This is a genomic window from Streptomyces sp. NPDC026659 (genome assembly GCF_040638245.1).
Lineage (GTDB): Bacteria > Actinomycetota > Actinomycetes > Streptomycetales > Streptomycetaceae > Streptomyces.
In genome coordinates this window covers 56,970-113,876 of the sequence record NZ_JBEZXY010000010.1, presented here as the reverse complement: position 1 = coordinate 113,876, position 56,907 = coordinate 56,970, and the positions used below count along the sequence as shown (strand labels likewise).

General features: G+C 72.5%; 48 protein-coding genes (2 of these 48 running past the window's edge). 27 read left to right on the top strand and 21 right to left on the bottom strand.

Annotation, left to right across the window (positions count from 1 at the left end; translation table 11 throughout):
• Window positions 1-377, top strand: the 3' portion of a protein-coding gene (locus AB0E91_RS24560; protein ID WP_361785806.1) for a GreA/GreB family elongation factor. Its footprint begins 100 nt before the window's first position; the window shows 377 of its 477 coding nt (coding positions 101-477); its start codon lies beyond the left edge, outside the window; it ends in the stop codon at window positions 375-377.
• Between the two features lie 181 nt (window positions 378-558).
• Here AB0E91_RS24560 and AB0E91_RS24555 read toward each other — a convergent pair whose 3' ends face one another.
• Together AB0E91_RS24555 and AB0E91_RS24550 are read right to left on the bottom strand one after the other, a co-directional pair.
• Window positions 559-840, bottom strand: coding sequence for a hypothetical protein (locus AB0E91_RS24555; RefSeq protein ID WP_361785803.1), 282 nt, complete (start codon window positions 838-840; stop codon window positions 559-561).
• Between the two features lie 85 nt (window positions 841-925).
• Window positions 926-3,562 carry an ATP-dependent Clp protease ATP-binding subunit gene (locus tag AB0E91_RS24550; protein ID WP_361785800.1) on the bottom strand — a complete coding sequence of 879 codons (2,637 nt, stop codon included), beginning with the start codon at window positions 3,560-3,562 and terminating at the stop codon, window positions 926-928.
• 213 nt (window positions 3,563-3,775) lie between these two features.
• Here AB0E91_RS24550 and AB0E91_RS24545 point away from each other — a divergent pair, with 213 nt between their 5' ends.
• Window positions 3,776-4,228 (top strand): Hsp20/alpha crystallin family protein, encoded by a 453-nt coding sequence (locus tag AB0E91_RS24545; protein WP_361785797.1) that lies wholly within the window; start codon window positions 3,776-3,778, stop codon window positions 4,226-4,228.
• A gap of 62 nt (window positions 4,229-4,290) precedes the next feature.
• Here AB0E91_RS24545 and AB0E91_RS24540 read toward each other — a convergent pair whose 3' ends face one another.
• The 3 genes from AB0E91_RS24540 to AB0E91_RS24530 form a co-directional block, all read right to left on the bottom strand.
• Window positions 4,291-6,597: an FdhF/YdeP family oxidoreductase gene (locus AB0E91_RS24540; RefSeq protein WP_361785794.1), complete on the bottom strand. Its 2,307-nt coding sequence runs from the start codon at window positions 6,595-6,597 to the stop codon at window positions 4,291-4,293.
• 221 nt (window positions 6,598-6,818) lie between these two features.
• A complete protein-coding gene (locus AB0E91_RS24535; RefSeq protein WP_361785791.1) occupies window positions 6,819-7,781 on the bottom strand; it encodes a Dyp-type peroxidase in 963 nt (320 codons plus the stop codon).
• 825 nt (window positions 7,782-8,606) lie between these two features.
• Entirely contained in the window at window positions 8,607-10,478 is a 1,872-nt protein-coding gene (locus AB0E91_RS24530; protein WP_361785788.1) for an FUSC family protein, read from the bottom strand.
• A gap of 261 nt (window positions 10,479-10,739) precedes the next feature.
• On the opposite strand from AB0E91_RS24530, the gene AB0E91_RS24525 reads away from it, so the two are divergent.
• Window positions 10,740-11,663 carry a LysR family transcriptional regulator gene (locus AB0E91_RS24525; protein WP_361785786.1) on the top strand — a complete coding sequence of 308 codons (924 nt, stop codon included), beginning with the start codon at window positions 10,740-10,742 and terminating at the stop codon, window positions 11,661-11,663.
• Between the two features lie 100 nt (window positions 11,664-11,763).
• On the opposite strand, the gene fdhD is transcribed toward AB0E91_RS24525, so the two are convergent.
• Together fdhD and AB0E91_RS24515 are read right to left on the bottom strand one after the other, a co-directional pair.
• Entirely contained in the window at window positions 11,764-12,600 is an 837-nt protein-coding gene (gene fdhD, locus AB0E91_RS24520; RefSeq protein ID WP_361785783.1) for a formate dehydrogenase accessory sulfurtransferase FdhD, read from the bottom strand.
• A gap of 568 nt (window positions 12,601-13,168) precedes the next feature.
• On the bottom strand, window positions 13,169-15,472 hold the full coding sequence (locus tag AB0E91_RS24515) for an FdhF/YdeP family oxidoreductase (RefSeq protein WP_361785780.1): 2,304 nt from the start codon (window positions 15,470-15,472) through the stop codon (window positions 13,169-13,171).
• Window positions 15,473-16,188: 716 nt separating this feature from the next.
• On the opposite strand from AB0E91_RS24515, the gene AB0E91_RS24510 reads away from it, so the two are divergent.
• From AB0E91_RS24510 to AB0E91_RS24480, 7 genes are all read left to right on the top strand, one after another.
• Complete coding sequence (locus AB0E91_RS24510; RefSeq protein WP_361785777.1) at window positions 16,189-17,754, top strand: cytochrome ubiquinol oxidase subunit I; 1,566 nt, start codon at window positions 16,189-16,191, stop codon at window positions 17,752-17,754.
• Between the two features lie 16 nt (window positions 17,755-17,770).
• Window positions 17,771-18,829 (top strand): cytochrome d ubiquinol oxidase subunit II, encoded by a 1,059-nt coding sequence (cydB, locus tag AB0E91_RS24505; RefSeq protein ID WP_361785774.1) that lies wholly within the window; start codon window positions 17,771-17,773, stop codon window positions 18,827-18,829.
• A gap of 409 nt (window positions 18,830-19,238) precedes the next feature.
• Window positions 19,239-20,276 (top strand): GTP 3',8-cyclase MoaA, encoded by a 1,038-nt coding sequence (moaA, locus tag AB0E91_RS24500; RefSeq protein ID WP_361109025.1) that lies wholly within the window; start codon window positions 19,239-19,241, stop codon window positions 20,274-20,276.
• Window positions 20,277-20,390: 114 nt separating this feature from the next.
• Window positions 20,391-20,660 carry a DUF6457 domain-containing protein gene (locus tag AB0E91_RS24495; RefSeq protein WP_202485752.1) on the top strand — a complete coding sequence of 90 codons (270 nt, stop codon included), beginning with the start codon at window positions 20,391-20,393 and terminating at the stop codon, window positions 20,658-20,660.
• Entirely contained in the window at window positions 20,657-21,904 is a 1,248-nt protein-coding gene (locus AB0E91_RS24490) for a molybdopterin molybdotransferase MoeA (RefSeq protein ID WP_361785770.1), read from the top strand. Before AB0E91_RS24495 ends, AB0E91_RS24490 begins: the two co-directional genes overlap by 4 nt.
• Window positions 21,905-21,975: 71 nt before the next feature.
• Window positions 21,976-22,251 carry a MoaD/ThiS family protein gene (locus AB0E91_RS24485; protein ID WP_161181366.1) on the top strand — a complete coding sequence of 92 codons (276 nt, stop codon included), beginning with the start codon at window positions 21,976-21,978 and terminating at the stop codon, window positions 22,249-22,251.
• 144 nt (window positions 22,252-22,395) lie between these two features.
• On the top strand, window positions 22,396-22,866 hold the full coding sequence (locus AB0E91_RS24480; protein WP_361109036.1) for a molybdenum cofactor biosynthesis protein MoaE: 471 nt from the start codon (window positions 22,396-22,398) through the stop codon (window positions 22,864-22,866).
• A 36-nt stretch (window positions 22,867-22,902) separates the two neighbouring features.
• On the opposite strand, the gene AB0E91_RS24475 is transcribed toward AB0E91_RS24480, so the two are convergent.
• Window positions 22,903-23,538 carry a DUF1345 domain-containing protein gene (locus AB0E91_RS24475; protein WP_361785765.1) on the bottom strand — a complete coding sequence of 212 codons (636 nt, stop codon included), beginning with the start codon at window positions 23,536-23,538 and terminating at the stop codon, window positions 22,903-22,905.
• Window positions 23,539-23,726: 188 nt separating this feature from the next.
• Here AB0E91_RS24475 and AB0E91_RS24470 point away from each other — a divergent pair, with 188 nt between their 5' ends.
• The 3 genes from AB0E91_RS24470 (at window position 23,727) to AB0E91_RS24460 (ending at window position 28,578) form a co-directional block, all read left to right on the top strand.
• Window positions 23,727-25,475 carry an FUSC family protein gene (locus AB0E91_RS24470; RefSeq protein WP_361785762.1) on the top strand — a complete coding sequence of 583 codons (1,749 nt, stop codon included), beginning with the start codon at window positions 23,727-23,729 and terminating at the stop codon, window positions 25,473-25,475.
• A 161-nt stretch (window positions 25,476-25,636) separates the two neighbouring features.
• Window positions 25,637-28,147 (top strand): ATP-dependent Clp protease ATP-binding subunit, encoded by a 2,511-nt coding sequence (locus tag AB0E91_RS24465; protein WP_361785759.1) that lies wholly within the window; start codon window positions 25,637-25,639, stop codon window positions 28,145-28,147.
• 74 nt (window positions 28,148-28,221) lie between these two features.
• Entirely contained in the window at window positions 28,222-28,578 is a 357-nt protein-coding gene (locus tag AB0E91_RS24460) for a thioesterase (protein ID WP_361785756.1), read from the top strand.
• An 11-nt stretch (window positions 28,579-28,589) separates the two neighbouring features.
• Here AB0E91_RS24460 and AB0E91_RS24455 read toward each other — a convergent pair whose 3' ends face one another.
• The gene (locus tag AB0E91_RS24455; RefSeq protein ID WP_361785753.1) at window positions 28,590-28,955 is read right to left on the bottom strand and encodes an NUDIX domain-containing protein; all 366 of its coding nucleotides are present in this window, start codon (window positions 28,953-28,955) and stop codon (window positions 28,590-28,592) included.
• Window positions 28,956-29,054: 99 nt separating this feature from the next.
• Window positions 29,055-29,645, bottom strand: coding sequence for a thioredoxin domain-containing protein (locus tag AB0E91_RS24450; RefSeq protein WP_361785750.1), 591 nt, complete (start codon window positions 29,643-29,645; stop codon window positions 29,055-29,057).
• Window positions 29,646-29,860: 215 nt separating this feature from the next.
• Here AB0E91_RS24450 and AB0E91_RS24445 point away from each other — a divergent pair, with 215 nt between their 5' ends.
• Entirely contained in the window at window positions 29,861-31,975 is a 2,115-nt protein-coding gene (locus AB0E91_RS24445) for a SpoIIE family protein phosphatase (protein ID WP_361785747.1), read from the top strand.
• Between the two features lie 191 nt (window positions 31,976-32,166).
• Window positions 32,167-34,095, top strand: coding sequence for a cellulase family glycosylhydrolase (locus tag AB0E91_RS24440; RefSeq protein WP_361785744.1), 1,929 nt, complete (start codon window positions 32,167-32,169; stop codon window positions 34,093-34,095).
• Window positions 34,096-34,162: 67 nt separating this feature from the next.
• Here AB0E91_RS24440 and AB0E91_RS24435 read toward each other — a convergent pair whose 3' ends face one another.
• From AB0E91_RS24435 to AB0E91_RS24420, 4 genes are all read right to left on the bottom strand, one after another.
• A complete protein-coding gene (locus AB0E91_RS24435) occupies window positions 34,163-34,987 on the bottom strand; it encodes a transferase (RefSeq protein WP_361785741.1) in 825 nt (274 codons plus the stop codon).
• Entirely contained in the window at window positions 34,984-36,249 is a 1,266-nt protein-coding gene (locus AB0E91_RS24430; protein WP_361785738.1) for a glycosyltransferase family 4 protein, read from the bottom strand. The genes AB0E91_RS24435 and AB0E91_RS24430 overlap by 4 nt, the downstream gene beginning before the upstream one ends.
• 96 nt (window positions 36,250-36,345) lie before the next feature.
• Window positions 36,346-37,227, bottom strand: coding sequence for a YegS/Rv2252/BmrU family lipid kinase (locus AB0E91_RS24425; RefSeq protein WP_361785735.1), 882 nt, complete (start codon window positions 37,225-37,227; stop codon window positions 36,346-36,348).
• A 40-nt stretch (window positions 37,228-37,267) separates the two neighbouring features.
• Complete coding sequence (locus AB0E91_RS24420) at window positions 37,268-38,851, bottom strand: FAD-binding oxidoreductase (RefSeq protein WP_361785732.1); 1,584 nt, start codon at window positions 38,849-38,851, stop codon at window positions 37,268-37,270.
• 104 nt (window positions 38,852-38,955) lie between these two features.
• Here AB0E91_RS24420 and AB0E91_RS24415 point away from each other — a divergent pair, with 104 nt between their 5' ends.
• From AB0E91_RS24415 to AB0E91_RS24405, 3 genes are read left to right on the top strand one after another with little or no spacing between them, the layout of a single operon-like run.
• On the top strand, window positions 38,956-39,555 hold the full coding sequence (locus AB0E91_RS24415; protein ID WP_361785730.1) for a TetR/AcrR family transcriptional regulator: 600 nt from the start codon (window positions 38,956-38,958) through the stop codon (window positions 39,553-39,555).
• A complete protein-coding gene (locus AB0E91_RS24410) occupies window positions 39,552-41,123 on the top strand; it encodes a glycerol-3-phosphate dehydrogenase/oxidase (RefSeq protein ID WP_361785726.1) in 1,572 nt (523 codons plus the stop codon). Before AB0E91_RS24415 ends, AB0E91_RS24410 begins: the two co-directional genes overlap by 4 nt.
• A 37-nt stretch (window positions 41,124-41,160) precedes the next feature.
• Window positions 41,161-41,844: a hypothetical protein gene (locus tag AB0E91_RS24405; protein WP_361785723.1), complete on the top strand. Its 684-nt coding sequence runs from the start codon at window positions 41,161-41,163 to the stop codon at window positions 41,842-41,844.
• On the opposite strand, the gene AB0E91_RS24400 is transcribed toward AB0E91_RS24405, so the two are convergent.
• Complete coding sequence (locus AB0E91_RS24400) at window positions 41,832-42,299, bottom strand: MarR family winged helix-turn-helix transcriptional regulator (protein WP_361785720.1); 468 nt, start codon at window positions 42,297-42,299, stop codon at window positions 41,832-41,834. The genes AB0E91_RS24405 and AB0E91_RS24400 overlap by 13 nt on opposite strands.
• A 108-nt stretch (window positions 42,300-42,407) precedes the next feature.
• Between AB0E91_RS24400 and AB0E91_RS24395 the strand changes: the two genes are divergently transcribed.
• Window positions 42,408-42,830: a DUF1398 family protein gene (locus tag AB0E91_RS24395; RefSeq protein ID WP_361785717.1), complete on the top strand. Its 423-nt coding sequence runs from the start codon at window positions 42,408-42,410 to the stop codon at window positions 42,828-42,830.
• An 18-nt stretch (window positions 42,831-42,848) separates the two neighbouring features.
• Here the strand turns inward: AB0E91_RS24395 and AB0E91_RS24390 are convergent, their stop codons facing one another.
• A complete protein-coding gene (locus tag AB0E91_RS24390) occupies window positions 42,849-44,057 on the bottom strand; it encodes an MFS transporter (RefSeq protein WP_361785714.1) in 1,209 nt (402 codons plus the stop codon).
• Window positions 44,058-44,146: 89 nt separating this feature from the next.
• Complete coding sequence (locus tag AB0E91_RS24385; RefSeq protein ID WP_361785711.1) at window positions 44,147-44,929, bottom strand: SDR family oxidoreductase; 783 nt, start codon at window positions 44,927-44,929, stop codon at window positions 44,147-44,149.
• A 109-nt stretch (window positions 44,930-45,038) separates the two neighbouring features.
• On the opposite strand from AB0E91_RS24385, the gene AB0E91_RS24380 reads away from it, so the two are divergent.
• The 7 genes from AB0E91_RS24380 (at window position 45,039) to AB0E91_RS24350 (ending at window position 51,735) form a co-directional block, all read left to right on the top strand.
• Window positions 45,039-45,881 (top strand): helix-turn-helix transcriptional regulator, encoded by an 843-nt coding sequence (locus AB0E91_RS24380; RefSeq protein ID WP_361785708.1) that lies wholly within the window; start codon window positions 45,039-45,041, stop codon window positions 45,879-45,881.
• A 399-nt stretch (window positions 45,882-46,280) separates the two neighbouring features.
• The gene (locus AB0E91_RS24375) at window positions 46,281-47,195 is read left to right on the top strand and encodes a CAP domain-containing protein (protein WP_361785705.1); all 915 of its coding nucleotides are present in this window, start codon (window positions 46,281-46,283) and stop codon (window positions 47,193-47,195) included.
• 142 nt (window positions 47,196-47,337) lie between these two features.
• Window positions 47,338-48,168: a serine hydrolase gene (locus tag AB0E91_RS24370; RefSeq protein WP_361785702.1), complete on the top strand. Its 831-nt coding sequence runs from the start codon at window positions 47,338-47,340 to the stop codon at window positions 48,166-48,168.
• Window positions 48,169-48,283: 115 nt separating this feature from the next.
• On the top strand, window positions 48,284-49,360 hold the full coding sequence (locus AB0E91_RS24365; RefSeq protein ID WP_361785699.1) for an NAD(+)/NADH kinase: 1,077 nt from the start codon (window positions 48,284-48,286) through the stop codon (window positions 49,358-49,360).
• A 105-nt stretch (window positions 49,361-49,465) separates the two neighbouring features.
• A complete protein-coding gene (locus AB0E91_RS24360) occupies window positions 49,466-49,621 on the top strand; it encodes a DUF6131 family protein (protein ID WP_161178559.1) in 156 nt (51 codons plus the stop codon).
• Between the two features lie 126 nt (window positions 49,622-49,747).
• Entirely contained in the window at window positions 49,748-50,998 is a 1,251-nt protein-coding gene (locus AB0E91_RS24355; RefSeq protein ID WP_361785696.1) for a cytochrome P450, read from the top strand.
• 245 nt (window positions 50,999-51,243) lie between these two features.
• Complete coding sequence (locus AB0E91_RS24350; RefSeq protein WP_361785693.1) at window positions 51,244-51,735, top strand: peptidylprolyl isomerase; 492 nt, start codon at window positions 51,244-51,246, stop codon at window positions 51,733-51,735.
• A gap of 58 nt (window positions 51,736-51,793) precedes the next feature.
• Here the strand turns inward: AB0E91_RS24350 and AB0E91_RS24345 are convergent, their stop codons facing one another.
• From AB0E91_RS24345 to AB0E91_RS24330, 4 genes are all read right to left on the bottom strand, one after another.
• Window positions 51,794-52,618, bottom strand: coding sequence for a class I SAM-dependent methyltransferase (locus tag AB0E91_RS24345; protein ID WP_361785690.1), 825 nt, complete (start codon window positions 52,616-52,618; stop codon window positions 51,794-51,796).
• 167 nt (window positions 52,619-52,785) lie between these two features.
• Complete coding sequence (locus tag AB0E91_RS24340; RefSeq protein ID WP_361785687.1) at window positions 52,786-53,388, bottom strand: ScbR family autoregulator-binding transcription factor; 603 nt, start codon at window positions 53,386-53,388, stop codon at window positions 52,786-52,788.
• A 52-nt stretch (window positions 53,389-53,440) separates the two neighbouring features.
• Entirely contained in the window at window positions 53,441-54,676 is a 1,236-nt protein-coding gene (locus tag AB0E91_RS24335; RefSeq protein WP_361785684.1) for a cytochrome P450, read from the bottom strand.
• A 308-nt stretch (window positions 54,677-54,984) separates the two neighbouring features.
• A complete protein-coding gene (locus tag AB0E91_RS24330; RefSeq protein WP_361109126.1) occupies window positions 54,985-55,668 on the bottom strand; it encodes a ScbR family autoregulator-binding transcription factor in 684 nt (227 codons plus the stop codon).
• A gap of 384 nt (window positions 55,669-56,052) precedes the next feature.
• Here AB0E91_RS24330 and AB0E91_RS24325 point away from each other — a divergent pair, with 384 nt between their 5' ends.
• Window positions 56,053-56,907: the 5' end (the start) of an acyl-CoA dehydrogenase gene (locus AB0E91_RS24325; RefSeq protein WP_361785680.1), read on the top strand. 1,056 nt of this gene lie beyond the right edge of the window; only the first 855 of its 1,911 coding nucleotides appear in the window; it begins with the start codon at window positions 56,053-56,055; the stop codon falls past the right edge of the window.

The following is a 56,907-nucleotide window of genomic DNA, read 5'->3' as shown; positions in this document are numbered from 1 at the left end:
TGAAGGACCCCGAGGAGGTGGGCGACCGCGCCGACCAGGCCGACGAGTTGCAGCGCGCCGACCAGTTGCGGCGGCTCGACGCCCGCATCGAGAAGGTCACCGTACGGCTGAAGCAGTCGGAGCTGGCCGGTCCGCCGCCCGAGGACGTGGTGGGCGTCGGCACGACCGTGACCATCCGGTTCTCGGACGACACGACGCAGACGCTGCACATCGGGGAGATCGCCGACTCGCGCGACGCGAGCCTGGTGACGTCCGACAGTCCGCTGGGGCAGGCGCTGCTCGGCCACCGCGCGGGCGACACGGTGTCGTACGACGCGCCGGACGGCAAGGCCACGGCGGTCGTGGTCTCGCTCGGCACGCCGGGCGGCCAGGGCTGACCGCCCCCGGGGCGGGCCCCGCCCGCCTTGGCAGGCGCATGCGAACGACGGGCCCGGGCCCGTCGTTCGCGTGCGCCTGTTCTGTTTCCTGACTGGGCGGCGGGCACGTCGTGCGTCGTGCAGGAACCGCCGCCCGGACGGTGCCGGGGCGGCGGTTCGAGCGGAGTGCGGCGACCCGCGGTCAGTTGTCGTAGTCGGACGGCGGGAAGGGGTCGCGTTCCTTGCGGGTGACCTTGCCGGTCTCGATCTCGCCCCGGTCCACCTGGCGGTCGATCTCGCTGCGCTCCTGCTCGTAGACGCGCTCGGGGCTCTCCGGCTCGCGGACGGGCAGGCCCACGTCCCGCTCGTCTTCGCGGGTGCGCTCCTCGAGGCGCTCCTCGTCGGGACGGCGGGGCATCCCGCGCCCGTGGTCGCGGTCGGGGTTGCCCTCGACTTCCTTGTTCGTCTTGTGATGGTGCGCCATCGGTGCTCCCTCGATGAGAGCCCGGTCGCTGGTCACGCCCGGGCAGCGCCTGCCGGGCCCGCCGCGAGGGGCGGGCCCGGGGCGGTCAGTCCTTCTTCGACTCCTCGTGCTCGGCGTCCTTGTGTTCCTTCTTGCGCCCGCCGGAGGCGGTCTTCTTGGCGGCCGGTTCGGCGTCCTTCTTGGCCTTCCCGGCCTTCGCGTCCGTCTTCTTCTCGGCGTGCCTGCCCTTGTCGTCCTCGTGCTCGGCGCCTTCCTTGCGCACCGAGAAGTGGATCGAGTCGTCCCGGACGTCGGCGACGATCGTGTCGCCCGGCTCCGCCTCGCCGCTGAGCAGCAGCTCGGCGATGCGGTTGTCCAGCTCCGACTGGATCGTGCGGCGCAGCGGCCGGGCGCCGAACTCCGGCTGGTGGCCGTGGGCGATCAGCAGCTTCTTGGCGGCCTCGGTGACCTCCAGGTGCAGACCCTGCGCCTCCACCCGGCGGCGGGTCTGCGCCAGCAGGTGGTCGACGATCTGGGAGAGGTCCGTCTCGGAGAGGCTGTGGAAGATGATGATGTCGTCGATGCGGTTGAGGAACTCCGGCAGGAACCGGCCCCGCAGCTCGTCCAGCAGGTCGTCCTTGATCTCGGACACGTCGCCCTGGTGCGCGAGGATCAGATGGGCGCCGATGTTCGACGTCATGATGATGACCGTGTGCCGGAAGTCGACGGTACGGCCCTGGCCGTCGGTCAGGCGGCCGTCGTCCAGGATCTGCAGCAGCGTGCTGAAGACATCGGGGTGGGCCTTCTCGATCTCGTCGAAGAGCACCACACTGTACGGCTGGCGGCGGACCTTCTCGGTGAGCTGTCCGGCCTCCTCGTAGCCGACGTATCCGGGAGGCGCGCCGACCAGGCGGGCGACGGTGTGCTTCTCCTGGAACTCGCTCATGTCGAAGCGGATCATGCGGTCCTCGTCGCCGAAGAGCAGCTCGGCGAGGGCCTTGGCCAGCTCGGTCTTGCCGACACCGGTGGGGCCGAGGAAGAGGAAGGAGCCGACCGGGCGGTTGGGGTCGCCCATGCCCGCGCGGTTGCGTCGTACGGCCTGGGAGACGGCGGTGACGGCCTCGTTCTGCCCGACGATGCGGGCGTGCATCTCGTCCTCCAGCTTGAGCAGCCGCTCCTTCTCGCTGGCGGTGAGCTGCGAGACGGGGATGCCCGTGCGGCGGGAGACGATGTCCGCGATGTCGTTCGGCGTGACGGTGACGACGCCCTCGCGGCGCTCCTCGATCCCGGCGAGTTCGGCCTCGACCTCGGCGATCTTGCCCTTGAGGTCGTTCGCCTTCTCGTAGTTCTGGCCCGAGACGGCCTCGTCCAGCTCGCGCTGGAGCTTGGCGATCTTGTCCTCGCGGCGGACGACCTCGGTGGAGCGGGCCGCGCTGCGCAGCCGGACGCGCGCACCGGCCTGGTCCATCAGGTCGATGGCCTTGTCGGGGAGGAAGCGGTCGGTGATGTACCGGTCGGAGAGCCCGGCGCAGGCTTCGAGCGCGGAGTTCTCGAAGCGGACCTGGTGGTGCGCCTCGTAGGCGTCGCGCAGGCCCTCCAGGATCAGCACCGTCTCGGCGACGCTCGGCTCGGGCACCATGACCGGCTGGAAGCGGCGCTCCAGGGCGGCGTCCTTCTCGACGTACCGTCGGTACTCGTCGATGGTCGTCGCGCCCACCACGTGCAGCTCGCCGCGGGCGAGGGCGGGCTTGAGGATGTTGCCCGCGTCCATCGAGCCCTCGCCGGTGGCGCCCGCGCCGACGACGGTGTGCAGCTCGTCGATGAAGAGGATGATCTCGCCCTCGGACGCCTGGACGTCCTCGATGACCTTCTTCAGGCGCTCCTCGAACTGGCCCCGGTACTGCGCTCCGGCCACCAGGCCCGACATGTCGAGGGCGACGACCCGCTTGTCCTTCAGCGTCTCGGGGACGTCCCCGATGACGATGCGCTGGGCGAGGCCCTCGACGATGGCGGTCTTGCCGACGCCGGGCTCGCCGATGAGGACCGGGTTGTTCTTCGAGCGGCGGGAGAGGATCTCGACCGTCTGCTCGATCTGCTCGGCGCGTCCGACCACCGGGTCCAGCTTGCCCTGCCTGGCCTCCTCGGTGAGGTCGCGGCCGAACTCGTCCAGCGTGCTGGTGGGGCCGCCGCCCTTGCCCTGGTCCTGCCGCGCGGCCTGCTCGGTGCGGGACGCCAGCTTCCTGCCGTCGACGCCCTCGGCGGACAGCAGACGCCCGGCGCCCGAGTCGGCGTCGTCCAGGAGGGCGGCGAGGATGTGCTCGGGGCCGATGTAGGAGACACCGGCCGCCTGGGACTGCGCGAAGGCGTCGGCCAGGGTGCGCTTGGCCGCGGGGGTGAGACCCGGCTCGGCGGAGGGCGTGCCGGACTCGCTGGGCAGCACCTCGGCGATCGTCTGGGCCAGCTTGTCGGGGTTCACCCCGGCCTGGGCGAGCAGTCGGCGCGAGGGCTCGACCTTCGTGGCCGCCCAGAGGAGGTGCTGGGTGTCGAGGTCGGAGGTGCCGTCCTCCTCCGCGCGCTGCGCCGCCAGGTTGAGCAGTTCCTGCGAGGACTCGGTCAGGAGCCGGCCGATGGGCACGCGCTGGACTGCTGGGGGCGAGGACGCCGGCGACATGCCGAAGAACCGATTCAGCAGATCGCTGAAAGGGTCGGACGAACCGAACGGTGAGCCGAACGACATCGACATGGCAGCTCCTGGTGCGCGACGGATCAGGTTTTCACTGAACCGCGATGTCCAGTGCGCCGCAACCGGAGCCCGGCGGGCTCCCGCAAGGGCTCCGGGGAGTTTTCCACCCCGCTTTTCCCGGCCTCTTCACGGGCTGCTCCGGATGCCTTCTCCTCTCTTATGGATGACACTCGACATGCGCAAGGAGCCGAGGAGACGAATCGGAGACAGGGCATGGACGAACGAGCGGACGTCGCCAAGACCGCGAGGTCGGCCTGGTGGGCCGGTCACGATCCCGTGGTGGAACTCCAGCAGCTGTGGGGCGAGGTCAGCCGCCTGGTGGAGCAGTCCGCGCAGCCGGAGAGCCCGGCGCGGCACTGGATGCCGCTGGTCGAGGAGGAGGACGCGGGCGACGCCTATCTGGTGCGCGCCGAACTCCCCGGCATCCCGCGCGAACAGGTCAGCGTCGAGGTGGACGGCCGGGAACTGCACATCCACGGCATGCTCGACGACACGGAGGGCACCAACGCGCTCCGCCGCAGGACGGGCAGCTTCTCCTACGGCGTCCGCGTGCCCGGCGACGTGAACGTGGACGGCGTACAGGCCGACCTGTCCGACGGCGTGCTGACGGTGCTGCTGCCCAAGACGGGCGCGACGACCCGGCGGAACATCCGGATCGGCGGCTGACGGCGGGGGCGCGGCCGGTCCCGGCGAGGGAACCGGCCGCGCCCGCACGGTCCGTCCGGCGGCTACTCCCCGGAACCGGCCGGGACCACCCGCACGTTGACGTTCTTCATCAGCGGCTGGTCGCTCTGCGTGCTGTAGTCGCCGATGGCGCACAGCACGTTCATCTCCGGCATGTACCCGGCCGCACAGCCCTGCGGGATGTCGTAGGGCACCGCCTTGTAGCGGTACACGCTGCGAGTGCTGCCGTCCTTGGCGACGCTGGTGATGTCGACCTCGTCGAAGAGCTTCAGGCCGCGCTCGCTCATGTCGCCCTCGTTCATGAAGACGAGCTCACGCAGGTTCTTGATGCCCCGGTAGCGGTCGTCGTCCGAGTAGATCGTGGTGTTCCACTGGTCGTGCGAGCGCATGGTGCCCAGCTTGAGCATCCCGGGCTTGGGCAGCACGTCCGGCAGCTCGGCCGCCGAGAACTCCGCGCGCTCGGAGGGGGTGCGGAAGACCAGCTCGCGGGCGGGCTGCTTGATGCGGAAGCCGAGCGGGAGGCGGACGCGGCGGTTGAAGTCCTCGAAGCCCTCCAGCGCCTTCGCCATGGTGTCGCGGATGCGGTCGTAGTCCCCGACGTACGACTCCCAGGGGGTGGCGCTGTCGGGGAGCGCGGCGCGGGCCATGCCGGCGATGATCGCGGGCTCGGAGAGCAGGTGCTCGGAGGCCGGGCGCTTCATGCCGCGCGAGAGGTGGACCATGCTCATCGCGTCCTCGACCGAGGTCGCCTGGTCGCCGCCCTCCTGGCTGTCCTTCTCGGTGCGCCCGAGGCAGGGCAGGATGAGCGCCTGCCTGCCGTGGACCAGGTGGCTGCGGTTGAGCTTGGTGCTGACCTGGACGGTCAGCTCGCATTCGCGCAGCGCGTCGAAGGTGTAGGCGGTGTCGGGCGCGGCGAGGGCGAAGTTGCCGCCCATGCCGACGAAGACCTTCACGTCACCGGTGTGCATCGCCTCGATGGTGCCGACGGTGTCGAGGCCGTGCTCGCGGGGCGGGTCGATCCCGCAGGCGGTGGCGAGGCGGTCCAGGAAGTCCTTGGAGGGCCGGTGGTCGATGCCGCAGGTGCGGTTGCCCTGGACGTTGCTGTGCCCGCGCACCGGCGAGGGGCCCGCGCCCTCGCGGCCCAGGTTGCCGCGCAGCAGCAGCACGTTGACGATCTCGCGGACCGTGTCCACGCCGTGCTCGTGCTGGGTGACGCCGAGGCACCAGCTGAAGATGGAGCGGTCGGCGTCGCAGTAGACGCGCGCGGCCTGCTCGACCTGGGCCCGGGTGAGACCGCTCTGCTCCTCGATCTCCTTCCAGGTGGTGGCCTCGACGAGCGCCCGGTACGCCTCGAAGCCGGTGGTGTACCGCTCGATGAACTCGCGGTCCAGCGCCTTGGGGTCGGTCTCCGACTCGGCGAGGATCGCCTTGGCCATGCCGCGCAGGAGCGCCATGTCGCCGCCGATGCGCGGCTGGAGGTTGAGCGTGCTGGTGGGGGTGGACTTGAACAGCGCCATGTCCACGAAGTCGTGCGGGATGATCGTGCGCCGGGCGGCGGCCTCGACGAGCGGGTTGATGTGCACGATCTGCGCGCCGCGCTTGTACGCCTCGGCCAGCGAGGTGAGCATCCGGGGCGCGTTGGAGGCCGCGTTGACGCCGAGGATGAACAGGGCGTCGGTGACCTCCCAGTCCTTGAGGTCGGCGGTGCCCTTGCCGGTGCCGAGGGCGGCCTGGAGGGCGCGGCCGCTGGCCTCGTGGCACATGTTGGAGCAGTCGGGCAGGTTGTTGGTGCCCAGCTCCCTGGCCATCAGCTGGTAGAGGAAGGTGGCTTCGTTGCCGAGCCGGCCGGAGGTGTAGTACGCCGCCTGGTTCGGGTCGTCGAGGCCGCGCAGGGTGCGGCCGACCAGGTCGAAGGCCTCCTGCCAGGAGACGGGGACGTAGGTGTCGGTGTCCGCGTCGTAGCGCATCGGGTGCGTCAGGCGGCCCTGGTCCTCCAGGGCGGCGTCGCTCCATGTGGCCAGCTCGGAGACGGTGTGCGCGGCGAAGAAGTCGGGGTCCACGCGCTTGCGGGTCATCTCCCACGTGACGTGCTTGATGCCGTTCTCGCAGATGTCGAGCTTGAGGCCCTTGAGGTCGTCGGGCCAGGCGCAGCCGGGGCAGTCGAAGCCCTTGTCCTCGTGGTTCATCTTGCGTATGGCCCGCGGGCCGTCCACGAACTCGCCCTCGCGTATCACGAAGCGTGACACGCTCTTCGCGGCACCCCAGCCCGCCGCCGGGTGGTGGTAGGGGTGGAATTCCGGAGACCGCGTCTCTTCGTCGCTTGCGGACCGTCCCGACGTTTCCTGGGTCATGGCAACTCCCTGTGCTCCGGGTCAACTCGCAGCGCCTGCATGTCGCGAGTGTGCCCAGCCTAGGTCACGGCTTCGCAGGGAAACCCGGATCGCCGGTCGTGGCAAGGGAGATGGGGCGGGGGCGGCGGGAAAGGCTTCGCAAAGAAAGGCTGTTGGGTTCGCCAGGCACGGCCCCGGCGCGCACCGCCGCTCCGACTCGGCGGTGCGCGGGGCCCGTTGCGTTACGACGCGGAGGTCTGCGCGCTGTCCTTCGGCTTCGGCGCGGGCGGCGGGTCCGCCAGGAAGTCCGCCGTGGGCACGTGGAAGAGGCTGCCGGTGACGGCCGTCGAGTAGTTCAGGATCCGGTCGTGCAGGCCGGGTTCGCGGCCCAGGAACATGTTCCGCAGCATCTGCTCGGTGACCTCGGGGGTACGGGCGTACCCGATGAAGTACGTGCCGTACTCGCGGTCGCCGATGTGCCCGAACGGCATGTTCTCGCGCACGATCTTCAGCTCGCGGCCGTCCGGGCCGGTGATGGTGTTCACCACGACATGCGAGTCCGGGGCCTTCACGTCGTCCGGGAACTCGATGTTCTCCAGCTTGGAGCGGCCGATGGTCGCCTCCTGCTGCTCCAGCGAGGTGCCCTGCCAGGCGTCCATGTCGTGCAGGTACTTCTGGACGATGACGTAGCTGCCGCCGGTGAAGTCCGGGTCCTCGTCGCCGATGTGCACCGACTCGGCGGCGAGTTGCCCCTCCGGGTTCGCGCTGCCGTCGACGAAGCCCAGCAGGTCACGGTCGTCGAAGAACTTGAACCCGTGCACCTCGTCCACGATCGTGGCCGCGCCCTTGAGCCGCTCCCCGAACTGCCGGGCCAGCTCGAACACCACGTCCATGCGGCGCCCGCGCACGTGGAAGAGCAGGTCGCCGGGGGTCGAGGGCGCGTGGTGCCGCTCCCCTTTCAGCTCGGTGAACGGGTGCAGTTCGGCAGGCCGCGGCCCGCTGAACAGCCGGTCCCACACCTCAGACCCGATGCCGACGACACAGCTCAGCTCCGCGTCGGGCACCCGGTACGCGGTGGAACGCCGCATCGAGGCCACGTCCCCGAGCAGCTCCCGGACCTTCTCCTCACCGCCCGCGTCCACGGTGGCCACCAGAAACACGGCCGCCCTGGCCGGCGGGACGACTATCGGCTGCGTCTCGATCACGGAAAAACCTGCCTTCTCATCGCTTGTACGCAGCACGAACATAGACGCAGACGGGTGGTTGGGGACACGATCCGGGAACAGCGGTGGCCGGGTGCGGGGTTGGGACTCGGCCGAACGCCGGGGCAGGCTCGGGCCGAGCACCGGGCCGAGCCGGGGCCGGGCGCCCGCACCGACACCGGTCGCGTGTCGGGATGGACGCCGTGGCGGCAGTCCGGGCGGACGCCGGGCCGAGCGCACGCGCGGCGCGGGGGCAGACGCCGGCTGGGACGGGCCCGGTCGCGCGCCGGACGGAGCGCCGGGGCCGACCCCGGTCGGGCACGGGCAGGGCACCCGGGGCCGACCACCGGGGCGTGCCCGACGACGGCCCCGAGCCGGGCAACGAGGTCGCGCCCCGAAGCAGGCCCAGGTCGGGCACCGGGCTGAGCGCATGCGCGGCGCGGGGCCGAACCCCGTGCGGACGCCGCGGCGGGCGAGGCCGGGCATCCGGCCGGACGGTGGACCGCACCCCGAAGCAGGCCCAGGTCGAACGCCGGCCCCGGGGCCGAGCGCCGCGACAGCCCGGTGGAGCCGCGCCGGGCGCCGGGGCCGGGCAGCTCGTCGGGTCCACGGCGAACGCCGGGCAGCTCGTCGGGTCCAGGGCGAGCGCCGGGCCCGGCGTCAGCGGCGGGCGGCGGCGCGGGCGCCGAGGCTCGCCCGGGTCCGGCGCCGACCACGACGCCGAGGCCGGACGCCGGAACACACCCTGGGCGCGCACCAGGCGGACCCGAGTCGCGCGCGAGGTGGCAGCGGGCGCCCCCGGCCCGGGCGACCGGGGAGGCGCCCGGGTCAGGTGTCGGGGTGGGTCGGGTTCTCGGTGGAGGTCGGGCTCGGGGACGGTGAGCGGTTGGTCCGAAGGCCCCGGCGGGTTTCGCGCTCGTCGCGCAGCATCGAGTGGCTGAGGCGGCCCAGGAGGTCGTAGGCGCGGTGCTGGGCGGCGGTGATGGCGGCGGGGTCGACGCGGGAGGGCCGTAGCTCGCCCCGGGCTGCCTCCTTCGCCTCGTACAGCTCGACCGAGGCGGCGGCGAGCTGGACCTGGGCGAAGCGGCGCTGGCCCGGAGAGCCGGAGAGGGCCCGTTGGGCACGGTCGGCGGCGTAGACGGAGGCGGCGAGGGCGTCGCGCAGGCGTTCGGCAGCGCGGCCGTGGACGAGGAGCAGGGCGCAGACCAGGCCGACGCTGATGCCGATGACGCTTCCGATGACCCGGTCGTGCAGCAGCCGCTCGGCGGAGACCGGGGAGGACAGTTCGCTCAGCAGGAGCGCGAGCGGGGTCAGGAAGACGACGCCGAGGCCGTAGTTGCGGGCGACGACGTATTCCAGCAGGAACTCGAAGACGATGATCAGGCAGATGATGGCCAGGGAGCCGGGGTGCATGACCAGCACGGCGCTGGTGATGAGGAGCCCGATGGCGGTGCCGATGGTGCGCTGGACGGAGCGCTGGACGGTGCTCCAGACGTTGACGGAGTGCAGTACGGCCGCGGCGGAGATCGCGGCCCAGTAGCTGTGGCCGACGCCGAGGAACAGCGCGAGGCCGCCTGCCACGGCGGTGCCGACGGCGGTGCGTACGGCGGTCGGCATCAGGGCGGCGGCCCGGCGGCGCGCGGGACCGCCGCGCTTGGTCTCGACCCGGGTGCGCCGGTCGGCCGGGCGCGCGGCGGGGGACGCCGGGGCGGCCGGCCGAGGGGGCACGGGCGGCAGGGTGGCGGCTCCGGCCTCGTCGGCGGTGACGGCGTCGCCGGAGCGCGGGCGGGGCGAGCCGTCGAGCAGTTCCTCGGGCAGCGGCAACAGGGTGTGCCAGCGGCGGTCGGCGAGGACGCGGGCCTGTTCGCGCAGCTGGCGGGCGACTTCGGCGTCCTCGGTGGAGTGCCGGGTGTCGTCGGTCAGCAGCGACCAGACGAAGTCGGCCGAGTACACCGGCTTGGCGGACTGGTCGGGCTCGCCCCCGCCGGACTCGTTGAGCGCGTGGTAGGCGCGCAGGGCCGCCGCGACGGCCTGGTGGCGGGCCCTGGCGGTCTCGACGGGTCCGGCGGCGTCGAGGGCACGCGCGAAGGCGTTGAGCGCGTCCGCGAGGGCGAGGCGCTGCAGCCGCTGGGGCTGGAGCGAGTTCGGCAGGCAGACCAGCCAGGCGACGGCGGCGCCGAGCGCGGCCAGCGCGGTGTGCGGGAGCACGTCTCCGAGGCCGGGGGTGCCCTCCGCGGTGACCGCGAAGGAGAGCAGGATCAGGACCGCGCCGAGGCCGCGCAGCCCGGCGTAGTCGCAGCCGAACTTGGCGAGTCCGGCGACCGCCGCCATCCCGGCGACGGCGGCCACGCCCTGGAACCAGGGCCCGGAGGGTCCGGCCCAGACGGCGAGGAGGGAGCCGAGTCCGACGGCGACCGTCATGACGGCGCCGACCAGCGCGAGCATCCAGAGCCTGCGCCGGCGGCTCATCGGCAGGCTGCGCTCGAAGGTGATCGTGAACGCGCCGAGGGCCGGGAAGAAGGCGAGCCGGGGGTGGCCGAGGAGCACCAGCGGCAGGGTCGGCAGCGCCATGGTCAGCGCGGCCCGCAGTGCGAAAGGAAGCGCTCCGCTCACCTTGGCCATGGCGAACGAGCCCCGCGGGGAGAGAACACGGGCGAGTCCGGCGAACAGGGAGGAGGAGTTACCGCGATTCTTTCGCATGTCTTAATAACTCTAGCAAATCGGCGATCCGTCAGATCGCGCTTGTTCGATACGGCCGCTGAATTGCCGGAAGTCCAGGAAAGCGCTTCCGGTCCGGCAATATGTGAATTCCCCTACATCTCGCACGGTCCGCGTGGCGGCCCGTCGGGCCTGGTCACGGGTGCCGGGCCCGGCCCGCGCCCGCCCCGGACGGGCCCCCGGCGCGACCCGCCCCGCGAGCGTCGATTGGCATTTCGCGGAGCATTCCGGTACACCCATTGGGTGCTGTTTCGCCAACTCGAGTACCTGGTGTCCCTCTCGCGGGAGCACCATTTCGCCCGCGCCGCCCAGGCCTGCTCCGTCTCCCAGCCCGCCCTCTCCGAGGCGATCCGCAAGCTGGAGGACGAACTTGACGTCCCGCTGGTCAGGCGCGGACGCAAGTACGAGGGCCTGACGCCGGAGGGCGAGCGCATCGTCGTATGGGCGCAGCGCATCCTCGCCGACCGCGACGCCCTGCGGGACGAGGTCGGTGCCCTGCGCAGCGGTCTGAGCGGCCGGATGCGGATCGGCTCGGTGCCGACCGCGTCCGCCGCCGTGTCGCTGCTGACGGGGCCTTTCTGCACCGCGCATCCCCTGGTGACGGTGGAAGTGATAGCGGATCTGCAGTCGGAGGACATTCTCCGCCAGCTCCAGCATTTCGAGATCGACGCCGGAATCACTTATCTTCCGGAGGAACTCTCGAGCCATTTCCACGCCTTTCCGCTCTACGAGGAGCGTTACGTCCTGCTGCTCACGGCAGCCGACGGGCTGGCCCACCAGGCGACGGCGACGTGGGCCGAGGCCGCGCGGCTGCCGCTGTGCCTGCTGAACGAGTCGATGCAGGGCCGCCAGATCCTGGACGGCGTCTTCGCCAAGGCCGGTGCCACCCCCTCGCCGCGCATCGAGACCGACTCGGTGGCCGCGCTGTTCTCCCATGTGCGGACGGGCCGCTGGGCCAGTGTGGTGCCGCACGCCTGGCTCCATGTGTTCGGCGTGCCGCACGGAATGCGCGCGGTGCCGCTGGTGGAGCCGGACTGGAAGGTTCCGGTCGGCCTGGTGACCACGGCCCAGACCCCGGGGTCGGTGATGGCACGGGCCCTGACGGAGATCGCCCGGAGCACCGATGTCGCCACCGCCCTGGAGCGACTGCCCGGCACCGCGGTCTGACACGGGCGTACGGCGTCCCCCGGGGCGCCGTACCCGGCCACGTACGGCGGCCCGGCCGGAGGGTTGCGGCCGGGTGCCGGGCGTGGCCGGAGTCGCACGGTCAGGCGACGGGCTGCGGTTCCAGGCGTTCGGCGCCGGTGTAGACGTTCATCGAGTCGCCGCGCAGGAAGCCGACCAGGGTCAGACCGCTCTCGGCGGCGAGGTCCGCGGCGAGCGAGGACGGGGCGGAGACGGCGGCGAGCATGGGGATGCCGGCCATGACCGCCTTCTGCACCAGCTCGAACGAGGCGCGGCCGCTGACCATCAGCACACAGCCGCGCAACGGGAGCATCCCGGAGCGCAGGGCGTGTCCGACGACCTTGTCGACGGCGTTGTGGCGGCCCACGTCTTCGCGCAGGCACAGCAGCTCGCCGTCGGAGGAGAAGAGCCCGGCCGCGTGCAGTCCGCCGGTGCTGTCGAACACCTTCTGCGCGGCGCGCAGCTTCTCGGGCAGGGTCGCCAGCATCTCGGGGCTCATGCGCAGCTCGTCGTCGGCGACGGACCAGGCGGCGACGGTGCGTACGGCGTCCAGGCTGGCCTTGCCGCACAGTCCGCAGGAGGACGTGGTGTAGAAGTTCCGCTCCAGGGAGGCGTCGGGGGCCTCCACGCCGGGGCCGAGGACGATGTCCACCACGTTGTAGGTGTTGCTGCCGTCGTCGGTGGCGCCCAGGCAGTAGCGGATTCCCGCGACATCGGTTTCCTTGTGCGCGACACCCTCGCTGACCAGGAATCCGGCCGCGAGGTCGAAGTCGTCGCCGGGGGTGCGCATGGTCACGGTGAGCGGGCGTCCGCCGACGCGGATCTCCATCGGTTCCTCGGCGGCGAGGGTGTCCGGGCGGTGCGCGGACGCGCCGTCGCGGATGCGGAGCACTCGACGCCGCACGGTCACTCGTCCCATGGTCTTGTTCCTCTCCTAGGCCCGGCGGCGGGGGGTGTGCCGCGCCGGTGAGCTGGTTCGCTGGGGCGGCCGGGGCGGGCCGCCGGTGTGGAGGGACGCGCCGGGCGACGGGGTCCGCGCGTCCCCCGGGGTCAGGGGGCGGTTCCTGGGGGTGACGGCAAACAGCAGAGTCTGAGAAATCCACTGTAGGTGACACCGTGATACGGGGAGACGGCCGACGGCGCGAGCCGTGGCGCGACGGGTGGGTGGTCGGGGTGTGCGTGTGCCCCGCGTGGAGCGTGGGGCACAGCTCAGCGGGGCGGGCGCGGCCGGGGCCGTACGGGTCCGGCGGGGCGGCCCGCCGGGCGGCCGGAGCCGGGGCGGCGGGGGTGCGGCCGCCGGACTCGGCGGGGCCGGGAGATGTCAGGGGTCAAGGGAGTGACTCGTCGTCAGTCGGTTTCCCCGGGGAGGATGTCGTGGTCCGGGGACATCCACGGATGGCCCGGGCCCGCCGGGGCTGCGGGGTCCGGGCCATCCGTGGCACTCCTCCCCCGCCGGACCGTCGGCGGGAGAGGGGGCGCGCGTCGGCTCAGCCGGCGGCGCGGGCACCCGCGGGGACGCGGGCGGGCTCGAGTCGGATCACCACGCCCTTGGAGGTGGGGCAGTTGCTGATGTCCGCGGTGCTGTCGAGCGGCACGAGGACGTTCGTCTCCGGGTAGTAGGCCGCGGCGGAGCCACGGCTGGCCGGGTAGGAGACGACCTTGAAGTTCTCCGCGCGGCGCTCCTTGTCGTGCCAGATGCTGACCAGGTCGACCATGTCGCCGTCCTCGAAGCCGAGCTCCTTGAGGTCGGCCGGGTTGACCATCACGACGCGGCGGGCGTTGTGGATGCCCCGGTAGCGGTCGTTGGGCGCGTACCAGATGGTGTTCCACTGGTCGTGCGAGCGCGTGGTCTGCAGCAGCAGGTGGCCGTCGGGGACGTGCGGCGCGTAGAAGTCGTTCGACCAGAAGACGGCCTTGCCGCTCGGGGTCGGGAACACGTCGCGGTTGACCGGGCTGCCCAGGTTGAAGCCGCCGGGCTGGCGGACCCGCTCGTTGAAGTTCTCGAAGCCGGGGACGACGCGGGAGATGTGGTCGCGGATGTTGTCGTTGTCCGCCTCCATCTTCTCCCACGCGATGTTCGACTGGTCACCGAGCGTCTTGCGGGCGAGGCGGGCGATGATCGAGACCTCGCTGAGCAGGTGCTTGGAGGCCGGGGGCAGCTTGCCGTGCGAGCGGTGGACGTCGCTCATCGAGTCCTCGACGGTGATCCACTGCTCGACGCCGTTCTGGAAGTCGCGGTCGCTGCGGCCCAGGGTGGGCAGGATCAGCGCGTACTCGCCGCAGACGGTGTGGGAGCGGTTGAGCTTGGTCGAGATGTGCGCGGTCAGGCGGCAGTTGCGCATCGCCTGCTCGGTGTACTCGCTGTCGGGGGTCGCCCGGACGAAGTTGCCGGCCACGCCGAGGAAGACCTTGGCCTTGCCGTCGTGCATCGCCTTGATGCCCTGCACCGCGTCGTAGCCGTGGTGGCGCGGCGGCTCGAAGCGGAACTCGCGGCCGAGCGCGTCCAGGAACTCGTCGGACATCTGCTCCCAGACGCCCATGGTGCGGTCGCCCTGCACGTTGGAGTGGCCGCGGACGGGGCAGACGCCCGCGCCCGGCTTGCCGATGTTGCCGCGCAGCATCAGGAAGTTGGTGATCTCACGGATCGTGGCGACACCGTGCTTCTGCTGCGTCACGCCCATCGCCCAGCAGACGATGGCGCTCTTGCTCTTCATGACGCGCTGGTGGAGCTCCTCGATCTCGGCCATGGTCAGGCCGGTCGCGTTGAGGATGTCGTCCCAGGAGATCTTGCGGACGTGCTCGGCGAACTCCTGGAAGTTGATGGAGTTCTTCTTGATCCACTTGTGGTCGAGCACGGTGCCCGGCGCGGCGTCCTCGGCGTCGAGGAGGAGCTTGTTGAGGCCCTGGAAGAGGGCCATGTCGCCACCGGCGCGGATGTGCACGAACTGGTCGGCGATGGCGGTGCCGTTACCGATGACGCCGCGGGCCTTCTGCGGGTGCTTGAAGCGGATCAGGCCGGCCTCGGGCAGCGTGTTGACGGCGACGACCGAGCCGCCGTTGAGCTTGGTCTCCTCCAGCGCGGCGAGCATGCGCGGGTGGTTGGTGCCCGGGTTCTGGCCGACCAGGAAGATCAGGTCCGAGTGGTGGATGTCGTCCAGCGAGACGCTGCCCTTGCCGATGCCCAGCGACTGGCCGAGTCCCCAACCGGTGGACTCGTGGCACATGTTGGAGCAGTCCGGCAGGTTGTTGGTGCCGAAGGCGCGGGAGAAGAGCTGGAGGAGGAACGCGGCCTCGTTGTTCAGGCGGCCCGAGACGTAGAACATCGCCTCGTCGGGGGAGGCCAGCGCGCGCAGTTCGCGGGCGAGCAGGGAGAGGGCCTCGTCCCAGCTGACCGGCTCGTAGTGGGTGGCGCCCGGGCGCTTGATCATCGGCTCGGTGAGGCGGCCCTGCTGGTTCAGCCAGTAGTCCGACTTCGAGTCCAGCTCGGCGATCGAGTACTGCTTGAAGAAGTCGCGGGTGACGCGGCGCGAGGTGGCCTCGTCGTTGATGTGCTTGGCGCCGTTCTCGCAGTACTCGTTGAAGTGGCGCTTCTTGTCCTCGGGCCAGGCACAGCCCGGGCAGTCGATGCCGTCGACCTGGTTGATGTTCAGCAGCGTCAGCATGGTGCGCCGCGGGGACGTCTGGCTCAGGGAGTACTCGAGCGCGTGCGTCACGGCGGGGAGACCAGTGGCCCACTTCTTGGGGGGCGTGACCGAAAGGTCGTCGATCGGGTCCTCGATGCTGCTGCTCATAATGTGCTCTGCCTCTTTCTCGCATACGCCTGTACAGGCGGGTTCCGGTCGGCGGGGAGACGACGCGCCGCCGTGCGGAGGCCGGCTCGGTCCCGGGAGCGTGGTGTGAGGTCCCCTCGGGTCCGGGCGGGCGGCCGCTGCGGCGGACGATCGGCCCGGAGGGAAAGCCTCCGGCGTCTCCCCCGTGCCCTGTCCGCGATTCGCGTTATCCGAATCCCGCTGCAAAGCCAGTTTCTGCCATTTACCGGGGGAAGTCAAAGAGGCCATTTCGATCACCTCATAGGCGCCGCTTATCGTCCACTCACCCCCGGTGAACGGCGATTCATTCGAGCAGTTACTCTACACCGGTCCGCCTTTCCCGGCGGTCCGCAGGAGCTCGACCCGGCACGCCGCGCAAGCCCGTGACCAGGTGAAACGTGACGCGGACGGCCACCGCGGCTGACTTTCCAGGGCATAGATAAGCGTCGCCGATCATCCGATCAATCACCCCTCTTTGACTTGTCCGGGAAATTGGCCGACGCTGACGGGCGAGCAGTAATCGAAGAATTGTCGCCACGGGACGGAAATCGACGACCGGACCGGTACCCACCCGAGAACATGCCTCATGTCCATTTCGGGCGAGATGGGCGACATAACCGAAACATTCACATTCACCCTCCACCGGTGGTCGGGCTCGGCTTCGCGAGCGCCGCCGGGGAGTTGAGGAGAGACCTGCCGTGGACCTGGCATTGGCCCCGGACACCATCGCGCGATGGCAGTTCGGGATGACCACCGTCTACCACTACCTGTTCGTGCCCCTCACCATCAGTCTGGTGGCGATCACAGCAGGACTGGAGACGGCGTATGTGCGCACCGGGAAGACCAAGTACTTCCACGCCACCAAGTTCTGGGGCAAGCTCTTCCTGATCAACATAGCCATGGGCGTCGTCACCGGGCTGGTGCAGGAGTTCCAGTTCGGCATGAACTGGTCCGCCTACTCCCGCTTCGTCGGTGACGTCTTCGGCGCGCCACTCGCCCTGGAAGCGCTGCTGGCGTTCTTCTTCGAGTCCACCTTCATCGGACTCTGGATCTTCGGCTGGGACAAGCTGCCCAAGAAGATCCACTGCGCGTGCATCTGGATGGTCTCGATCGGCACCATCCTGTCGACGTACTTCATCCTCGCCGCCAACTCCTTCATGCAGAACCCGGTCGGCTTCAGCCTCGACAAGGCCGCCGGCAAGGCGCATCTGACCGACATCGGCGCGGTGCTCTTCCAGAAGCTGAACCTCGTCGTCGTCGCGCACACCCTGACCGCCGCGTTCCTGACCGGCGCCGCCTTCGTCATGGGCATCTCGGCCATCCACCTGTACCGCGCCGCCCGCCGTCAGCGCCGGGGCCGGCCCAACGACCTCAAGCAGGTCGCGGCCATGCGCACGTCGCTGCGGCTCGGCCTGACGCTCGCCGTCATCTTCGGTCTGGGCACCGCGATCACCGGTGACAAGCTCGGCGAGGTCATGTTCGAGCAGCAGCCGATGAAGATGGCCGCCGCCGAGGCGCTGTGGGACAAGCAGGCTCCGGCCCCGTTCTCCGCGTTCTCCGTGCCGGACGTGGCCCACGGCCGCAACAGCGTCAGCGTCGAGGTCCCGGGCCTGCTGTCCTTCCTCGCGCACAAGGACTTCCACTCGGCGGTCCCCGGCATCAACGACACGGCCAAGGCCGAGGCCGCCAAGTACGGCGGCAGCCCCTCGCAGTACCTGCCCAACGTCCCCATGACGTACTGGGGCTTCCGGGCGATGATCATCTTCGGTATGACGTCCTTCGCCCTCGGCGCGGCCGGACTCTGGCTGACCAGGCGGAAGTTCTGGGTGGACCCCGAGTTCCGCACCGGCTCCTTCGACGTGCCGCGGCTGATGCTGACCAGGAAGCGCGAGCTCGGCCCCGTCATGACGGGTCTGGCCTGGCGTGCCGCCATCCTGACGCTCGCCTTCCCGGTGATCGCCAACTCCTTCGGCTGGATCTTCACCGCGATGGGCCGTCAGCCGTGGGCCGTCACCGGCCTGCTGCGCACCGTCGACGCGGTCTCGCCCAACGTCTCGCTGACCGAGCAGCTCATCACCCTCATCGGCTTCAGTCTGCTCTACATCGCGCTGGCCGTGGTCGAGTTGAAGCTGCTGGTCAAGTACGCCGGTGCCGGACCGGTCACCGCCGAACGGCCGCCGCTGCGGGACGTGAGGCTTGGCGGCGGGTCGACGCTCGAGGGCGCCGACCAGGATGCCGACAAGCCCATGGCCTTCGCCTACTGAGAGAAAGTCCCGGACCGTGCATCTCCATGACCTCTGGTTCTTCGTCATCGCCTTTCTGTGGACGGGTTACTTCTTCCTCGAGGGCTTCGACTTCGGCATCGGCATCCTCTCCCGGGTCCTCGCCCGCGGTGAGACCGAGCGCCGTGTCCTGATCAACACCATCGGCCCCGTCTGGGACGGCAACGAGGTGTGGCTGGTCACCGCGGCCGGCGCGACCTTCGCGGCCTTCCCCGACTGGTACGCCACCATGTTCAGCGGCTTCTACCTGCCGATGTTCGTGATCCTGCTGTGCCTGATCCTGCGCGGCGTGGCCTTCGAGTACCGCGTCAAGCGCGACGGTGCCGCCTGGAAGCGCAACTGGGAGGCGATCATCTTCGGCACCTCCCTGATCCTGTCCTTCATCTGGGGCCTGCTCTTCGCGGCGATGCTCCACGGCCTGCCGATCACGGCCGACCACGAGTACCACGGCGGCATCACCGAGCTGATCCGGCCGTACTCGCTGCTCGGCGGTGTGACCACGACCGTGCTGTTCACCTTCCACGGCGCGGTGTTCGCCTCGCTGAAGACGGTCGGCTCCATCCGGCCCCGGGCCCGTCATCTGGCCCAGAAGCTCGGCATCCTGACCGTCCTGCTGCTGCTCGCCTTCCTCACCTGGACCCAGTTCCTGACCGGCAACCTGGGCAGCGTGATCGCCGAGGCGGTCGCCGTCCTGGCCGTGCTGCTCTCGCTCGGCTTCAACTTCGGCCAGCGCGAGGGCCGGGCGTTCATCAGCTCCGGCCTGGGCGTCGCCGCCTCCAGCGCGGTGCTCTTCCTGGCCCTGTTCCCGCAGGTCATGCCCTCCAGCCTCAACCCGGCCTGGAGCCTGACCGAGTCCAACGCGGCCGCGGGCTCGTACACCCTGGGGATCATCACGTGGGTCGCGGTGTTCGCCACCCCGCTGATCCTGCTCTACCAGGGCTGGACGTACTGGGTGTTCCGCAAGCGCATCGGTGTGCAGCACATCCCCGTGTCGCACTCCCACGGCCACGGGCATGGCCACGGCGACCACCGCGCCCGGTACACCGTCGCCCGGTGAACACCCACCGCGTGATGACGTCCCACGCCCTGCGCCGCCTCACCCGCGCCCGCGTCCCGTACGCGGCGCGCGGGGAGGCAGGCGACGGCGTGGCGATGTCCACGGGCCGGGGCGCCACCCGAGATGATCATCGGGAAGTGCCCCGGACCCGTGGGCGCGCGCCGCTCCGGTCGCGCCGTGCCCACACCCGCGAACTCCCGGCCGAAGAGCGGTCGGCCGGGGAGCGGGGGCACGGCGCGGCCGGGCGGCCGGCGGGCCGGACACCCGGCACGGCGGCACCGCCCGGACGGGCGCCGACGGGCCGTCACCGGCCCGGATCACGCACCATACGACCTGGGGATCGCTCTCCGGCAGGGGAGATCCCGCACCGTACGACAGCCTCCGGGCAGCAGAGGAAGAAGGCAGGACCGTGTCCCGACCGCACACCGATCAGCCGAGCGGCACCACCGGGACCGTCGCACGGCCGCTGACGGACCGTTTCGGCCGGGTCCACACCGACCTGCGGCTCTCCCTGACCGACCGATGCAACCTGCGGTGCACGTACTGCATGCCCGCCGAGGGCCTGGACTGGCTGCCGAAGAACGAGCTGCTCAGCGACGACGAGATCGTGCGTCTGGTCGGCATCGCGACCGGGCGGCTCGGCATCAGGGAGGTCCGGCTGACCGGCGGCGAGCCGCTGGTACGGCGGGGCCTGCCGGCCCTGGTCGCCCGGCTCGCGGCGCTCGACCCGGCGCCGGAGCTGTCGATCACCACCAACGGCATCGGCCTGGCCCGCTGCGCCGAGGCGCTGCACGAGGCTGGGCTGCGGCGGGTCAACGTCAGCCTGGACACCCTGCGCCCGGAGCGCTTCGCCGCCATCACCCGGCGCGACCGTCTGTCCGACGTGCTGGCGGGCCTCGCGGCCGCGAAGTCCGCGGGGCTCGCGCCGGTCAAGGTCAACGCGGTGCCGGTGCGCGGGGTCAACGACGACGAGATCGCGGACCTGACCGCCTTCGCCGTGGACAACGGCTACCGGATGCGGTTCATCGAATCCATGCCGCTGGACGCGCAGGGTGCCTGGGAACGGGAGAAGATGGTGCCCGCCGCAGAGATCCTGGAACGTATCGGGGAACGCTTCGAGCTGGTGCCGGTCCCCAGGGAGGACAACGCCCCCGCCGAGGAGTGGCGGATCGCGGGCACGGACTCCGTGGTCGGCGTCATCGCGAGCGTCACCCGCCCGTTCTGCGGCAACTGTGACCGGGTGCGGCTGACCGCCGACGGCCAGCTGCGCAACTGCCTGTTCGCCACCAAGGAGTCGGACCTGCGGAGCCTGCTGCGCGACGGCTCCGACGACGACGCCCTGGAAGCGGCGTGGCGGTCCTGCATCGCGGGCAAGGGCCCCGGACACACCATCAACAGCGCGGACTTCAAGCAGCCGGACCGTCCGATGTCCGCCATCGGCGGCTGACGGAGGACCGGCCCGGGCGGCCCGGAGCGGTACGACGGACACGCACGACGCACACGAAGACGACACACACGAAGACGACGGACACGAAACGCGAGGACGACCGAAGTGAACCGGATGCACGAATGGATCACCGCGGCCAAGACCGACCTGGGCATCGACCTCGATGTCAACGTCGGTGAGCTGCTCGACATGACGAAGGTCGTCGCCCACGGGGTGGCCCGCCCGGCGGCGCCGATCACCTCGTTCCTGGTCGGCTACGCGGCGGCCCTCCAGGGCGGCGGCGCGGAGGCGGTCGCCGAGGCGAACCGCCGGGTGACCGAGCTGGCCGAGCGCTGGATCGCCGAGCACGAGGCCGAAGGCGAGAACGGCCCGGCGACCCCGTGAACGACGCACATCTGAGCGGCGGCCGGGCGACCGCCCCGCACGCGCACGGCCGGGGCGCCGCTCCCACCTGGGAGCGGGCCCGGTCGATCGCGCGCACGGCGGGGCTGCCGCTGCCCGCCGTGCCCCGCACCCTGGACGACGCGCTCGGCCACGCGCTGGCCGAGCCGCTGACCGCGCTCACCGACCTGCCGTCGTTCGCCACCTCCGCGATGGACGGCTGGGCGGTCTCCGGCACCGGCCCCTGGCATCTGGCAGGGCGCCGGGTGCTCGCCGGTGAGCAGCCGGACCCGCTGGCCCCGGACACCGCCGTACCCATCGCCACCGGCGCCCCGCTGCCGCCCGGCGCCCGTGCCGTACTGCGCCGCGAGCACGGGGAGCCCGGCGAGCGTGACGGACTGCTGTACGACCGCACCCCCGGCGGCCCGGTGGCCGACGGCCGGGACGTACGGCCGCGCGGTCAGGAGTGCCGCAGCGGCGAGCCGCTGCTCCCCTCCGGTACCACCGTGACCCCGGCGGTGCTCGGCCTCGCGGCGGCCGCCGGGTACGACCGGCTGTCCGTGCACCGCAGGCCGAGCGTGGAACTCCTCGTGCTCGGCGACGAGCTGCTGCGCTCCGGCGTGCCCCGGGGCGGCCGCGTCCGCGACGCGCTCGGCCCGATGCTGCCCTCGTGGCTGCACGGCCTGGGCGCCGAGGTGATCGGTCAGCACCGGATCTCCGACCGGCTCGGGATGCTGTACGAGGCGGTGCGCCGCTCCCCCGCCGACGTCGTGATCACCACCGGCAGCACGGCGGCCGGACCCGTGGACTTCCTGCACGACACCCTGGAGATGCTGGAGGCCCGGCTGCTGGTCGACTCGGTGGCCGTCCGGCCGGGGCACCCCATGCTGCTCGCCGAGCTGCCGCCCGCCGAGGACGGCCGCGCCCGCCGCCTGGTCGGCCTGCCGGGCAATCCGCTGGCCGCCGTCGCCGGGACGCTGACCCTCGCCGGACCGCTGCTGCGCACCCTCGGCGGCCACACCGACCCCGAGCCGCGCCTCGCGCCCACCGCCGGGGAGCTGCCCGGGCACCCGCGCGACACCCGGCTGCTGCCGGTGCGCAGGGCGGGCGCCGAGGTGGCTCCGCTGCCGTACGACGGTCCGGCCATGCTGCGCGGCCTGGCGCTGGCCGACGGCCTGGCCGTGGTGCCGCCCGGCGGCGCGCCCGCCGGTGCGACGGTGGAGGTCCTGGACCTGCCCGCACGGTGACGGCCCCGCCGCTCGCCCTTCTTTCCCCGCCCCCACGAGCCAGACGACAACCACCGGAAAAGGCACAGGACATGGAGACACAGACGGCACCCGCCGGGATCATCCGCTACTGGGCCGCGGCCAAGGGCGCGGCCGGTACGGCCGAGGAGCCCTACCGCGCCACGACCCTCGCGCAGGCGCTGGAACAGGCGCGGGCCCGCCACGCCGACCGGCCGCGCTTCGGCCAGGTGCTGGGCATCTGCTCGTTCCTGGTCGACGGCACACCGGTGGGCGACCGCGACCACACGGCGATCGCGCTGCCCGAGGGCGGCACGGTCGAGGTGCTGCCCCCGTTCGCGGGCGGCTGATCCCAGCGGCCCCGCCCCGCGGCACCGCCCGTCGGGTCACCCCGTCGCGTCCCCTCCGTACGACCGCCGCGCCACCCCGTACGACAGCCGCACGACTGCCGCACGCCCGCTCCCGCCTCGCCACCCCGACCCTTGGACCGCGCCATGCTGCACCTGCCCGAGACCCTCTCCTCCTCCCTGTCCTCGTCCCTCGCCTCCCCCATCCGCCTGCTCGCCCTGCGCGACACCGCGCTCTCGCTCGACGAGGTGTACGCGGCGGTCGGTGACGACGCGGCCGGCGGGACCGCCCTCTTCGTCGGCACCGTGCGCGACCACGACGGCGGCAAGTCCGTGACCTCGCTCGAGTACAGCGCCCACCCGAGCGCGGAGGCGGAGCTGCGGCGGGTGGCCGAGAAGGTCGCCGCCGACTTCCCCGTGCTCTCCATGGCCGCCGTGCACCGCACGGGCCTGCTGTCCATCGGTGACGTCGCGGTGATCACCGCCGTTTCCTGCCCGCACCGCGCGGAGGCGTTCGCGGCCTGCAAGCTGCTCACCGACACCCTCAAGCACGAGGTGCCGATCTGGAAGCGGCAGCTCTTCGTGGACGGCACGGAGGAGTGGGTCGGCGCCTGCTGAGACGCCGCACGGCCGGGTCGGCCGCTTCAGGACCGGTCAGCCCGTGACGATCCCGGTGACCAGGTTGATGGTGGTGGCGAGCACGCTGATGCCGAACAGGTACGACAGCAGACAGTGCCGCAGCACGACCGAGCGGATCAGGGGGCTGGAGACGCTGGTGTCGGAGACCTGGTAGGTCATGCCGAGGTTGTAGCTGAAGTAGAAGAAGTCCCGGTAGGCCGGCGGCCGCGAGGAGTTGAAGTCGATGCCGCCGTCGGCCGGTCCGTAGTAGAGGTACGCGTAGCGGGCGGTGTACATCAGGTGCAGCGCCGCCCAGGCCATGAACACCCCGCACACGGCCACGGCGGCCGCCGCGGGTCCGGTGCCCGAGCGGTCCGCGACCAGCAGCAGCACGATGCCGACCAGGCCGAGCAGCGTGGCCACCACGACCACGAGTTCCTCGACGTGCGGGCGGAAGTCCTCGCGCCGGGCGTTGGTGTGGGTGGTTTTCGCGTCCATGGGCCACAGCACGAGCCAGCCCGCGACCACGAAGAGGATGCCCGCCGCCGCGATGCCGCTGAGGATGCCCAGCGCGGGCTGGGCGGTCAGTCCGACCGCGACGCCGACCGCCGCGCCGACGGCGACCGCGCCGGCCAGCCTGGGAACCGCGGACACCGGCAACCAGATGCTCATGCGCCACAACAGTAGTCGTACCGGCCGTCCTCGGCCCGGTGTCCGCCCCCTTCGGGTTCGGCGGACACCGGGCCGGGGACGGTCGCGCAACCCCGGCGAACTCGCCGGACATACCAGGCGAGCCCCTGGTCAGAGGGGGTTTCGTAAGTGATCAGGAATCCGACCGGAGCAAGTGATATACACCGAACATGTCCCTTTCCCGCCCGCCCCAGCGCGCCGTGACCGGTGACGGCCGGCGGCGAGCGGCCGCTGCACTCGCGCGCGTGCTGTCCCCGAGGGGTTCGCTGTCCCTGCAGAAGGTGGACGGCGCGTTCACCTTCGCCCTGCGCGCCGCGCTCGCCATGGCGCTCGCCGCGCTGCCGGTCGTCGCGGCCGGACGTCCCGACCTGAGCGTGTACGGGATGATGGGCGCCTTCACGACGACCTTCGGGCGCAATCTGCCCTACCGGCGCCGGGCCAGGGCGCTCGCCGGGGTCGCGGTGGCCATGACGGCCTGCGTGGGCCTCGGTTCGCTGCTCGCGGCGGTGGCCCGCCCCTGGGAGGGGGACGTGGGCGCCATCGTGGTCGTGGCGGCGACGGCGGTGGTCGCGGGCCTGGCGAAGTACTCCTGCGACGCCACCCGGCTCGGCGGACTCGGCGCGATCCTGCTGCTGTTCTCCTTCGCGGTGTCCGCGAACGCCCACACCACGCTCGGGGAGGTGCTGCCGCGCACCGGGCTCGCCGCGGCGGGCGCCGCGCTCGCCTGGGTGCTGGCGATCCTCGGCCGGTTCGTGCATCCCGACCGCCCCGAGCGGCTGGCGGTGGCGGGCGCGCTGCGCTCGCTGGCGGAGCTGATGGACTCGGCCCGGGGCGGCACCGGACGCTCGCGGCAGCGGGCCACGGCCGCCGTGCTCCAGGCGTACCACAGTCTCGGTCTGGCGCCGCCGACGGACGGCGACCGGGTCAACCGGGACGCGACCACCGTGCGGCTCACCGACCTGTCCTGGACGGTGCTGATCGACTCCTCGGTGCGGCTCCCGCACCACCCGGCCGAGCTGGCGCGGCTGCTGCGCGCGCAGGCCGATCTGCTGGCGGACCGGCGGATCAGCAATCCGCCGGTGCTGCCCGACCTGTCCGCGCACACGCCGGTGACCTCGGCGCGCCGCAGGCACCGGTGGCAGCGGACCACGCCCATCGATCCGGCGGCCCGGCGCGCCTGGATACTGGTGCGCGGCCGCCCCGGCGGCCATACGCCGATGGCGGTTCTCGTGGTGCCCGCGGTGCGGATGTTCCTCGGCACGCTGGTGGCGGGCGGGGTGGCCGTGGGCCTCGGTCTGGGGCACGGCTACTGGGCCGCGATCTCGGCCGCCGCCGTGCTGCACGCGGTCAACGTGCGCACGACGATGCAGCGCGCCGTCCAGCGCACCCTGGGCACGGCCGTCGGCCTGCTGATCGCGATGGGGGTGCTGGCCGGACATCCCGAACCCGCGCTGCTCGCGCTGGTGGTCGTGCTCCTGGAGTTCCTGCTCGAGTACATGGTGGTGCGCAACTACGGCCTGGGCGTGGTCTTCCTGACCCCGCTGGCGCTGCTGCTGAGCGATCTGGCCGACCCCACCTCGCCGGAGACGCTGGTCTTCGACCGGGGGCTCGGCAGTCTGCTCGGGATCGTCGTGGGGCTCGCCTGTTCGCTGCTCGTGGTGCACGACCAGGCGGCGGTGCGCGTGGAGCGCGCGCTCGCGGCCTGCTCCGACGCGACCCGGCGGGCGGAACGGGCGCTGGCCGCGAGCCGGCCGGTGCACCCGGTCATCCCGGTGCGGCTCGCGGTGACCGTGGTGGAGCTGCGGGACGCCGACGACGCGGCGGCGGGCGAGCTGTGGTCGGCCGGGATCGACCCGGCGGCGCTCGCCGCGGCCGAGCAGCGCGCCTATCTGCTGCTGGCCAGGCTGCTGCACCACTGACCCACGCGGTCCGGACCACCGACCGACGCGGTCCGGCGGCACGACCGCCGGACCGCGCACGGCGTCGCGTGAGAGCCCGTTGTGATTGTCCGGTAGTACGGGACTTCCTCAAGGCCCCTGTGATTAGGTGGGGTTTCCCGCACGGGGAGATGAGGAGGCTGATGAACTTGTCAGTGCCACCGATGGGCTTCGGCTCTTTTGGATCGTCAGATCCTTTCTCCGATCTGTTGAATCGTTTCTTCGGGATGTCGGCCGCGTCCTCGCCACCGGCCGTGCAGCGGGTGCCGGTGGGGCGCCTGCTCACCGAGTCCGCGCGTGAACTCATAGCGCGCGCCTCGCGCCGGGCCGCCGAGGACGGCAGCGAGGATCTGGACACCGAGCATCTGCTGTGGGCGGCGACCCAGGTCGAGCCGTCCCGTTCCCTGCTGGCCCGCGCCGGTGCGGACCCGGACAAGCTGGCCAAGGAGCTGGAGGCCTCGCTGCCCGCGGGCAGCGGCACTCCGTCCGCCGAGCCGGGGCTGACTCCGGCCGCCAAGCGGGTGCTGATCGGCGCCCACGCCCGCTCGCAGGCGAGCGGCGCGTCGTACATCGGCCCCGAGCACATCCTTCAGGCGCTGCTCGACCCGGGCAACGACCAGGCCACCACGGTCGCCCGCAATCTCGGGGTGGACACCGACCGGGTCGCACGCGACGCCGGTACGGCCGCGCGTGCCGAGGCCCCGCAGGAGCCGAGCAGCACGCCGACCCTGGACGAGTACGGCCGTGATCTGACCGCCGACGCGAAGGCCGGGAAGCTCGACCCGGTGGTGGGCCGGGGTGAGGAGATCGAGCAGACGATCGAGATCCTCTCGCGTCGCTCGAAGAACAACCCGGTGCTCATCGGCGAGCCGGGTGTCGGCAAGACCGCCATCGTGGAGGGCCTGGCACAGCGCATCGTCTCCGGTGACGTGCCGCGCACGCTGGAGGGCCGCCGGGTCGTCGAGCTGGACCTGGCCGGTCTGGTGGCCGGTGCCAAGTACCGCGGTGAGTTCGAGGAGCGGCTGAAGAAGGTCATCAAGGAGGTGACCGAGGCGTCGGAGGAGGTCGTCCTCTTCATCGACGAGCTGCACACCGTCGTCGGCGCCGGTGGCGGCGGCGAGGGCTCGATGGACGCGGGCAACATCCTCAAGCCCGCCCTCGCCCGGGGCGAGCTGCACGTGGTCGGCGCCACGACTCTCGACGAGTACCGCAAGTACGTCGAGAAGGACGCCGCCCTGGAGCGCCGTTTCCAGCCGGTCAAGGTGCCCGAGCCCTCGGTCGAGGAGACCGTGCAGATCCTGGAGGGCCTGCGCGACGCCTACGAGGCCCACCACCAGGTGCGCTTCAGCGACGCGGCGCTGGTCGCGGCGGCCGAGCTGTCCGACCGCTACATCGCGGACCGCTTCCTGCCCGACAAGGCCATCGACCTGCTCGACCAGGCCGGTGCCCGGGTCCGGCTGCGCTCGCGCGGCAAGTCCAAGGAGGTCCAGGACCGCGAGGACCGGCTCGCCCGGCTGAACCGCGAGAAGGACGAGGCGGTCGCCGGCGAGGCGTTCGACCGTGCCAAGGACCTCAAGCACGAGATCGCCGAGCTGGAGAACGAGCTCACGCAGATCGAGGAGCGCCGCGAGGGCGTCGTCGCGGTCACCGAGAACGACATCGCGGAGATCGTCTCCCGCAAGACCGGCATCCCGGTCGCGCAGCTCACCGAGAGCGAGAAGGAGCGGCTGCTCAAGCTGGAGGACGCGCTGCACGACCGCGTCGTCGGCCAGGACGAGGCGGTCCTCGCCATCGCCCAGGCGGTGCGCCGCAACCGGGCGGGCATGGGCGACCCCAACCGTCCCGTGGGCTCCTTCCTGTTCCTCGGCCCGACCGGTGTCGGCAAGACGGAGCTGGCCAAGGCACTCGCGGAGCTGCTCTTCGGCGACGAGGACCGGCTGATCCGGTTCGACATGAGCGAGTTCCAGGAGAAGCACACGGTCTCCCGCCTGGTCGGCTCCCCGCCCGGGTACGTCGGCTACGACGAGGCCGGTCAGCTCACCGAGAAGGTGCGCCGCCAGCCGTACAGCGTCGTGCTGTTCGACGAGGTGGAGAAGGCGCACCCGGACGTCTTCCACACGCTGCTCCAGGTGCTGGACGACGGCCGGCTGACCGACTCCCAGGGCCGCACCGTGGACTTCCGCAACACGGTGGTGATCCTCACCAGCAACATCGGCTCGCAGCTGATCCTCGCCCACCAGGGCAAGGTGGACGAGATCCGGGGCGAGCTGGAGACGGTGCTCCAGGGGCACTTCCCGCCGGAGTTCCTCAACCGCATCGACGAGACGATCGTCTTCCACGCGCTGTCCGAGGACAACCTCGGGCACATCGTCGACCTGCTCCTGGAGCGCAGCGCCAAGCGGGTCCGGGCGCAGGGCATCGGTCTGGAGGTCACGGAGGCGGCGAAGAAGCTGCTCGTCGCGCACGGCTACAAGCCGGAGTTCGGCGCGCGTCCGCTGCGCCGCACGATCCAGACCGAGCTGGACAACCGGATCGCGGAGCTGGTGCTCTCCGGTGACGTGGACAAGGGCGACACGATCGTGGCGGACGTGGTGGACGACTCGCTGCACCTGAGCGTGCGTCACCCGGAGAAGTCCGAGGAGGCCGCGAAGTAGCGAGCGGTTCTGATCGGGAGGGGCGTACGGAGGCTATCCGTACGCCCCTTCCGTTCGCCCGCTACCGTGAGCCCATGCGCCATGAGGTGACCGACGCCGACACGGCGGAGGCGGTGGGCAGCGGTGACGTACCCGTGCTCGCCACCCCGCGACTGATCGCCTGGCTGGAGGCGGCGACCGTGCGGGCCGCCGGGCCGTTCACCGGCCCCGGCCTGACCACGGTGGGGACCGCCGTGCGGGTACGGCATCTGCGGGCCACGCGGGTGGGCGGGCACGTGGAGGTGACCGCCGAGCCGCCGCCCGGTGAGCCGGGGCGGCGGCTGACGTTCGCCGTACGGGCCGTGGACGGTTCGGGCGAGCTGGTGGCGACGGGCGAGATCGACCGGGTGGTCGTGGACCGCGCGGACTTCCTCGCGGCGACGCCCGGCTGACGCTCCCCCGCTCAGACCGGGCTGTGCCCCCGGAGGTACGCGACCACGGCCGGGGGCAGCGCGATGCTCTCCGCCTCGTCGAACGGCAGCCACGTGATCGCCTCCGGCGAGAGGCGGGCGCCGTCCGAGGGGTCGTCGGTGAGCAGGCTGCACACCACGGCCGGGGGCTCTTCCCCGGGCTCCAGCGGCTGGGAGCCGTCGACCAGATAGCCGGTGAGTTCGTACACGATCCGGGCGGCGGCGGCCTGGGCGGACTCCGCCTCCTCGGTGGTCCCCGTGGGCAGCACCCACCCGTCGCCCTCGGTCACCAGCAGCAGCCGTCCGTCGTACGGCACCACGGCCTGGACCCCGCCCCCGGCAGTCTGCTCCCACGTCATGACCCGTGCACCCCATCCCTGTTCGCAGCCCGACCGTCCGGCCGCGCGGCCGGACGGTCGTCTCCTACCCAGGGGCCGAGTGCGCCGCACCCGAACGGTTCAGGACTGCTTGATCTGGGAGAGGAACTTCTGCGGGTCGGTGTCCACCTCGCCCTCGACGGTGACGACGGGGATGTTCTCCTTGTCGTACCAGACGGCCGGTGTACCGGGCAGGCCGAAGGTCTCGAAGGTGGAGATGGACTCGCCCGCCCAGGTCACATAGGTCTGCCCGGACACCTTCCGGTCGAAGTCGGAGGAGCGCAGCCCGTCCACGCCGTTCGCCACGGACAGCAGCACGGAGGCGTCGGAGAACTTGTCCTCGCCGGGCGGGAAGGGCTGGTTGTCGAACAGCGCCCCCAGATACCCGATGAGCTGCTTCTGCCCGGCGTCGCTCGCGGCCGCCAGCGCGGCGACGGCCTGCTGGTCGCCGTCCCCACCCACGCTGTCGTCGATGGCCCCGGCGAAATGGAACTTCACGACCACCTTGCCGTCGTCCGCCAGCTGCTCGATGGTCCCGAGCAACGTCTTGGCCATCCTGGCGGACGCCCGGTCACGCATCTCCAGAAACACCTGAAGCTCATGCGGCGCGGACAGATCACCGTAGTAGAGCGTCTTCCCGTCGGACCCGGTCGTGTGTGCGGGAGTCGTCATGGTCCCGAGCTTGGCACAAACCGCCTGCCCTGTCGCTGCGGGCAGTCGTGTGCCTCCGCTGTAGCTGCGGGCAGTCGTGCCGCAGGGCGGCACGGGTGCGGGTGCGGCACCGGGCCCGCGCCCGCACCCGCACCCGCACCCGCAAACGGCCCCGCCCGCCAATCGCCGAAGGCACCCCGCACGACACCCAGCCACCCCTGGCGCAATCTGGAAGAGTGAACGCATCGCAGGACATGACCGCAGGCCAGGACCGAGGCCGCGACCTCGACGGAGCGGTACTGGACGCCCTGTTCGCCGACTCCCCCCACCCGGTGTACGTACTGGACACCGATCTCCGCCTCGTCGGCTTCAACGACGCCGCCGGACACTTCCGGCACCTGCCCCCCACCGGCGCCCTGGGGATGCCGCTCCGCCAGTGGGCCCCCGGCCTGCACCACGAACAGGTGGAGGCGATGCTCCGCGAGGTCCTGACCACCGGCGAGCCGAGGTCCGACTTCGAGGTCGAACACCACCCGGCGCCGGACGCCGCCCACGGCGCCGGTCTCCCCCACACGGTGCTGTCGCTCGCGGCGTTCCGCCTGCGCGACTCCGTGCGCGGGGTGAAGGGCCTCGCGCTGAGCGTGATGGACGCGACCGACCGCTACCGGGCGCAGGTCCGCCTGGAGGTGCTGCGGCAGGCGAGCGCGCGGATCGGCACCACGCTCGACATCGTGCACACGGCGCAGGAGCTGGCGGACGTGTGCGTGCCCGATCTCGCCGACACGGTGGTGGTGGACGTACTGGACGCGGTGCTGCGCGGCGACGTGCCCCCGCTGGAGTCGCTCGGCCACGATCTACTGTTGCGCTGCGCGGGCTACAGCTCGGTACGGCCCACGAACGGACACCGGCCGATCGAGGTCGGCAGCGTGCTCGAACCGGGGCTGTCCTCCCGTTACAAGCAGGTGCTCACCGAGCGGCGCCCGGTGCTGCTCGGCGGTCCGGACCGCCACGAGGAGGCGGAGACGCACGGCAAGGACAACGCGCTGGTGCCGGAGCGGGACGCGCACTCGCGGATGGCGGTGCCGCTCGCCGCGCGGGGCGGCATCCTCGGCCTCGCCCGCTTCTACCGGCAGCGCACCGCCGCCCCCTTCACCGAGGACGACCTCCGGCTCGCCGACGAGCTGACCCGGCACACCGCGCTGTGCCTGGACAACGCCCGGCTCTACACCCGCGAGCGTTCGGTCGCCCGTATTCTCCAGCTCAGTCTGCGCCCGGTGCACGTACCCGGGCACAGCGCGGTGGAGACGGCGCACAGCTATCTGCCGAGCAGCACCAGCGGGGACTGGTTCGACATCATTCCGCTCTCCGGCGCCCGGATCGGGCTCGTCGTGGGGGAGCCGCCGACCCGGGGCATCCGGGCGGCGGTCACCATGGGCGGGCTGCGCGCGGCCATCGGCGCCCTGGCGACCCTGGACCTGCCCCCGGAGGAACTGCTGGAGCGGGTGCACGGTCTGGTCTCCCGGCTGGACGCGGAGGAGTCCCGCCACCCGGACGACACGCTGGACAGCAGGCGCGCGGGCACGTGCTGTCTGTACGCGGTCTACGACCCGGTGTCGCACCGCTGCACCCTGGCCAGCGCGGGTCATCCGCCGCCCGCGGTGGCCCGTCCCGGCAAGCCGGTGGTTTTCGCCGACATGCCGATCGGTCCTCCGCTGGGGCGTGGGGCGCCGCGCTACCACTCGGTGCGTATCGAGCTGCCCGTCGGCACGCTGGTCATGCTGTGCAACCCGGTGCTGCTGCGTGACGCGAGCCCCGACTCCCAGGAGCAGCTGGCCCGGCTCGGGGAGGCGCTGCACCCCGAGGACCGTCCGCTGCCGGACATCATCAAGACGATCCTGAGCGACCTGGCGCGCCCGCACCCCACGGGCGACGGCGTGCTGCTGCTCGCCCGCACGCTCGGCCTGGGCAGCGACCGCGTCGCCTCCTGGTCCCTGCCGAACAAGCCGGAGGCGGTCGGGGAGGCCCGCGGCCGCACGGAGGACCGCCTTGACCACTGGGGTCTGTCGGAGCTGGCATTCACGGCGACGCTGGTGGTCAGCGAACTGGTCACCAACGCCGTGCGCTACTCCGAGGGACCGATCCGGCTGCGGCTGGTCCGTGACCACACGGCCCTGATCATCGAGGTCACCGACGACAGCAGCACCGCGCCCCAGCTGCGGCACGCGGAGGACGACGACGAGCACGGGCGGGGTCTGTCCATCACCTCCCAGCTCACCGAGCACTGGGGCACCCGGCGCGAGCACCGGGGCAAGACCATCTGGGCCGAACTGTCGCAGCACGCGGCGGCCTGAGCGCGTCCGCCGCACACACCCGTGCGCGAGTGTGGTCCGTACCTTCTGGGGAATCCCTTCCGCTCGGGGTGCGTGGTGGTGGAGACTGCCGCCCAGCCGATGCAGCCGCCACTCCGGCTCTCTCATGCAACTCCCTTGCTTTTCAAGCACGTTCACGCACTTTCATCCCCCGGAAGACCAAGGGCTCCCCCATGCCGACAGCTTCACCCTCCCTGCGTCTGGTCGCCTCGGCCGCAGGGCTGCTTCTCGTCTCCACCGCGGCCTCGGCCGCGCACGCGGCACCGAACACCACCGCCGCTCCGACCGCCGACGTGCACGGCGCCCGGACGGCCGACGCCGCCGCCACCCTGCACGGCCCGCTGTCCACCCAGGGCCGCTACATCGTCGACAGTCTCGGCAATCGTTTCCGGCTGAAGTCCGCCAACTGGGACGGCGCGCAGGGCTCGTGGAACGGCAGCGGCAGCACCGACGACCCGGCGAACCACCACGCGGGCCAGGACTCGCACAACATCCCGCTCGGTCTCGACCGGGTGCCGATATCCCAACTGCTGTCCGACTTCCGCCAGTTGGGCATCAACAGCATCCGGCTGCCGTTCTCCAACGAGATGATCCGCTCCACCGCGACGGTCCCCGACGCCGCCGTGGCCGCCAACCCCCAGCTGCGCGGCAAGACCCCGCTCCAGGTCTACGACGCCGTGGTGAACGCGCTCAGCGACGGCGGGTTCGCGGTCATCCTCAACAACCACACCAACACGTCGCGTTGGTGCTGCGGTGTCGACGGCAACGAGCGGTGGAACACCAGCCAGTCCACGAAACAGTGGGCCGACGACTGGGTGTTCACGGCCCGCCGCTACGCCTCCGTGCCCGGCGTGGTCGGCGCCGACCTCTACAACGAGGTCCGCCGGAACATCCTCGACGACCCCAACTGGGGCCTGGGCGACGACCACGACTGGTACGCGGCCGCCCAGTTGGCCGGTGACCGCATCCTGACCGAGGGCAACCCGAACCTGCTCATCGTGATCGAGGGCATCAACTGGACGGGCCTGCCCGTGGACGGCCTGCCGCACGGCCGCCCGATGCTCACCCCCGTGCGCACCCTGTCCAACACCCTGGTCAACGCCCACAAGTTGGTCTACTCCGCGCACTTCTACGGCTACACGGGACCGCACCACAGCGGCGCCACCGGTGTGGGCGAGACCCATGACGCCCGCTACCAGGACATGTCCCGCGAGGAGTTGGGGCAGGCCATGTACGACGAGGCGTTCTTCGTGGAGGAGAACGGCAAGCACTACACCGCGCCGGTGTGGATCAGCGAGTTCGGCGCCGGGTCGGGTGACACCAACGACAAGGCGCGTACCTGGTTCACCAACACCACCGACTACTTCGCGGACCACGACGCCGACTTCGCGTACTGGCCGCTGGTCGGCTTCGAGGGCCACGACGACTGGGCGCTGCTGCGCTACGACACCGCCGGGCGCCGCTCGGGCATCCTCGACGGCGGCGACTGGCGGTCCGCGGGCTGGCAGCGGCTGATGGCCGACTCGGGCAAAACGGGTGCGGTGGCGCCGGTGCCGGTGTGGCGGATGCTGAGCACCGACCACGGGGACGCGGTGGAGTCCCTGAAGGCGAAGGCCGCCGGTGACTGGGACTCGGGCGCCTACAAGGCGGCCTGCCCGGACGGCCTGCGGCTGATCGGGCTGAGCCACACCGGCGGGCGCGGGCTGTGCACGGACGCGGGCGCCTCCGACCCGCGCGCGGCCGACGGCGGCCAGACGGTCGTGAACGACGAGCGGTACGTCCCCTCGGGCGGCGACTGGGCGTCGGGGTACACCAAGTTCCAGTGCCCGTCGGGGGCGTTCCTCATCGGGTACAGCCTGCGCGGCGAGCGGGTCTCGGCGGCGGTGTGCGCGCCGGGCAAGGGCGCGCTCGGCGGCAGCGGTCGCACCGTGTGGTTCGACCGCTCGGACAACCGTCCCGCCGACGGCGCGGGCGGGGACTTCGCCGAGGGCAACTACAAGGGCCAGTGCGCGGTGAACGAGTACGCGGCCGGGATCGCCTTCACCACCCGGTTCGGCAGCCGCCCGGGGCCCGCGGCCCTGCTGTGCCGCACGCTGCCCTGATCCACCCCGGTCCCCGGCCCGTGCCGTACGCGGGCACGGGCCGGGGACCTCGGTCAGTCGGCCGGGATCAGCGGGCCGGGCCGACGTCGAAGGAGAGGTCGTTGTCGACCGTGTAGTACGGCCACACGGTGGCGGCACCGGCCCGCACCTTCGGGTGGACGAAGGAGTGCTTGCGGTGGGCCACGTCGTCCAGGAGGCGGCCGGCCCGCACCGGCGCGGCACCGGCCGCGGGCAGCACGTACACGTCCCAGTAGCCCGGCGCGTCCGGTGCCTCGGTGCCCGCCAGTTCGCCGTGGTCCACGGTGAAGGCGAAGCCCCTGCGGTCGGCGTCCACGGTGGGCGTCACGGTCACGTCCCGGCCCCGGGCGCCGCGCAGCCGCACCCGTACGAGGCCGTCGTCGGCGAACTCGGCGCCGTGCAGGCGGGCCGTCACCGTCGTGGCCCGCGTGTCCACGTCGATGTGGCCGGTCTCGGCGTGCGCAGGGCGCAGCCAGGCCCGCACCGCGAGGTGGCCGTCCTGGGTGGCGTACGGGACGCGCACCGCGACCGGGGCGGCCCACTCGCGCAGGTGGCCGTCGAGAAGGGCGCGCAGGTCGCGGGGGCCGGAGCGCAGCCGCTCGGGTTCGGCGCCGGGTTCGCGGACCAGGAGCGCGTCCCAGCGGCCCTCGGCGAGCGCGGGCTCGGGTTCCAGCACGGCGCGGAGGCGTCCGTCGCCCGCCGGTTCGAGGGGGAGCGCGTGCTCGTCGGGCGCCGGGCTGCCCTTGGCGGCCGCGCGGCGCAGCAGGACGGCCGCGTCGGGGTGTCCGGCGGCCTCGGTGAGCTCGAAGGTGACCCTGCCGTCGGCGTCGGCGCGGCAGAGCGCGCTCGGTGCGGTGCCGTTCGCTGTCGTCATCGGCGTATTCCTCTCAGGGGCCTGAGCACGCGCGCGGCGGTGACGTGCGCGAGATCGCGGGCGGCATGCGCGTGGCCCGTGAGGCTGTGGCTCAGGGCGTCCGGGCCGGGGGCGGGGCGGCGTCCGGCGGCACGGGCGGCGAGCGCGTCGGTGAGCAGCCGTTCGGCCTCGACCACCACGGACCGGGGGTCGTAGCGGCGGGCGTTCTCGGCGGCGGCGCGGCCCATGGCGCGGCGGCGTTCGTCGTCGCGTACGAGGTCGAGCAGGGCGGCGCCGAAGGCGTCGGGGTCGCCGGGCGGTACGAGCCGGCCGTCCACGCCGTCCTGGATGATCTCGCCGGGGCCGTAGCGGCAGTCGGTGCTGACGACGGGGAGTCCGCAGCGCATCGCCTCGACGATGGTCATGCCGAACGATTCGAAGGTCGAACTGGCCGCCCCGATCGACGCCTTGACCCACTCGCCCTCCATGGGGGCGAAGGCGCCCATCAGATGGACGTGGTTGCTGAGGCCGAGTTCCTGGACGAGGCCCTGCAGCCGGTCCCGCTCCTCACCCCTGCCGTAGATGCGCAGGCGCCAGTCGGGGTGTTCGGCGACGACCTTGGCGAAGGCCCGCACGAGGAGGCCGTAGCCCTTGACCGGGTCGAGCCGTCCGGCGGCGACGATCAGCTTGGCGCGGCCGTCGGAGAGCGGCAGTTCGGGGCCGGGCACGCTGTTGGGCAGGGCCTGGACGGGGACGCGGGCGAGCCGGGCCTGGCTCCGGTAGAGGCGGGCGTCGGCCTCGGTGACGGTGGTGAGCAGGTCGAGGCGGCGGTAGGCGCGGCGCAGGACGGTGCGCAGATGGGGCGAGTGGTGGTCCCAGGTGAGGTGCTCCTGCCCGACGCGCAGGACACGGTCGGGGGCCTGGAGGGCGAGGTGCACGTTGAGTCCGGGGCGGGTGCCGATCACCACGTCGGCGTCGATGTCCGCGAGGCACCGGGCGATGCGTTCGTCGGTGAGCCGGCTGTACTCGCCGTACCGCGACTCGGCGGCGGGGAAGACCCGGGACGGTTCCTTGTGCCGCGGGTCGTCGCGTTCGGTGCGCAGATCCACCAGGGGCCGCAGCCGGACCCGGGGGTCCGGGGTGAGGAGTGGGTTGTCGCGGCCGCGCAGGACGGAGACGATCTCCACGTCGTGCCGCTCGGCGAGGGCGGCGGCCAGATTGAATGTCGTGGTGATCGTCCCTCCGATTCCGTACGCGGTGTGCAGAAGGAAAGCGATCTTCATGGTGGTGTGGGACCTCGGTGACGGGCCGTTGATTGCGTGACGTTATCAGTTCACGGCTCGCGGGCGTTCGCGCCGGTCGAGCGGGTGTGCGAGCGGTCAGCAGAGCACGGCGAGGTCACGGGGGCGGACGCGCAGGGTGACGGGCAGGGTGGCCTCCACCTCGCCGTCGGCGCCGTAGGGCAGCGGTCGCCCGGACTCGATGCGCAGTTCCCGGCCGCGTACGACGCTCACCTCGGGGCGGCGCACATGGGTGCCGGTCTTGAGGTCGTTCATGAGGGCGAAGAAGAGGGTGCGGGGTGCCTCACGGATGAACACGACGTCCAGGAGGCCGTCGTCGATCTCGGCGCCGGGGGCTATGACGCGACCGGAGCCGTAGTAGCGGGAGTTGGCGGCGACGACGGTGAAGCCCCGCTGTTCGTAAGGGACTCCGTCGATGGTGACGCGGAAGTCGGCGGGACGCCATCCGGCGACGGCGCGCAGGCCGCCCGCGTAGTAGGAGGCCGAACCGCGCAGCAGGCGGGCGTTGTTGGCGTACCGGTTGGCGAGGGCGTCCACTCCGGCGTAGACGCTGCCGAGGACGACCGTGCGGTGGTGGACGGCGGACTCGACCTCGATGGTGTCGACGTGCCGGGGCTCGGCGTGCAGCAGGACCTCGGCGAGGGCGGCGGGGTCGGAGGGCTGGCCGAGGGCGCGGACGAAGTCGTTGCCGCGTCCGGAGGGGATGAGTCCGAGGAGGGCGCCGGTGCCGCTGAGGGCGCCGCCCACGGCGCCTGCCATGCCGTCGCCGCCGACGGCGAGGACGACGCGGCCCGACTCCCCCGCCGCGCGGGCGAGTTCGCGGGCGTGGTCGAGGCCGTGGCTGTACTCGGTCTCCAGCGTGGCGCCCGCCTCGCGGAGCAGGCGGCCGACCGCGAGGAGCGTGGCGGCCCCGGTGGAGCCGCCCGCGGTCGGGTTGACCACGGCGGTGAACTGGCGCATCGGTGAGCCTCCGGGGCGGGGTGGGTGTCGGCGGGGCCGGTCAGTCGGCGGGGAGCAGGACGCCGGGGTTGAGCAGGCCGTCCGGGTCGAGGCGGTGCTTGACGGCGCGCAGGGCGTCGACGGCGAGCGGGCCCGCCTCGCGCACGTACCAGTCGCGGTGGTCGGTGCCGACCCCGTGGTGGTGGGAGATGGTGCCCCCGGCGGCGAGGATCGCCTCGTTGGCGGCGTGCTTGGCGGGGGTCCAGTGGGCGACCGGGTCCTCGCCCTGGGCGCTGACGACGGTGAAGTAGAGGGAGGCGCCGTTCTCGTAGACGTGCGAGACGTGGCACATGACCAGCGGCGGGGTGCCCGCGCCGGTGAGGGTGTCGGTGAGCGCGGTGCGTACGGCGGAGTACAACTCCGGGATGCGGGACCAGAAGGCGGCGGTCTCCAGGGTCTCGACGAAGGCTCCGGCGTCGAGGAGGGCGTCGCGCAGATAGGGCGCCGAGTAGCGGCCGTGGGCCCAGCGTTCGCCGGGTTCGGCGCCCGCGAAGGTGCCGCCGGAGTCGCGCAGGACGGCGGCGGCGCGCTCGCGACGGAAGGCGACGTCCTCCTCGGTGCCCTCGTATCCGGTGACGGCGAGGCAGCCCTGGTCCGACGCGGCGCCGATGCTGTCGGGCTGGGCGAGGCCGATCAGGGTCTCGGTCTCGTCGGACAGGCGCAGCACGGTGGACCGGGGTCCGTCCTGGGCGAGGCGGCGCAGCGCGGCGGTGCCCTCCGCGAAGGACGCGAACCGCCATGCCTCGTAGACCCGTTGCCCGGGCAGCGGGCGGACGCGCACGGTCACGGAGGTGATGACGCCGAAGGCGCCCTCGGAGCCGAGGATCAGCTGGCGCAGGTCGGGTCCGGCGGCGGAGCGGGGCGCGCGGCCCGTCTCGATCGTGCCCTCGGGGGTGGCGAGGGTGAGGCCGAGGACCATCTCGTCGAAGCGGCCGTATCCGGCGGACGCCTGGCCGCTGGAGCGGGCGGCGGCGAACCCGCCGACGGTGGCCCACTCGTAGGACTGCGGGAAGTGGCCGAGGGTGAACCCGCGCGCGGCGAGCAGGGCTTCGGCCTCGGGGCCGCGCAGTCCGGGCTGGAGGACGGCGGTGCGGGAGACCGGGTCGAGGTCGAGCAGGCCGTCCATGCGGCGCAGGTCGAGGGCGATGAACTCCCTCTTCCGCGGGGCGAGTCCGCCGACCACGCTGGTGCCGCCGCCGTACGGCACGACGGCGAGCCGGTGTGCGGCGCAGGCCCGCAGCACGGCGAGGACCTGCTCGTGCGAGCCGGGCAGGACGACGGCGTGCGGGACGTCCACCAGGTCGCCCGCGCGGATGCGCAGCAGGTCGGGGGTGGACTTGCCGCGGGTGTGCCGGATGCGGAACTCGGCGTCGGTGCGCACGTGTTCGCGGCCGCCGACGGCATCCGCGAGAGCGTTGAGCGCGGCCGGGTCGGCCGGTGTTCCGGGGAGATCGAGATCGGCGAGGGCGAGCGGGGCGGTGGTGCGCGGCCGGACGCCGAGCAGGTCGCGCAGCAGGCCGGTCACGTTGTCGGGCAGCGGTGCCGCCTTGGCCGGGTCGCCCCAGCCGTTCCACAGCATGTCCATCGAACGGTCGTCCTCACCAACTCGGTTCACACGGAAGGCGGTTCACTCGGCGGATCACACGGCTCCGGGTCCGCCGGACCCCTCGGGGCGTTACACTGTGACACATGACGTCCATTCGTCACAACAGTTCGGACAGCGACCCCGTGCTCGACGCGGTGCGCGACTGCGTCCTGGCCGTCGGCGTACGCCGTACCACCCTCGCCGACGTGGCCCGCCGCGCCGGGGTCTCCCGGATGACGCTCTACCGGCGCCGACCCGATCTGCGGTCCCTGGTGGGCGACTTGATGACCCGCGAATGGCTCGCGATCGCCGTCCGGGTACTGCCCGAGGAGCGGGCCGACACCAGCGCGCGGCAGCGGATCGTGGACGGACTGGTCACCGGCGTGGCCGAGTTCCGCGCCCATCCCCTCTTCCGCAGGATCATCGACGTCGATCCCGAACTGCTCCTCCCCTACGTGCTCGACCGGCGCGGCGCGAGCCAGCAGGCGCTGCTCGCCCTGCTCGTGGAGGCACTGCGCGCGGGCCACGCCGACGGCTCGGTGCGCGCGGGTCATCCCGAACGGCAGGCACGAGCCCTGCTGTTGACCGTGCAGTCCTTCGCGCTGTCGCTGCGCACGATGACCGACGAGGACGACCCCGAGCTGGACTCCGCGGCCCTGCTCGGCGAACTGCGCACCCTTCTGGAGAGGACCCTCACGCCATGAGCCGTACGGACGCCTCCGCCGGGGCCACGCCGGGATCGTCCCTCGACGCCGCCCGGCGCACCCGCGAACTCGCCTCGGCCACCGACGGATCGACGGCCGACCTGCTGGTCGTCGGGCTCGGCGCGACGGGCGCGGGGGTCGCCCTGGACGCGGCCGCGCGCGGTCTGAGCGTGGTGGCGATCGACGCGCACGACCTGGCCTTCGGCACCTCCCGCTGGAGTTCCAAGCTGATCCACGGCGGGCTGCGTTATCTGGCCGCCGGACAGTTCGACGTGGCGCACGAGAGCGCGGTGGAACGCGGGGTGCTGATGACCCGTACGGCGCCGCATCTGGTGGCCGCGCAGCCCTTCGTGCTGCCGCTGACCCCGCTGGTCTCGCGCGGCCAGGCGTCGCTGGCCTGGGCCGGGTTCCGCGCCGGTGACATGCTGCGTCTCGCCGCGCGCACCCCGCGCCAGGTGCTGCCCGTGCCGCGCCGCCTCGCCGCGGCCGAGGCCCGGCTGCTGGCCCCGGCCGTGCGCACCGAGGGCCTGCGCGGCGGACTGCTCTCCTGGGACGGCAAGGTGACCGACGACGCCCGTCTGGTCACCGCCCTGGCCCGTACCGCCGCCGCGCAGGGCGCCCGGGTCCTCACCCGCGTCCGCGCGCTGCGGCTGGACGCCGGTGGCGCCCGGTTCCGCGACGAACTCACCGGCGAGGAGGGGGAGATCAGGGCGCGGGCCGTCGTCAACGCGACCGGCGTGTGGGCGGGCGGCCTGGTCGAGGGGCTGCGCGTACGGCCCTCCCGGGGCACCCATCTGGTCCTGCGCTCACGGCGTTTGGGCTCCCTGCCGGCCGGGCTGCACATCCCGGTCCCCGGCGAGACCAACCGCTTCGTGCTGGTCCTGCCGCAGGGCGATGGCCGTACCTACGTCGGCCTCACCGACGAGCCGGTGGAGGGCGAGATCCCCGACGAGCCCGACGTGCCGGAGACCGACATCGGCTTCCTCCTGGACGTGCTCGGCTCCGTGCTGGACACCCCGGTGCGCCGGGACGAGGTGGACGGCGCCTTCGCCGGACTGCGCCCGCTCCTGGACACCTCGGCGCCCGGGTCGGCCGGGGAGCGCACCTCCGACATCTCGCGCAGGCACGCCGTGCTCACCTCCGGCGAGGGCGTGGTCACGGTGGTGGGCGGCAAGCTGACGACGTACCGCCGTATGGCCGAGGACGCCGTGGACGCCGCCGTCGCCGCCCACCGGCTCCCGGCCGGGCCCTCCCCCACCGCCGCACTCCCCCTGGTGGGCGCCGCCGAACCGGCCGCCCTGCGCCGCCTGCCCGCGCCCACCCGGCTGGTCCGCCGCTACGGCACCGAGGCGACGGCCGTGCACGCGCTCGCCGAGCGCGACCGGAGCCTGGCCGAGCCGGTGATACCGGGCCACCCGGTCACGCGCGCCGAACTCCTGTGGGCGGTCCGGCACGAGGCCGCCCTCGTACCGTCCGACCTTCTCGACCGGCGCACCCGGATCGGCGTCGTCCCGCACGACCGGGCCGAGGCGCTGGAGACGGCGCGGGAGATGCTGGCACGGGGATAGGGGTTTCGCCGCAGGGGTCCAGGGGGAGTCGGGGCGAATGGTGTCCCCCGGACCAGAACAGGCCCGTCCCGCCCCGAGCGAAACGTCAGGCACACCCGGGCGGCCCGCCCTGCTGCGCTTCGACGGCTGGATCACCGGCATCGGCACGGCCTCCGGTACCCGGCTGGTCCTGGGGCACTGGCCGCGCTCGCCGTTCGGCCCGTTCAGCGACGTGATGGTGGAGACCGCCGAGGGCCACCGGGTGCTGCTGGCCCCGACCCGCCGGACGGCGGACTTCATCGCCGGGACGTACGCCTTCGACGAGGTCGGGGTCGTCCCCGTAGGGGTACGGACCGACGGCGCCCACTGGAGCGTGGACGCCGGTCCGCTGCTCACCCTCCGCTTCACGGTGGGCCGGCGCGGACCACTGGGGCTGCTGCTGCGGGCGGTGCCGGGCCGGGTGGCGGCAAGCACCGCGTGCGCCACCGCGCTCGACCCGCTCGCCCGGCTGCTGCTGGGCCTGCGCACCTGTGGCTCGGCGGGCGGCGGCCGGTACGAGTGGTACGGCGCCCGCGATCTGCGCCGGGTCACCGCCGCGACGGCCGTGTACGAGGGGCGCGACCTCGGTGCCGCGGGCCCCGTCGTGCCGCCGGTGCTGTTCGGCTTCGGCTCGACACCGCGCGGGCCGAGCCAGGTGCGGGTGACGACGACGGTACGGGTGCCGGAGGGTCAGCGAGTGTGAGCGGGCCCCTCCGAGCCGCCCGCGTCCGCTTCGTACCGGTCCAGTTCCGTCAGCAGCACGCGCAGGAACTCCCTGGCCGCGTGGATGTCGTCGCCCGGGATCGCGCCGAACACCGCGCGGTGGGTGGCGGCGGCGCGCTCGGTGACGCGGCCCAGCGCCTCGGCGCCCGCGTCGGTGAGGACCACCAGGGGCGAACCCCGATGGTCGGGGTTGGGCTCGAAGGCCGCGAGGTCCCGCTCGACCAGGTCGCCCGCGACCCGCTGGACGTTCTGCCGGCTCACCCCGAGCCGCCGCGCCGCCTGCGGAACGGTCAGCGGGCTCTCCGCCACCACGCTCATCACCTGCCACCGCGCCTGCGTGAGCCCCTCGGCGGCGGCGGTCTTCTCCCCGAGCCGCCGCAGCGCCCCCGCCGCCTCGTACATGTCCGCGACCAGCAGCGCCGCCTCGTCACTCATGCCCAGCCTCCTGACCTGCCACTTCACTGTCGGTGCGACAACAGATTGCCACATTCACAACACCGAGCCATTTTGACAACATGTTGTCATGATGCCAACGTGTCACCCATGACCACGAACACCGCCGTCCCGACCCTCAAGGCAGCCCTGGAACGCGGCGCCTCCGTCCGCCCGAGGGCAGGCGGCTTCCCCTACCTCGCCGAAGCCCTCCGCCAGGCCGGGACCACCCACTGCACGATGACCGTCCCGTCCGGAGCGATGCTCTACCTCACCGACGCCGGCCCCGTCGCCCTCCAGGGCGAGCCGCTGATCAGCGGCATGACCGACGTACCGCCCTTCGACCGCACGGCCCTGCTCACCGCACTCCGCGCCGACCAGGCGGGCGAGACCTCGTTCCCCGAGTTCACGCGGGGCTGCTGGGAGGCGGGGGTGGTCCGGTACGACGTGGATCTGACGGCGCGCACCTGCGTCTACCGGGGCGCGCGTGGCGAGACGTACACCGAGACGTATCCGGCGGTCACCCTCCCGTGATGTCCCGCCGGGGGGCCGTCACAACGCCTCCGGCGGCCGGTGGCCCACCCGGAAGCCCACCGCCGCGACCAGCACGATCGCGCACGCCGTGAACACGATGCCCGCCTCGCGCACGTCGAGGGCCGCGGCGAGGGCGCCCACGCCGACGACGGGCAGGGAGATGCCCAGGTAGGCCACGACGAAGAAGGCCGAGATCGTGGCGCCCCGATGGTCCGGGGGTGCTGCCGAGCCGACCGCGGTGAGGCCCGCGCGGAAGGCCATGCCCTGGCCGATCCCGCCCGCCACCGCACCGGCGAGCAGCACCGGGAGCGACTCGGTCAGCAGGGAGACGCCGACCAGTACCAGACCCGCGGCGAGCACCGCGCAGCCCGTGGGGAGTGCGGTGCGCGGGCCGAGGCGTCCCATGAGGAGCTGGCCGACGGTCGAGGCGCAGAACACGCAGAAGACGACGGCGCCGGTGACGGCGAGGTTGTGCTCGCCCAGTGTCTCGGTGAGGAAGGCCGGGGCGACCGCCGTGAAGAGGCCGAGCAGGGAGAACCCCGCGAACGCGGCCAGCGCGCTCGGCCCGAACACCCCGCGCACCTGCGGCGGGATCGTCATGCCCTGGGGGCGCAGGGGTGGGCGGCGCCCGGAGTGGTGGACCGTCTCGGGGAGCAGGGCGGTGACGGCGGCCGCGACGGCGAGCAGGCCCAGGTGCACGAGGAAGGGCAGGGTCAGCGGGCGGGGCGCGTACTCCGCGAGGAAGCCGGAGAGCAGCGGGCCGAGTCCCAGGCCGCCCATGTTGGCCGCCGTGGCCGCGAACGCGGCGCGCCCCCGCCGCCCGGCCGGTGCCAGGTCGAGGACCGCCGCCGTGCCCGTGCCGCTGAGCAGCCCCGCCGAGAAGCCGGACAGCACCCGGCCGACGTAGAGCAGCGGCAGCCCCTCTTCGAAGAGGAAGCAGACCGCGCTGAGCGCGGACAGCCCCAGGGCGCAGCCCAGTACCGGGCGGCGGCCCAGGACGTCGGAGGCGCCGCCCGCGACGAGCAGCGCGGTGATGACGCCGACGGCGTAGACGGCGAACACCACCGTGACGATCAGCTCGGAGAACCCGATCTGCTGCCGGTAGAGCCCGTACAGCGGGGTGGGGAGCGTGGTGCCCATCATGCCCACGGCGAAGACGCCCGCGGCGGCCGCGTAGCCCGGCCGCCGCCGACGCCGCCGGGCGGGCTCGGTGTCGGAGTCGATCACGCTCCACCATAGGCACGGGCGCCCCGCGCGGGACCGGCGCGGATACGCCGGACGTGCCGGACGTGCGGGACACGCAGGACGCGCCGGGCTCAGAGCCGCGTACCCCCGTCGACCCGGAGGATCGTGCCGTTGACGTACGAGGCCCGGTCGCTGAGCAGCCAGGCCGCGGCCTGCGCGATCTCCTCGGGGTCGGCGGCGCGGCCCAACGGGTTGAGCCCCGCGATCCGGTCCAGCACACCGGGCGACTCGGCCTCCCAGGCGCGGATCATCTCCGTGAGCGTGGCGCCGGGGGCGATGGCGTTGACCCGGATGCCCTCGGGGCCGTAGGTCACGGCGGCGGACTCGGTGAGGCTGTTCAGGGCCCGCTTCATCGCGCCGTAGACCGGCAGTTCGGGGTTGGCGCCGTGGCTGCCGACGGAGGAGTTGTTGACGATGGCGCCGCTCCCGGCGGTGGCCCGGATCGCGGCCACCTCGGCGGCCATGGCGAGCCACTGGCCCTTGAGGTTGACGGCGTAGACGTGGTCGAAGTCGGCCTCGGGCGTCCGGTCCAGGGGGCCGGGGTGCTGGATGGTCGCGCCGTTGTTGAAGGCGACGTCCAGGCGGCCGTAGGTGTCGACGGCGTGCCGCACGGCGGCGCGTACCGAGTCGGCGTCGGCCAGGTCGCACACGGTGTACGCGGCGGTGCCGCCGTCGGCCGTGATCTCCTCGGTCACCGCCTTCAACTGGTCCTCGGTGCGCGCGGCGAGCAGCACCCGGGCACCCTCGCGGGCGAACAGCCGGGCCGCGGCGGCGCCGATGCCGCGTCCGGCCCCGGTGACGAAGGCGACCTTGCCGGTCAGCAGGCCGAGGGGCGTGGTGGTGGTGTCGTTCATGCCCCCGAGCCTGCGCCGCCTCCGGCAGCCCATCCAGGTATCACCGGTACCTGGACGGATCTCGGCCGGTACCCCGTCGCGCGGGGCGGGACGGCGGAATACTGGAGGCGTGGACAGAGGACAACTGGCCGGGTTCCTGCGCAGCCGGCGGGAGCGGATCGCGCCCGCCGAGGTGGGGCTGCCCACCGGGGCGCGGCGGCGGACGCCGGGGCTGCGGCGCGAGGAGGTGGCCGAGCTGGCGTTCATCTCGACGGAGTACTACACACGGCTGGAGCAGGCCCGGGCCCCGCACCCCTCGCGCGAGGTGCTGGCGGGTCTCGCGCGGGCGCTGCGGCTGTCGGACGCCGAGCGCGACCACCTCCACCATCTCGCGGGTACGCCCCCGGGCCCGCCGCCCGGGCCGTCGCGCGAGGTGCCGCAGAGCGTCCTCGACCTGATCCACCGGCTCCCCGGCTCCGCCGCGTTCGTGACCTCGGCGACCTACGAGGTGCTCGCCTGGAACGAGTTGACGGCCGCCCTGATGGAGGACTTCTCCGCCGTTCCCCCGCGCGACCGCAATCTCGTACGGCGCACCTTCCTCGGACCGGGCCCGAAGGGCGGGCGGCTGTACGGCGTGTCCGACGCGGACGCGTTCGCGCGCTCCTGCGTCCGGGGGCTCCGCGCCGCTTCCGCGCGCTACCCCGACTCCCCGGAGGTGACCGCGCTGATCGGTGAACTTCTGGCCGGGAGCCCGGAGTTCACCCGTCTGTGGGCCGCGCACGACGTGGCGGCCGAGCACACCCTGACCAAGACCTTCCACCACCCGGCGGCCGGCCCGGTGACCGTGAACTGCGACGTCCTCCACCTCCCCGACCGGGACCAGAACGTCGTCATCTACACCGCCGTGCCCGGCTCACCGTCCGAGGAGGCGCTGCGGCTGCTCGCGACCGGGCGCGTGGAGGTCTCCGGCTGAGCCGAACGGGCGGAATCGGACACGGTTCCGTGACTTCGGTCACAGCGTCCGCGCGACCTACGCGGGCCGCTTAGTAGACGACACCCGGACGACAAATGGGATTTGTCCGTCTTGGTGTAGATGTGGATCATTCCTAACCGCATGGGGTGATCTTCACTCGGCGCCGCCACTCGTTTTTGCGAACGCACAGGGTTTCTGACGGCACGGCAGGGGTGGGCCGACCCACTGACGGCGGGTCGGCCCACCCCTGCCTTTACGTACGACCCTCTTCTGTCCTACGAAGCGCAGTAGTACGAGCCGCTCTTTGCGCAGCCTGTGAACGCCTCCTAAGAATGGCGTCTCGCAGAGCGTCTTCGCAGTTGAGAAGACGAAGTCCGCGCAATGGCAGTGAGGTCACACATGGCAAAGCACCGCAAGCAGCAGCATTACCGGCGGATGGTGATCGCCGCCGTCGCCGTCGGCGCGGTGGGTGTGCCCTCCGCCGCCATGGCCTGCGTCAAGTGGGGCGGCGACGACGCGGGGTCGCAGGCCGGCTCGGCGCCCTACCGCACCGCGTGGGACCGGCAGCAGGACACGGCGGACCAGATCACGCGGAGCTGGGACCACACGAGCCCCGAGGGCCGCAGCGGCAGCCCGGCTCCCGCCGGGGCGACGCCCGAGACCCCGGCCGCGACGCCCTCCGCCCGCGAGCACCACGAGCGCGCCGAGCGCCCGCACACCGCTCCCGCCCGTACCCACGCGGCGCCCCGCCCGAAGGCCACCACCCCGGCGCCCGCGAAGACGGCGACCCCGGCCGTCACGAAGTCCGCCACCCCGGCCGCCGTGAAGACCGCGGTGGAGTCGGCCGCCAGGACCGCGCCCCAGCACGCGCCGAGGCCCGCCCCCAAGCCGGTGACGACGACCCCCGCCGCCACCCCGGCCCCGGCCGCCCCCGCCTCCGGTGCCGTCGCCCAGATCGTGCAGCTGGTCAACGCCGAGCGCGCGAAGGTGGGTTGCAGTCCGCTGACCGTCAACGCCGAGCTGAACAAGGCCGCGCAGGCGCACAGCGACGACATGGCGGCCCACCAGAACATGTCGCACACCGGCTCCGACGGCTCCGACCCGGGCACCCGGATCACCGCCGCCGGGTACCAGTGGAGCGCGTACGGCGAGAACGTCGCGTACGGCTACTCCACCCCGGCCGAGGTCATGGCGGGCTGGATGGCGAGCCCCGGCCACCGCGAGAACATCCTCAACTGCTCCTACAAGGAGATAGGCGTCGGCCTCGCGCAGCCGGGCAGCTACTGGACCCAGGACTTCGGCACCGCCCAGTAAGGACACGCGGCAGGGCCGTGTCGCTCTGGTCACATTTCGCGCGAACCGGGCCCCGGCGTGGCAGCCGTCACGTCGGGGCCGGGGCTTTTCCGTCTAGGTTCGCAGCACCGTGCCCCACCCCCCACCGCGAAGGCCGCTCCCCATGTTCCACCCCCGCACGCACCCGCACCGCTCCCGAAGGACACGGCGCGCCACGGTCACGGGCGCGCTCGCCGCGCTGACGGCTGCACTGGTGACGGCCGGCACGCTCCCGGCCGCCGCCGCGCCCCGCCACGGCTCGGACTTCGCCAAGTCGGTGCACGCCCCGGGCAAGGCCCGCGTCGCCGCCGCCGTACTCGACCTGGACGACCCGCAGCACAGGCCCGAGGTCCACGGCGACGGCGGGACGTTCGACACGGCCAGCATCGTCAAGGTGGACATCCTCGCGGCCGCCCTCCTGCGGGCCCGGGACGCCGGGCACGGGCTGAGCACGGCGGAGCGCGACCGGGCGAAGGCCATGATCGAGCACAGCGACAACGCGGCGGCGAACGCCCTGTGGCGGAGCATCGGACTCGCCCCGGGCCTGAAGGCGGCCAACAAACGGCTCGGACTGACCGAGACCGAGGGCGGTTCAGGACCCCGCTGGGGACTGACCCGCACCACGCCGGGGGACCAGATCCAGCTGCTGCGCGCGGTGTTCGACGACGAGCCCGCCGCGCTCGACAAGACGTCCCGCGCCTACATCCGCTCGCTGATGGGGAACGTGGCCGACGAGCAGTCCTGGGGCGTGTCGGCGGCCGCCGGTTCGGACTGGGCGCTGAAGAACGGCTGGCTCCAGCGGAACACCACCGGACTGTGGGACGTCAACAGCGTCGGCCGGATCGACAGGGGCGGCCACCACTACCTCGTCGCGGTCCTCTCGGACGGCAGCACGTCCATGAAGGACGGCATCGCGCTCGTAGAGCGCGCGGCCCGCGCGGCGGTCGCGGGCTGAGCCCCCGGGGGCCTGTCGCGAAAGCCCCTGGGACGGCCCCGCGTGGCGCGCCGCGCGCCCGTACCGGTTCCCGGCGAGGATGGCCCTCTGGGCGAGCGGCCGGGAGGCGACGGACATGACGGTGAACCGGATCGGCCTGGTCGTCCACGCCGGACGGCCCGCGGCCCTGGCCGCGGCGGACGTCGTGCGCGAGTGGTGCGCCGAGCACACGGTGGGCTGCGCGGACATCGACGTGTGGGGCGACGGCGCGCGGCACAGCGCCCGTGAGGAGGTCACCGCCGCGCACGACCCGGATCTGATCGTCACCCTGGGCGGCGACGGCACCTTCCTGCGCGGTGCGCGCCTCGCGACGGAGGACGACGCCCTGATCCTCGGGGTCGACCTGGGGCGCGTCGGCTTCCTGACCGAGGTGCCCGCACCGGCGGTGCGCGCCGCCCTGGACGCCGTCCGGGAGAACCGGTTCGACGTGGAGAGCCGGATGCTGCTCACCCTGCGTGCCTCGTGCCGCCTCGAAGTGCCGGGGCACATGGAGCCGCTGGTGGGTCACGGGCGCGGCCCGCTGCTCCCGCCGCCGAGGGTGCGCGGGGAGTGCGAGCAGAGCGACGACTGGGGTGTCGCTCTGAACGTCACCGCGCTCAACGACGTGGTCGTGGAGCGGCTGACGCGGGACCGGCAGGTCTCGGTGGGCGTGTACATCGCCGGGCAGCTGCTCGCCTCGTACTCGGCCGACGCGCTGATGGTGGCGACGCCCACGGGCTCGACGGCGTACAGCTTCGCGGCCGGGGGCCCGGTCGTCTCACCGCGCGCGGAGGGGCTGCTGTTCACGCCGGTCGCGCCGCACATGGCGTTCAACCGCTCGGTCCTTGCCGCCCCGGACGAGCCGATCGCGCTGCGCGTCCTGGAGCGCTCGGGACCGGCCGCCGTCAGCATCGACGGCCAGGTGCGCGGGGTGCTCAACCCCGGCGACTGGATCGGGGTGTACGCCGCGTCCCGCAGGCTGCGCGTGGTGCGGCTCGGGCCGATGGACTTCTACGGGCGGCTGCGTGAGCGCATGAACCTCACCGACGCGCCCGCCGCCGTGGCCGACGGCGGGGCCGCTCCGCTGTGGCCGGAGCATACGCCGCCGCCGGGCGACCTCGCCCACCTCGCGCTGCCCACCCGGCCCGAGGACGGGGCGCGGCGGCGGTCCTGACGCACAGTCGTGACGCCCGGCCGGAGAATTCCCGCGCGGGCAGGAGAATGTGCGCGGTTCGGGGGCACCAGGAGAGGCAGGAACTCCTTCACCTGGAGGCAGACCATGATCGCCGTCGGCGTCATCTTGCTCATCATCGGTTTTCTCACCGGGATCTCGATCCTGTGGACCATCGGCATCATCCTCTTGGTGGTGGGTGCCGTGCTGTGGATCCTGGGGTCCACCGGTCACGCGGTCGCCGGCCGTCGTCACTACTGGTGACTCACTCGCCGGACTTGGTGACTCCCGCGCCGGACGCGTCCGGCGTGCGGGCTCCGCGGGGCTGAGGCAGGCTTCGGGGCAGAGTTCGCACCGCCGGGCAGACCGGCAACCTGGGAGTGATGCGCCATGCCCTTCGACTCCACGTCCACGCCGGACGCCGCGCCCGCCTCTCCCCCGCCCCCGCCGCCGGTACGGCCGTGGACCGTCGAGGACCTGCCCGCGCTCGACCCCGACCCGTTCTTCGACGAACTGCTGCGGGACGAGCCCATCACCCGCGTCAGCCTGCCGTACGGCGACGGGCACGCCTGGCTGGTGACCCGGTACGAGGACGTCCGCGCGGTCACCTCCGACCCCCGCTTCTCCCGCGCCGAGCTGGTCGGGCGCTCGGTGACCAGCATGGCCCCGCAGGCGGTCGCCTCGCAGACGGCGGGGCTGCAGTACATCGACCCGCCCCGGCACACGGTGCTGCGGCGGGTCGTGGCGCGTGCGTTCACCGCGCGGAGCATGGCGCGGCTGCGGCCCGTGGCGGAACGCATCGCCCACCGGGCGCTGGACGGCATGGAGCAGGCGGGCCCGCCCGGCGACCTCATGGAGCATCTGTACACGCCGTTCCCGATCGCCGTGGTCTGCGCGTTCCTGGGCGCCGACGAGGACGACTGGCGGGCCTGGGCGGGCCATTCCGAGGCGCTGCTGTCCAAGGCCGCGGCCGGCGAGGACCGCAACAAGCAGGCCCGGGCGACGACGCGCGGCCGGGTCGTGGACCTGCTGCGCCGCCGCCGCGAGGAGCCGCGCGACGACCTCGCCGGGGTGCTGGCGGCCGCCGCGGCGACCGGTGAGATCACCGACGACGAGGCTGTCTCGCTGGCCATGGCCGTCTACGTCAGCGGCGGTCACGCGGTGCGCAACAACAGCGGGTCGATGATGTACGCGCTGCTCACCCATCCGGAGCAGTTCGCACGGCTGCGGCGCGAGCCGGAGCTGCTGCCGAGGGCGGTGGAGGAGCTCTTCCGCTTCGTCCCGCACCGCAACGGCGTGGGCATCCCCCGCATCGCCACCGAGGACGTGGAGATCGGCGGCCATCTGATCCGCAAGGGAGAGGCCGTCTACAACGCCTACGTCGCCGCCAACCGCGACCCCGAGGCGTTCCCCGACCCGGACGCGCTCGACTTCGACCGCACCGGCCCCGGACACGTCGCCTTCGGCCACGGGCCGCATTTCTGTCTGGCCGCGCTGATGGCCCGGATGGAGGCGGAGGTGCTGATCGGCTCCGTGCTGGAACGCTTCCCCGCGCTGCGGCTGGCGGTGCCGCCCGGGGAGGTCGAGTTCCAGCGCGACGGACTGATCCGGGGGCCGAGGACGCTGCCGGTCACTTGGTAGGTCAGTTGTTCGGCGGATCGCGAGCGCGGGGCAAGGGGTGACATGATTCACAGGTGCGCAGATAACGGGCACCGAGGTCCGTCAACGCGGCTCTCCGGTGAGGCCATTGAGTCCCACCGACACCCCCGTTAACGATTGCAATCGAAAATACCCAGGCGGTTGTGCGTAAAGGATCACACTCCTGACAGCACTCGGAACCGGGCGTCGGTGAACGCCGCGCGCCCCACGACGGTAGGTTGATCTCCATGAGCGACAACGTTTACTTCGACGTCAACATCGACGACCAGCCGGCCGGCCGGATCGTCTTCCGCCTCTACGACGACGTGGTCCCCAAGACCGCCAAGAACTTCCGCGAGCTGGCCACCGGTGAGCACGGCTTCGGCTACGCCGGTTCCCCGTTCCACCGCGTCATCCCGCAGTTCATGCTGCAGGGCGGCGACTTCACCCGGGGCAACGGCACCGGCGGCAAGAGCATCTACGGCGAGAAGTTCGCGGACGAGAACTTCTCCCGCAAGCACGACCGCCCGTACCTGCTGAGCATGGCGAACGCGGGCCCGAACACCAACGGCTCGCAGTTCTTCATCACCACCGTCGTCACCCCGTGGCTCGACGGCAAGCACGTCGTCTTCGGCGAGGTCGTCGAGGGCCAGGACATCGTGGACAGGATCGAGGGCCTGGGCAGCGACAGCGGCGCCACCCGGGGCAAGATCACCGTCGCCGAGAGCGGCACGGTCTGACGGCACCCGCCGACCCACCGCGCCGTGTCCCCGCTCCGGGGGCACGGCGACGCCGGGTTCACGGGGTGCGCCACACGAACACCTCGGTATCGGGCGCCCGTTCCGCGAAACACCCCTCCGGCGAGCACGCCCGCAACAACTCCCGCAGCTCCGCCTCGAATTCGTCCACCCGGTGCCCGAACAGCCCCGGCGCCGACGAGGACAGCGAGAACACCCGGGCGACGACGTCGTCCTCGCCGCGCTCCAACTCCCCGGCACCGGGCACGACATACCGCTCGGGCCCGAGGAACCCCGCCTCACGGAAGACCTTCGCCTCTCCCCCGGGCGTGCCGCGCGGCAACAGCCCCCGGCCCGCGCGCCGTACGGGCCCGAGGTACTCCTTCACCAGCCGCGCGACATCCCCGTACGGGACACGCGGCCACCGCGTCTCCCCGGCGGCCTCCCCGCCCTTGAGATCCGCGACGTGCACCAGCGCTCCGCCCGGCCGGAGCAGCTCCCGGACCGTCGCCGCGACCGAGGGACGGTCCATCCAGTGGAACGACTGCCCGAAGACCGCCACGTCGAAGGTGCCCAGTCCGGCGGGCAGTTCCTCGGCCCGTGCCCGCAGCCAGACCGTCCTGTCGGCCGCGACGGACAGCCGGCGCGCCTCCTCGATCATCCCGGGGTCGGGGTCCACGCCGACCGTCTCCGCGAACAGGGGCGCGAGCCGCAGGGCCAGCGTGCCGGGGCCGCAGCCCAGGTCCAGCAGTCGGCCGGTGCCGTCCAGGCGCAGCGCGCGGGCCAGCACGGGTGCCAGCTCGGGGGCGTACGGCAGGCGCCCGCGCGTGTAGTGCGCGGCCGTGCCCGCGAACAGGGTCTCGTCCCACGTCCAGCCGTCGGGCACGGCTCACCTCCCGGAATTCGTAGGATAAGCTTGCTCATGAGCGAGGCACCCAAGTGCGGGTGACGCGCCGTGCGTTGGTGGTCCAAGGAAAGACGTCCCGCTTCCTGCGGGAAAATGCAGGTGCAAGGCCTGCCCGGCGCTCCATCGAAGGCCCCGTCCCTGGGAAGTCAGGGGCGGGGTTCTTTCGTGGGCGGGCGGGAGGCCAGGCAGGGCAGGAGCAGGGTCCAGAAGCGGTCCATCCGCTCGCGGGACAGCCAGTCGCGGTCCCGGCTGCCCAGCGTCTCGAACCCTGCTGTGGCGGCGACGACCGCCACCACGGCGCCCTCGGAGCAGACGCCGTCGGCCAGTTCGCCCGCCGCCTCGGCCCGGCCTACCGTCTCGCGCACCCACGCCTGCCACCAGTCGAGCAGTCCGGCCCGGTGCCGCCGCGCGGGGTCGCCGCCGAGCCGGAAGCCCGCCGAGGTCACGGGGTCGGCGGCGAGGGTGACCGCGAGCTGACGGGTGGCGGTGACGAGCGCCCCGAGCGCGCTGCCCTCGGAGCGCCCGCAGCGCCCGGCCAGTTCCCGTACCGTACGGGCCGCCACCCGCTCGACCTCGCCGGCCAGGGCGTCCTTGTCCGGGAAATGAAAGTGCAGCGCACCCGTGCTCACCCCGGCCCGCGCGCTGATCGCGGGTAAGGAGGCACGGGCGTACCCGTGGGCGGCGAAGAGTTCCGCCGCCGCGTGGACGAGGGCCTGCCGGGTCCGGACGGCCCGTTCCTGCGTGACCATGGCGCTCCCCCTTCGGGGCCCGTTCCGGGAACGGGCCCGCGCCGTACGCCGGTCAGGCGTCCGTCGGACGCAGCAGCACCGGCAGCGAGCGGAATCCGTTGAGCATGAAGGTGGGCAGCGGCTGCAACTCCTCGGGCGCGCAGGCCAGTCGTACGTCAGGGAAGAGCCCGAAGAGCTTCGCGAGCGCGGAGGCGGCCTCGATCTCGCCGAGCGGGGCGCCCAGGCAGCGGTGCGGACCGTGGCCGAAGCCGAGGATGTCGCGCTTGGTGCGCAGCACGTCGAAGCCGCTCGCGTCCGGCCCGTGCCGGTCGGTCTCGTGGCCGCCCGCCGCGAAGTCGACGAGGATGCAGTCGCCCTTGCGGATGGTCACGCCGTCCAGGTCGATGTCCTCGACGGCGAACCGCAGCGGCGAGTACGCGCCGGGCGTGTGCACCCGCATCGCCTCGGAGACCACGTCGGCCCAGGTCGCCCGCCCCTCCCGGACGTGCTCCAGCTGCTCGGGGTGGGTGAGCAGGGCGCCGGCCGCGTTGGTGATGAGGGTGGCGGTGGTGTCCTGGCCCGCTGCGATGAACATGAAGAGGGAGCCGAGCAGTTCCTCCTCGGTGAGCCGGTCGCCGTTGTCACGGGCGGCGATCAGGGAACTGGTGAGGTCGTCCCCGGGCCGCTCCCGCTTGACCGCCACCAGCTTGGCCAGCAGGCCGAACGCCTGGAGCCGGGCGGCCTCCATCTCGGCGGCCGGGGTCGTGGAGCTGAACACGGTGCTGAGCGCGTCCGAGAGCGCGTCGGTGTCGGCGCCGCGCGGCACCCCGAACAGCTCGCAGATGACGCGCAGCGGCAGCACCTCGGCGTAGTCGGTGCGCAGGTCGACCGGGGTGCCGGGGGCCACGGCGGCGAGGCTGTCGAGGAGTTCGGCGGAGAGTTCCTCGACACGTGGGCGCAGCGCCTCGGAGCGGCGGAGGGTGAAGGCGCCCGCGACGAGCCTGCGCAGCCGGGAGTGGTGTTCCCCGTAGGCGAAGAGCATGTTCTCGTTGGCCACCCAGGGGTACAGCGGCCAGTCCTCGGTGATCTTCCCCTCGATGAACGCGGGCCAGTGCAGCCGGGCGCTGCGCGAGACGCGGGGGTCGGCCAGCAGCCGTTCCACGTACGCCTGTTGCACGACGGCCCAGGCGATCACGCCGCCGGGCAGTTCGACGGGGACGGCGGGGCCCTGTCCGCGCAGCCGGGCGGCCTCGCCCTGGTGGTCGCGGCCGGTGATGTCCAAGACGTAGGGGCAGGCGGTCGTCTCCATCGGTGTCCTCCCTGGTTCGGTCCTGCGCTCACGTGGTCGTGCTGCGGTGCCGTCCGGCGGGAGGTTCCCGGCGTCCGGGCGGGTCCGTGGGTCCGTGGGTAGAGGGGTTGCGGAGGGGTACTGGCCGTCCGGGCGGGGTCCGGGCACGGCCGGGCCGCGGTGCGGCTCCTGGTCGGGTCGGCCGGCTGCCGGTCGGACGACCCGCTGGGCCGACCGCCTGGCCACCGGTCGAGGGCGGCTACCGGTGGGGGCGGTCCGGGCACCGGCCGGGCGGCGGTCCGGTCCCCGCGCCCCGCCGCTCCCGGCGCTCAGCCGGTGACGCCGGGCTCCTCTGCCTCCCGGCGCAGGGCCAGCGCCTCGGCGTGGACCCGGGCGCCCCGGTCCAGGCCCATGTCGAGGCGGACGAGGACGGCGGGGACCGCGATGCTGGTCATCAGATGCCGGTAGAGGTCGACCACGCGCTCCATGAGGTCCGTGTGGTCGTTCATGATCTTGGAGAGCACCTGGGCGCCGGTGAAGGCGGCGACGAACGCCTTGGCGGCGGCCTCGACGTCGACGTGCGGCAGGAGTTCGCCGCTCGCCTTCGCCCGTGCCAGGAGTTTGGCGTTGTGGTCGATCCAGGAGGCCATGGGAACCCGTCGGTCCAGTCCGTCCTGGGGCGAGCCCTGGTCCACGGTGAGCCGGACGCTGCCGCGCACCAGCGGGTCGCCCTCGCCGAGCAGATGGGCGAGGAGGAAGCCCGCGTCCAGCCCCTCCTGGAGGACCAGTTCGCGCGGCGGGGTGTCCGGCACCGAGGTGAGCTGGTCGGTCAGCACGGCCTGGGCGAGCTGTTCCTTGGAGGCGAAGTGGAAGTAGAGGGCGCCCTTGGTGACGTTGGCCCGTTGCAGGATCTCGGAGATCGTCGCGGCCTCGTACCCCACGTCGGCGAACACGTCGGCGGCTGCCACCAGGATGTTGCGCCTTGTCCTGATCGCACGTTCCTGCAGCGCCACGGCACACCCTCCGCACTGGCTTCACGGCCCGGTCGGTGACGGAAAGAGACCGGCGGGTACGCATCCTGCCACCCGGCAAGTCGCCCTTTCAAGCGTGCGCTCGCCCTCACGTACGAGCGCCCGGGCCCCTCACCGCCGGCCACGATAAGACGTGCCGCCCGGTATCACAACGCCTTCGGACCGATCGGAGGCGTTGCGGGAAGGGTGCCCCATCCCTGCAAAAGCCGTTCAGTTTCGGTCAGTTGACGAACTGAAAGCGCCCACATTACGCAACCATGCGGTGACCGATTGACAGAGTCGTGCTTGATAAGCAAACCGGAAGGTCCGTATCTTCTGACACTGCGCATCCCTTCCTGCCGGATCTGCGACCACGGGAGCGGGCCCATGACTCTTCTGACACCTCAGGTAGAACTCCCCTCGGCACCCGGGAACGACGACGACGAGCGCGACAAGTCCCCCCTCCCTTCGTCCGGTTCGGTGCCGTCCCGGGCGGCCGTGGCGGAGCTGACCCGGCTCCTGTTCGACGGCGGAGCGCGCGAGCGCGGGCACGGCCGCTGGCGCGAGCTCATCGCGCGGGACACCTTCCGCCACCGCCCGGGCCTCGGTGCCGACGAGCGCGCCGAACTCTCCTACGCCTGGCTGCGGCTGGTGAACGACACCGCCGGGGCGCCGGAACGGCTCGCCGACGATCCGGCGGAACTCGCGGCCCTGCACGAGTGGGCGGCCATCGTGGACGGTGGCGGCGGCCTGTGCACGGTGGCGAGCATCCACTACAACCTGTTCCTCGGCAGCCTGCTCGACCACGACGGCGGCCGCGACCTCTCCGACTTCACCTCGCTCCGCCGCGTCGGCACGTTCCTGTGCACGGAGCTGGAGCACGGCAACGACGCCTCGGCCCTGGAGACGACCGCCGAACTCGACCCGGAGACCGGCGGGTTCGTTCTGCACACCCCGCACCCGGGCGCCCGGAAGTTCATGCCCAACACGAGTCTGACCGGCGGCCCCAAGAGTGCGGTGGTCGCCGCCCGCCTGCTGGTGGACGGCCGGGACGAGGGCGTCTTCCTCTTCCTGACCCCGCTGAGCGACGAGAACGGTCTGCGGCCGGGCGTCCATGTGCGCAGGCTGCCCATGCGCACCGGCGCGCCCGTGGACCACTGCGTGACGTCCTTCGACCGGGTGCCGCTGCCCCGCTCGGCGCTGCTGGAGTCCGCGCACGGCCGCCTGGACGCCGAGGGCACG

What these genes read in the sequence shown, in the direction of transcription:
- AB0E91_RS24550 (WP_361785800.1), bottom strand. Translation starts at nt 3,562, where the DNA reads ATGTCGATGTCGTTCGGCTCACCGTTCGGTTCGTCCGACCCTTTCAGC.
- AB0E91_RS24425 (WP_361785735.1), bottom strand. Translation starts at nt 37,227, where the DNA reads ATGCGCCAGTTCACCGCCGTGGTCAACCCGACCGCGGGCGGCTCCACC.
- AB0E91_RS24395 (WP_361785717.1), top strand. Translation starts at nt 42,408, where the DNA reads ATGACCACGAACACCGCCGTCCCGACCCTCAAGGCAGCCCTGGAACGC.
- fdhD (WP_361785783.1), bottom strand. Translation starts at nt 12,600, where the DNA reads ATGGGACGAGTGACCGTGCGGCGTCGAGTGCTCCGCATCCGCGACGGC.
- AB0E91_RS24530 (WP_361785788.1), bottom strand. Translation starts at nt 10,478, where the DNA reads ATGCGAAAGAATCGCGGTAACTCCTCCTCCCTGTTCGCCGGACTCGCC.
- AB0E91_RS24465 (WP_361785759.1), top strand. Translation starts at nt 25,637, where the DNA reads ATGAACTTGTCAGTGCCACCGATGGGCTTCGGCTCTTTTGGATCGTCA.
- AB0E91_RS24440 (WP_361785744.1), top strand. Translation starts at nt 32,167, where the DNA reads ATGCCGACAGCTTCACCCTCCCTGCGTCTGGTCGCCTCGGCCGCAGGG.
- AB0E91_RS24335 (WP_361785684.1), bottom strand. Translation starts at nt 54,676, where the DNA reads ATGGAGACGACCGCCTGCCCCTACGTCTTGGACATCACCGGCCGCGAC.
- AB0E91_RS24450 (WP_361785750.1), bottom strand. Translation starts at nt 29,645, where the DNA reads ATGACGACTCCCGCACACACGACCGGGTCCGACGGGAAGACGCTCTAC.
- AB0E91_RS24540 (WP_361785794.1), bottom strand. Translation starts at nt 6,597, where the DNA reads ATGACCCAGGAAACGTCGGGACGGTCCGCAAGCGACGAAGAGACGCGG.
- AB0E91_RS24415 (WP_361785730.1), top strand. Translation starts at nt 38,956, where the DNA reads ATGACGTCCATTCGTCACAACAGTTCGGACAGCGACCCCGTGCTCGAC.
- AB0E91_RS24515 (WP_361785780.1), bottom strand. Translation starts at nt 15,472, where the DNA reads ATGAGCAGCAGCATCGAGGACCCGATCGACGACCTTTCGGTCACGCCC.
- AB0E91_RS24460 (WP_361785756.1), top strand. Translation starts at nt 28,222, where the DNA reads ATGCGCCATGAGGTGACCGACGCCGACACGGCGGAGGCGGTGGGCAGC.
- AB0E91_RS24410 (WP_361785726.1), top strand. Translation starts at nt 39,552, where the DNA reads ATGAGCCGTACGGACGCCTCCGCCGGGGCCACGCCGGGATCGTCCCTC.
- AB0E91_RS24420 (WP_361785732.1), bottom strand. Translation starts at nt 38,851, where the DNA reads ATGGACATGCTGTGGAACGGCTGGGGCGACCCGGCCAAGGCGGCACCG.
- AB0E91_RS24475 (WP_361785765.1), bottom strand. Translation starts at nt 23,538, where the DNA reads ATGAGCATCTGGTTGCCGGTGTCCGCGGTTCCCAGGCTGGCCGGCGCG.
- AB0E91_RS24435 (WP_361785741.1), bottom strand. Translation starts at nt 34,987, where the DNA reads ATGACGACAGCGAACGGCACCGCACCGAGCGCGCTCTGCCGCGCCGAC.
- AB0E91_RS24365 (WP_361785699.1), top strand. Translation starts at nt 48,284, where the DNA reads ATGACGGTGAACCGGATCGGCCTGGTCGTCCACGCCGGACGGCCCGCG.
- AB0E91_RS24350 (WP_361785693.1), top strand. Translation starts at nt 51,244, where the DNA reads ATGAGCGACAACGTTTACTTCGACGTCAACATCGACGACCAGCCGGCC.
- AB0E91_RS24385 (WP_361785711.1), bottom strand. Translation starts at nt 44,929, where the DNA reads ATGAACGACACCACCACCACGCCCCTCGGCCTGCTGACCGGCAAGGTC.
- AB0E91_RS24480 (WP_361109036.1), top strand. Translation starts at nt 22,396, where the DNA reads ATGCTGCACCTGCCCGAGACCCTCTCCTCCTCCCTGTCCTCGTCCCTC.
- AB0E91_RS24495 (WP_202485752.1), top strand. Translation starts at nt 20,391, where the DNA reads ATGCACGAATGGATCACCGCGGCCAAGACCGACCTGGGCATCGACCTC.
- AB0E91_RS24470 (WP_361785762.1), top strand. Translation starts at nt 23,727, where the DNA reads ATGTCCCTTTCCCGCCCGCCCCAGCGCGCCGTGACCGGTGACGGCCGG.
- AB0E91_RS24355 (WP_361785696.1), top strand. Translation starts at nt 49,748, where the DNA reads ATGCCCTTCGACTCCACGTCCACGCCGGACGCCGCGCCCGCCTCTCCC.
- AB0E91_RS24400 (WP_361785720.1), bottom strand. Translation starts at nt 42,299, where the DNA reads ATGAGTGACGAGGCGGCGCTGCTGGTCGCGGACATGTACGAGGCGGCG.
- AB0E91_RS24455 (WP_361785753.1), bottom strand. Translation starts at nt 28,955, where the DNA reads ATGACGTGGGAGCAGACTGCCGGGGGCGGGGTCCAGGCCGTGGTGCCG.
- AB0E91_RS24370 (WP_361785702.1), top strand. Translation starts at nt 47,338, where the DNA reads ATGTTCCACCCCCGCACGCACCCGCACCGCTCCCGAAGGACACGGCGC.
- AB0E91_RS24340 (WP_361785687.1), bottom strand. Translation starts at nt 53,388, where the DNA reads ATGGTCACGCAGGAACGGGCCGTCCGGACCCGGCAGGCCCTCGTCCAC.
- AB0E91_RS24430 (WP_361785738.1), bottom strand. Translation starts at nt 36,249, where the DNA reads ATGAAGATCGCTTTCCTTCTGCACACCGCGTACGGAATCGGAGGGACG.
- AB0E91_RS24545 (WP_361785797.1), top strand. Translation starts at nt 3,776, where the DNA reads ATGGACGAACGAGCGGACGTCGCCAAGACCGCGAGGTCGGCCTGGTGG.
- AB0E91_RS24485 (WP_161181366.1), top strand. Translation starts at nt 21,976, where the DNA reads ATGGAGACACAGACGGCACCCGCCGGGATCATCCGCTACTGGGCCGCG.
- AB0E91_RS24375 (WP_361785705.1), top strand. Translation starts at nt 46,281, where the DNA reads ATGGCAAAGCACCGCAAGCAGCAGCATTACCGGCGGATGGTGATCGCC.
- AB0E91_RS24555 (WP_361785803.1), bottom strand. Translation starts at nt 840, where the DNA reads ATGGCGCACCATCACAAGACGAACAAGGAAGTCGAGGGCAACCCCGAC.
- AB0E91_RS24405 (WP_361785723.1), top strand. Translation starts at nt 41,161, where the DNA reads ATGGTGTCCCCCGGACCAGAACAGGCCCGTCCCGCCCCGAGCGAAACG.
- AB0E91_RS24360 (WP_161178559.1), top strand. Translation starts at nt 49,466, where the DNA reads ATGATCGCCGTCGGCGTCATCTTGCTCATCATCGGTTTTCTCACCGGG.